The sequence below is a fragment of the Streptomyces sp. NPDC002868 genome, assembly GCF_055563295.1.
Window position 1 is genome coordinate 228,861 of the sequence record NZ_JBVHDR010000012.1, and the last position, 56,596, is coordinate 285,456.

A 56,596-nucleotide genomic window follows, 5' to 3' on the forward strand; every position below is an offset into this window, starting at 1 on the left:
CTTCTTCGCGACTGCGATGGCCTCGGCGTCGACCTTGGTGGCGCTGCGGACAAGGATCGCGTCGACGTCGGCGATGGCCGGGAGCAGCTCCGCGCGATCGGCGCCGTTGCAGTGCCGGATCTCGAAGTCCGAGCCAAGCGCGTCGACGGTGGCGGGCGACAGCTCTTCAGCGATGAGTACGACAGGTTTCGAGCTCACGTGAGTCCTCACAAGTCCAGTGCGGACGGCCGTCCCGACGGCCGCAGGCGGTGGAGGGGGCTAGCCGCGTGGAAGACGCACGACACTGTGGGCCTGACGCGTATGTCTGTTGAGCAGTGTAGTGGTGCAAGCCGGTGCGTCTTAACGCCTCCAAGGCAGGATCACCCGTCCGTGGCTGGACAGAGTGGAGAAGCGCTGGAGCGCGGCGGCATGACGACGGGGGCAGGGACCGGCTCGTCCCGGCCCCCCGTCCGCGGGCTTACGCCTCGTCGTTGTCGACCCAGCTCATGAGCTTGCGCAGCTCCTTGCCGGTGGTCTCCAGCAGGTGGTTCTCGTCCTGCTTCTTGTACTCGTTGTACTTCTTCAGACCGCCGTGGTACTCGTCCATCCAGTTCTTGGCGAAGGTGCCGTCCTGGATCTCGGCGAGGACCTTCTTCATCTCGGCCTTGGTCTGGTCCGTGATGATGCGGGGGCCGGTGACGTAGTCGCCCCACTCGGCGGTCTCGGAGACCGACCAGCGCATCTTCTCCAGGCCGCCCTCGTACATCAGGTCCACGATCAGCTTCAGCTCGTGGAGGCACTCGAAGTACGCGATCTCAGGCTGGTAGCCGGCCTCGGTCAGGGTCTCGAAGCCCGCCTTGACCAGCGCGGAGGCGCCACCGCAGAGGACGGCCTGCTCACCGAACAGGTCGGTCTCGGTCTCCTCGGTGAAGGTCGTCTTGATGACGCCGGCGCGGGTGCCGCCGATGGCCTTGGCGTACGAGAGCGCCAGCGCGAAGGCACTGCCGGTCGCGTCCTGCTCGACGGCGGCGATCGCCGGGACGCCGCGGCCCTCCTCGTACTGGCGACGGACCAGGTGGCCGGGGCCCTTCGGGGCGACCAGGGCCACGTCGACACCGGCCGGCGCCTTGATGAAGCCGAAGCGGACGTTGAAGCCATGGGCGAAGAACAGCGCGTCGCCGTCCTTCAGGTTGCCCTTGATGGACTCCTCGTAGACCTGGGCCTGGATCGGGTCAGGGATGAGGATCATGATGACGTCGGCCTCGGCGGCGGCCTCGGCGGGGGTCACCACGCGCAGGCCCTGCTCCTCGGCCTTTGCCTTGGACTTGGAGCCCTCGTGCAGACCGACGCGGACGTCGACACCCGAGTCACGGAGCGACAGCGCGTGGGCGTGGCCCTGGCTGCCGTAGCCGATGACCGCGACCTTGCGGTTCTGGATGATGGACAGGTCGGCGTCGTCGTCGTAGAACAGCTCGGCCACTGGGATATCTCCTTGGTGTGCACGTCTTTGGAATGACGCTGTTTGCGTCCCACCGTACGGCGGGAGGGGGTGATGAAGGCGGGGGGTCTCGCTAGGCGGAACGGTCGAGGGCACGCAGGGACCGGTCCGTGATGGACCGGGCGCCGCGCCCTATGGCGATCGTGCCCGACTGGACAAGCTCCTTGATGCCGAACTGCTCCAGCATCTTCAGCATCGCTTCGAGCTTGTCACTCGAACCGGTGGCCTCGATGGTGACCGCCTCGGGCGAGACGTCCACGGTCTTGGCGCGGAAGAGCTGGACGATCTCGACGATCTGGGAGCGGGTCTCGTTGTCCGCGCGGACCTTCACCAGCACGAGCTCGCGCTGGATCGCGCCGCCGGGCTCGAGTTCGACGATCTTCAGAACGTTGACCAGCTTGTTGAGCTGCTTGGTCACCTGCTCCAGCGGCAGGTCCTCGACATTGACCACGATGGTGATGCGGGAGATGTCGGGGTGCTCGGTGACACCGACGGCGAGCGAGTCGATGTTGAAGCCGCGGCGGGAGAACAGGGCGGCGATCCGGGCGAGGATGCCGGGCGTGTTCTCCACCAGGACGGAGAGCGTGTGCTTGGACATGTGCGTCGTTCCTCTTCCTACGGCTCTCAGTCGTCTTCGTTGTCGCCGAAGTCGGGGCGGACGCCGCGCGCTGCCATGACCTCGTCGTTGGAGGTGCCTGCGGCGACCATCGGCCACACCTGGGCGTCCTCATGGACGATGAAGTCGATGACGACGGGGCGGTCGTTGATCGCGTTGGCCTCGGCGATGACCTTGTCCAGGTCGTCCGGGGACTCACAGCGCAGCGCGTAGCAGCCCATGGCCTCCGACAGCTTGACGAAGTCGGGGACGCGGGTGCCCTGGCGCGCCGTGGTGCTCGCGCCGACCTGGGAGCCGGCCACGTGGTGCCCCGTGTCGTCGGCGTGCAGGACGGTGCTGGAGTAGCGCTGGTTGTAGAAGAGGGTCTGCCACTGGCGGACCATCCCGAGCGCGCCGTTGTTGATGATCGCGACCTTGATCGGGATGTTGTTCAGCGCGCAGGTGGTGAGCTCCTGGTTGGTCATCTGGAAGCAGCCGTCGCCGTCGATGGCCCAGACCGTGCGGTCCGGCATGCCGGCCTTGGCGCCCATCGCGGCCGGGACCGCGTAGCCCATCGTTCCGGCGCCGCCGGAGTTCAGCCAGGTGGCGGGCTTCTCGTAGTCGATGAAGTGGGCGGCCCACATCTGGTGCTGGCCGACGCCCGCGGCGTAGATGGTGTTCTCGGGGGCGAGCTGGCCGATGCGCTGGATGACCTGCTGCGGCGAGAGGCTGCCGTCGTCCGGCTGGTCGTAGCCGAGCGGGTAGGTCTCGCGCCAGCGGCTGAGGTCCTTCCACCAGGCGCTGTAGTCGCCGGTGTGGCCTTCGCTGTGCTCCGCCTGGACGGCTTGGACCAGGTCGGCGATGACCTCACGGGCGTCACCGACGATCGGCACGTCCGCGGTGCGGTTCTTGCCGATCTCGGCCGGGTCGATGTCGGCGTGGACGATCTTGGCGTACGGGGCGAAGCTGTCCAGCTTGCCCGTGACGCGGTCGTCGAACCGGGCTCCGAGGGCGACGATCAGGTCGGCCTTCTGCAGCGCGGTGACGGCGGTGACCGCACCGTGCATGCCCGGCATTCCCACGTGCAGCGGGTGGCTGTCGGGGAACGAGCCCAGCGCCATCAGGGTGGTGGTGACGGGGGCGCCGGTGAGCTCGGCGAGGACCTTCAGCTCGGCGGTGGCGCCGGCCTTGATCACGCCGCCGCCGACGTACAGGACGGGCCGCCGGGCCTGGACGATCAGCTTGGCGGCCTCGCGGATCTGCTTGGCGTGCGGCTTGGTCACCGGGCGGTAGCCGGGCAGGTCCTGCTGCGGCGGCCAGCTGAAGGTGGTCTGCGCCTGGAGGGCGTCCTTGGCGATGTCGACGAGGACCGGGCCCGGGCGTCCCGTGGAGGCGATGTGGAAGGCCTCGGCGATGGTGCGCGGGATGTCGTCGGCCTTGGTGACCAGGAAGTTGTGCTTGGTGATCGGCATCGTGATGCCGACGATGTCCGCCTCCTGGAAGGCGTCCGTGCCGATCGCCTTGGAGGAGACCTGGCCGGTGATCGCGACCAGCGGCACGGAGTCCATGTGCGCGTCGGCGATGGGGGTGACCAGGTTGGTGGCGCCGGGGCCCGAGGTCGCCATGCAGACGCCGACCTTGCCGGTGGCCTGGGCGTAGCCGGTCGCCGCGTGGCCGGCGCCCTGCTCGTGACGGACCAGGACGTGGCGGACCTTGGTGGAGTCCATCATCGGGTCGTACGCGGGGAGGATGGCGCCGCCGGGGATGCCGAACACCGTGTCGGCCCCCACTTCCTCGAGAGAACGGATGAGGGACTGCGCGCCCGTGACGTGCTCAACTGCAGCGGTGTGTCCGCCGGTACGGGCCCGCGGCTGCGGATGGTGGGCCCCGGTGGCCTGCTCGGTCATCGGCATTCTCTTCTCGAAGCTGAGGGTTTTTGCGAGGGTTTGGGGTGTGCCGGTGCAACAAAAAACCCCTCGTGCCGTGAGGCAGGCGAGGGGAGCGCGTCGGGAGGGGTCTGCAGGGCTTTCGCGGCCCTGCTCAGCCGACGCGCTTTCCAAGTACGAGAATTCGGGTGCGCATGGCATTGACCCTCCCCCCGGCGCGCCATGACTGTCAAGTGGGTGGGACGCGCGTCTCATTATTTGAGCCATTACGAGCAGGGTAGACGCCGCCTGTCAGGACGGGCAGGGCGATTCCGCCGGGCACCGGGAACTCGTCGCGGACCAGGGCGCGGCGCAGCCGGTACTCGTCGAGCGGTCCCGAGAAGGCCATGCCCTGGCCGTGCGTGCATCCCATGGCGCGCAGTGCGAGCACCTGCTCGGGCATGTCCACACCGTCCGCCACAGACTGCATGCCGAGGTCGCAGGCGATCCTCAGCAGCCCCGCGGTGATCTTGTGCAGCCGGGCGGACTCGACGACGCCCTCGACCAGACCCCTGTCCAGTTTCAGTACGTCCACGGGGAGCCTGCGCAGTGCGTTGATCGCGGCGTATCCGCTGCCGAAGCCGTCCAGGGCGATCCGTACGCCGAGTCTGCGCAGCGCGACCAGACGCTGCTCCAGATCGTCGAAGGAGATCCGCGGATCGCTGTCGGCGAGCTCGATGACCAGCGCGCCCGAGGGCAGCCCGTGCCGGGTGAGGAGGGCTTCGATGGAACCGAGCGGCAGGGACTTGTCCAGCAGCCGGCCGGCCGAGAGCCGGACCGAGACGGGCACCCGGTGGCCCACCCTGCTGCGCTCGGCGGCCTGCTCCACGGCCTCTTCGAGCAGCCAGCGGCCGAGCTCGGCGGTGCGGGCGCCCTCTGGAGTGTCGGCACTGTCGGCGACCCGCAGGAATTCGGCCGGGGTGAACAGGATGCCCTGGGCGGACCGCCAGCGGGCCTGGGCGGCGACGGCGGCGATACGGCCCGTGGCAAGGCTCACCACGGGCTGGTGGAGCAGCGCGAACTCGCCCTCGTGCAGGGCACTGCGGAGCCGGGCGGCCAGCTCGGTGCGGCGTACCACATCGGCCTGCATCTGCGGGGCGTACAGCTCGACGCGGTCCTTGCCCGCGGCCTTGGCGCGGTACATGGCGAGGTCGGCGTTGCGCATCAGGTCGGTGGGGGTGATGGATGGCTCGGCAAAGGCCACCCCGATGGAGGCGGCCACCCGCACTTCGCGGCCGTCCACGCGGTACGGCTGGGAGAGGGTCAGGCGCAGCCGGTCGGCGATCTCCTGCACCTGGTACTCACGGGCGGACTGGTTGCGGGAGCCGTCGCCGACGACGAGGGCCGCGAACTCGTCACCGCCGAGGCGGGCTGCGGTGTCCCCGGAACGTACCGAATCCTGCAGGCGGCGGGCCGCCTGGATCAGCAGCTCGTCGCCGGCCAGGTGGCCGAGACGGTCGTTGACCCCCTTGAAGCCGTCGAGGTCGATGAAGAGCACTGCGGTGCCGGAGTCGCCCGCGCGGCGGCCGGTGAGGGCCTGGCGGACGCGTTCGGTGAACAGGGCGCGGTTGGGCAGGTCGGTGAGCGGATCGTGCTCGGCGTTGTGCTGCAACTGCGCCTGCAGCCGGACCCGTTCGGTGATGTCGCGACTGTTGAAGAGCAGGCCACCCTGGTGTCGGTTGACCGTGGACTCCACATTGAGCCAGTCGCCACTGCCCGATCTGAAGCGGCAATCGATCCGCATGGTCGGCTCATCGGCCGGCGGGGCGGCCAGAAACCGGCGCACTTCACGGACCACCCGGTCGAGGTCCTCGGGGTGGATCAGACAGGCCAGCTCGGAGCCGATGAGCTCCTCGGCCTCTCGGCCGTATACACCGGCGGCCGCGGGACTGACATAGCGCAGTATCCCGCTGGGGGCGGCGATCATGATGACGTCGCTCGACCCCTGCACCAGCGAGCGGAAGTGGTTCTCCTTCTGCGCCAGCTCATGGGTGAGGGCGATGTTGTCGAGGAGCATGATGCCCTGCCGGACGACCAGGGCGAGGACCACGGTGCAGCCGGTGAGGACGACGACCCGGTCCACTCGGCGGCCCTCAATGACGTTGTGGAGGATGCCGAGGGTGCAGACGGCAGCAGCGAGATACGGGGTGAGGGCGGCCAGCGAGCCGGCGACGGGGCGGCTGGGGTGGCGGGTGCCGCGCGGGGGTCTGGCCGTCTCGACCGTACGGCGTGCACCCCAGGGGGCGTACGCGAGCAGCAGCGAACCGGCGAACCAGCCCGCGTCGAGGAGCTGGCCCGAGCGGTAGCTCTCGCGCAGCAGTGGCGAGGTGAACAGGGCGTCGCACAGGACGGTCAGGGCGAGGGCGGCGATGGCGGTGTTGATGGCGGAGCGGTTGGTGGCCGAGCGCCGGAAGTGCAGCGCGAGCACCAGGCTCACCAGCACGATGTCCAGCAGCGGATACGCGAGGGCCAGGGCGGCGGGAGCCACGCTCTCGCCCTGGACGCGCGCGGTGTGGGCGAGCGCGATGCTCCAGGAGAGGGTGAGGAGCGAGCCGCCGATCAGCCAGGCGTCCAGCGCGAGGCAGACCCAGCCCGCCCTGGTGACCGGGCGCTTGGCGAGGACGAGGAGGCCGACGATGGCGGGCGGCGCGAAGCAGAGGAAGAACAGGTCGGCGATCGAGGGGCTCGGTACCTCGCGGTCCAGCACAACCTCGTACCACCCCCAGACGGCGTTGCCGCACGACGCCATCGCGGAGGAGACCGCGAACAGCATCCAGGCGGGCCGAAAACGGCTGTGCCTGGAGCGGGCGTAGACGAAGCAGGAGACCGCGGCGACCAGGGCGGCGGCGCTCAGCCCGAAGTCGCCCATGACCAGAGCGACTTCGCGCGAACCCCAGCCGACGGCGGCGCCCACGCCGTAACCGGAGCAGATGGCGGCTAGGAGGATCTGGGAACGCAGCCCCGTGGCGCCGCCGGAGAACGCCTGCCGGGCCAGGAGTACCCCGGGGGCGCTCACGGGGCTGCCCCGGGGAGCGCCGCCGTCGGCGTGACAGCCGTCGGAGCGGGTCTTTGCTTCGCAGCGTGCGAGGGTCGTCGTCGGCGGCCTCGCCGCGTCGGATCGTTCGTGCAATGGCTGTGCATCGCCCGTCGCCCCCCTCGAAGTCTGATCGGCAGTCAGGTCGCGCTACTGCACCGCCCCTTGCCTGGTGCAGCCCCCAGGTCGGGACGATACACCAGTCTCGTCACTCAGGGACATAGTTCCTCTACTCTCCGTGACTACCAGCGGCGTTGTCGGCACGTGGCGCAACCAAACGACTTCATAGAGTGCACGAAGCGCGGGCGCTTAGGGTTCACTTCCCAGTCGTGAGCACCACGTTGCGCAACGGCTCGCCCGCGGCGAAACGGGTGAGTTGTCCGGCCAGCAGCCGCTTGGCGCGTGGCATGAAAGCCGAGGTGGAGCCGCCCACATGGGGGCTGATGAGGACACCGGGGGCGTGCCAGAGAGGGTGGCCCGGGGGCAGCGGCTCCGGGTCTGTGACATCGAGGGCAGCGGTGATCCGTCCGCTCTCCACCTCTGCGAGCAGGGCCTTGGTGTCGACGACCGGGCCGCGAGCGACGTTCACCAGCAGCGCTCCGTTCTTCATCCGGGCCAGGAAACCGGCGTTGACCAGGCCTTTCGTCTGCTCGGTGAGCGGGATGGACAAGATCACGACGTCCGCGTCCGGGAGCAGCGTGGGCAGGTCGGTGAGTGCGCGCACTTCGCCGCGCTCCGCAGCGCGGGCGGAGCGCGCGACGCGCGCCACCCGCGCGCATTCAAACGGCGCGAGCCGGTCCTCGATCGCGGCGCCGATCGATCCGTATCCCACGATGAGCACCGACTTGTCGGCGAGCGCCGGATAGAAGCCGGACCGCCATTCCTCCTTGTCCTGGCCACGCACGAAGCCGGGGACACCGCGCAGGGAGGCGAGGATCAGGGCCAGAGTGAGCTCGGCGGTGGAGGCTTCGTGGACTCCTCTGGCATTGCACAGGCGCACGCCAGCGGGCAGCGAGCCGAGTCCCGGTTCCACATGGTCGATCCCCGCGGAGAGGGTCTGGACGACACGTACGGACCTCATCGCGGCCAGCGGGCGGACCGCGACCTCCATGCCCTTCATGTACGGGACGGCGTAGAAGGCACAGTCGGCGGGGTCGGCGGGAAAGTCGGGACCGCCGTCCCAGAAGAGGTAGTTGAGGCCCGAGTCCGAGGGGTCGGGAAGCCCTTCGATCTCGTCGGCCGGAATCGGGAGCCACACGTCTGAAGTCATGGTCAGGAGGCTATGCGAAGGGCCTCGGTCCGCATTGGTTAGTTTGGTCAGCGGCCAAAGGAGGGGTACGGGCAGTTGGAGCGCAGGACAATCGGTGCGGCGGCCCTCGAAGTGGGCGCGATCGGGCTCGGCTGTATGCCGATGAGCTGGGCGTACAGCAGCTCCCAGCAGCGCGGGGAGCGATCGCTGCGTACGGTGCACGCCGCGCTGGACGCCGGCTGCAGCCTGCTGGACACGGCCGATATGTACGGGCCCTTCACCAATGAGCTGCTGATCGGGCGGGTGCTCAAGGAGCGGCGCGGGGACGCGTTCGTATCGACGAAGGTCGGACTGCTCGTCGGCGATCAGCATGTGGTCGCCAATGGGCGGCCCGGGTATGTGAAGCGGGCCTGTGACGCCTCGCTGCGGCGGCTGCAGACCGATGTGATCGATCTCTATCAGCTGCACCGGGCGGATCCGGAGATTCCGGTCGAGGAGACCTGGGGCGCGATGGCGGAGCTGGTGAGCGCGGGGAAGGTGCGGGCGCTGGGCATGTGCGCGGTGGGGGCGCGCGCGTCCAGGCGCTCCGGGGCGCATCTGCACGAGGGAACGATCCGGCAGCTGGAGCGGGTGCAGCAGGTGTTCCCGGTGAGCGCGGTTCAGGCGGAGCTGTCGGTGTGGTCGCCGGAGGCGCTGGAGCGGCTGCTGCCGTGGTGCGAGGCGCGGGGGGTGGGGTTCCTGGCGGCAATGCCGCTGGGGAACGGATTTCTGACGGGGACGCTCACGCCGGGGCAGGGCTTCGAGCCTGACGACGTGCGGGCGCGGCATCCGCGGTTCACGGCCGAGATGATGGCGGCGAACCAGCCGGTGGTGGCGGGGCTGCGGCGGATCGCCCAGCGGCATGGCGCGTCTCCTGCCCAGGTCGCGTTGGCGTGGGTGCTGGCGCGGGGGCGGAATGTCGTGGCGGTGCCGGGGACGAAGCACGACGAGTGGGCGGTGCAGAACGCGGGGGCGGCGGATCTTGAGCTGACGGGGCGGGATCTGGTGGAAGTGGCGGGACTGCCGTCGGCGCGGGGATCCTGGGACTGAGTGAGCTGTCGCTCGTTCTTCTGACTCTTGGCGGAAGATCGGGAACCTGCGGGGCGGCTGCGGTGTAAGAACAGTAGTCAGGCAGCTCAAGCAGCCGTCGAAGGGATCAGAACTGTGCAACGTCCTGCAGTGACAGCCGTGTTGGCCGCTGCCGTGCTTCTGCTCGTGGCCGGGTGCTCGTCCGGTGACGACAAGGCGCCGACCGGCCGGCAGGGGCCGACGTCGACCACCCTGGGCCCCTCCGCATCCGCCTCGGGAGGGTCGCCGAGTCCGACGGGCCCGCCCGCGAAGGGCTCGGTGAAGGTGGTGTCCACACTGACGCAGGACCTGAAGTCGCCGTGGGGCGTCGCCGCGCTGCCCGACGGCGATCTGCTGATCGCCTCGCGCGACGAGGGGACGATCAGCCGGGTCGATGCGGAGAGCGGCAAGCAGACCGTGATCGGCTCGGTGCCGGGGGTCTCCCCGGGTGGCGAGGGCGGGCTGCTGGGCCTGGCGGTCTCCCCCTCGTTCGCCTCGGACCATCAGGTGTACGCGTACTTCACCACCGAGTCGGACAACCGCATCGCCCGCCTGCTGTACGACGAGCAGAAGCCGGCCGACCAGCAACTGGGCGCGCCGGACACGGTGTTGAGGGGCATCCCCAAGGGCATCGTGCACAACGGCGGGCGGATCGCGTTCGGCCCGGACAAGATGCTCTACGCAGGCACGGGCGAGACGGGTGACACGGGGCTCGCGCAGGACAGGAAGTCGCTGGGCGGGAAGATCCTGCGGATGACCCCTGACGGGCAGCCGGTGCACGGCAATCCGGACGCCGGCTCCGTCGTCTACTCATGGGGCCACCGCAATGTGCAGGGGCTCGCCTGGGACTCCGACAAGCGCCTGTGGGCGGCCGAGTTCGGCCAGACCACCTGGGACGAGCTCAATCTGATCCAGCCGGGGAAGAACTACGGCTGGCCGGAGGTGGAGGGCAAGGGCGGCGGGTCCGGCTTCGTCGACCCGGTGGCCCAGTGGAGGACGTCGGAGGCTTCGCCGAGTGGCATCGCGTACGCATCGGGCTCGATCTGGATGGCGGCGCTGAAGGGCGAGCGGCTCTGGCGAATCCCTCTGGCGGGCGCGGAACCCTCGGCGGAGCCCCAGTCGTTCCTGGTGGGGAAGCACGGCCGCCTTCGCACGGTCCTGTCGGTGGGCGGCGCCAAGGTCTGGCTCGTCACGAGCGAGACGGACCGCCGGGGATCACCCGAGCCGGGGGACGACAAGATCCTCCAGCTGGAGGTGAAGTAGGAGCTGAAGCAGGGGCTGAAGTAGGGGGTGGACGGCTTGTGTTCAACGTCTTTCGAGGAGTTCTTCGCACCGGGCCGCAAGCACACCGACGAGGAACGCAACCGCCTGGCCCTGACGAGGGCCGACGTGGGCGACAACGACCCGGGCCACGGCCCGATAGACCTTGCGTCGGGCAAGGTGACGATCCGCGCACGTGAGAAGCCGCCGCGGGAGTGAGGCGGGTGCGGGGTGCCCGCCGTGCCCGATCGCGGCGGCGGCGCGGGCAGGCGCGGTGCGCGGGCACCGGCCGCCTGGCGCCGGCCGCCCGGGGCGGGCTCGGGGTGCAGCTGCTGCCGCTCTCGGGAACCAGCCGCCGGGTGCGGTGCGCGGCCGGGCGGCTCCTCAAACGCCGGAGGGGCTGGACTTTCCGGCCCGTCCGTCGATTGAGGACATGCCCGGGGGCACCGGCCGCGGGCCCCCGTCGCTGGGAGCGGCCTCGGGGCGTGGATCGTGGCCGCCGCCAGGGCGCGGCACCAGCCGCCCGGGACGGGGCGCTGCTGCCGTCAGGGCGCGGCCTCCGGGCGTGGATCGTGGCCGACACCAGCCACGCGGCCCCGCCACCAGGCGCCAGGCGTCGCGCCCCTCTGGCTGCTCAGGCCGATGCCGCCGGCTGCTCCTCGCCCGTGGGCCGGAACAGGCGCAGGCGGTGGGCCATGGCCGCTGCCTCTCCGCGGCCCGAGACGCCCAGTTTGGCCAGGATGTTGGAGACGTGGACGCTCGCCGTCTTCGGGGAGATGAACAGCTCCTCGGCGATCTGACGGTTGCTGCGGCCCACCGCGACCAGGCGGAGGACATCCTCCTCGCGGCGGGTCAGGCCGAGAGCCGGACCCCGCCGCGGAGTGGTGGCCGTCGCAGGAGCAGGGTCGTCGGTCAGGGAGATGCGGGCGCGCTGGGCGAGCAGCGCGATGTCCTCGGACAGAGGGCGCGCGCACAGCTGCTGGGCCGTCACCGCCGCCTGGCGCAGCAACTCCGTCGCCTGCGCGCGGTCCGACTGGAGCACCGCCTCCGCCCAGCGGTGGCGGACCCTCGCCAGGTCGTACGGGCGCTCCAGCGCCTCGAAGGCCTTGCCGGCCTCGGCCCAGTCGACGGCCGCGTCCTCGCCGCCGGCGCGCAGCAGTTCCGCGCGGACCCAGCGCTCGTGAGCCATCCATACCGGGACCGCGGTGACGAGCGTTCTGGCCGCCTTGCGGATCCGTTCCAGCGCCTCGGCGCGGCCGGGTTCCACGGCGGGCAGGCCGCGCGTATCGGCCTCGAGCGTGGCCGCGGCGCGCAGCAGCGGCCAGGCGTATCGCTGGGTGCCGGGCGGGAAGCCCGCCGTCGCCGCCCGTTCGAACTCGGTCCGGGCGTCCAGCACGCGCCCCTGCGCCGCCGCGATGCTCAGCGCCACGGTGTGCAGCGGGATGGTGCTCTGGGGCATCGGGTCATTGGCTCCGAAGTGCCCGCGCGCCGCCTCCAGATGCTCGGCCGCCTTCGCCGCGTCGCCCCGGTCGAGGGCCAGGTATGCGCACCGGGTCGCTGCGAACCCCCGGGGCTTCGGGCTCAGAGCGATCCGCAACGCCCGCTCCGCTGCCTCGGTCGTCTCGCCCCAGCGCCCGAGCGAGCTGTACGACTCGGCGAGGTTGACCAGGACCCAGGCCTGGGTGTCCAACAGGCCGTATTTCCGGGAGAGTTCGACGCCCTCGGCGAGAATGTCGACCGCTTCCCGTGAGCGGCCCACGCCCTCCAGCACGGACGGCAGATTCACATGCGTACGCCCCACGTGGCCGGGCAGGTCGAGGGCGACGGCCCGCTCCTTCACCGCGTACATCTCCGCGAGCCCCTCGTCGACGTTGCCCGCGTCGACCATGAGGCTGCCGAGGGTGAGGCGGGCCCGTAGCTCGTTGTCCTCCTCGCCGACCATACGCGCGTACTCCACGGCGAGCTCGGCGGTCGCGAGGCTGCCCGGCCCCGGGTCGTGCACCATGCCCCAGTTCGCCGCCTCCGCGAGCACCTCCGCGTGGACGGCGGACGGCGGCAGTCCGCGCACCAGCTCCTGCGCAGCAGCCAGCTCCGCCCACCCGTCGCCGCGGCCCAGCGACGAGACGAGCCGGGAGCGCTGGACGGAGAACCAGGCGCCGCGCAGCGCGTCGCCCTCCGCCTCCGCCAGCCGCTGCCCGCGCTTGGTGATCTTCAGCGCGCGTTCCTTCTCGCCACTGAGCCGGCCCGCGACGGATGCCTCGGCCATCAGGTCAAGGAAGCGCAGCGGCGTGGTGGCCGGATCGCAGCCGCACGGAGGGTACGCCTCCGCGTAGTCGACTGGCCGCAGGGCAGCCCGCACCTCGTCCGGCGCGCTGTCCCAGAGCTCCATCGCCCGCCCCAGCAGCCGCAGTTGCTCGGCGTACGCATGCCGTCGCCGCGCCTCGACCGAGGCGCTCAGCACAGCGGGGAGGGCCTTCGCGGCGTCGTGCGCGTGGTACCAGTAGCTGGCGAGCCGCATGGCCCGCTCCTCGCACCGTACGAGCGACGGGTCGGCCTCCAGCGCCTCCGCGTACCGCCGGCTGAGCCGGGAGCGCTCCCCGGGCAGCAGATCGTCGCCCACGGCCTCGCGCGCGAGGGAGTGCCGGAAGCGGTAGCCGTCGCCGTCCGGCGTAGCCAGCAGGATGTTGGCGCCCACCGCGGCCCGCAGCGCCTCGATGAGGTCGTCCTCGCACAGCCGGGCGACAGCGCGCAGCAGCCCGTACTCCACGGTCGAGCCGCCCTCAGCGACGATCCGCGCCACCCGCTGGGCATCTTCGGGCAGCGCCTCGACGCGTACGAGAAGGATGTCGCGCAGGGAGTCGGTCAGCCCCGTGCGGCAGCCGTTGGCCATGCTGCAGGCGAGCTCTTCGACGAAGAACGCATTGCCGTCCGAGCGCTCGAAGACCCGGTCCACCACGGCCGGTTCGGGCTCGGCGGCGAGGATCCCGGCCATCTGGCGGTGGACCTCGCCGCGGTTGAAGCGGGTCAGCTCGATGCGCTGGACCGTGCGCATCCGGTCGAGCTCGGCGAGGAAGGGCCGCAGCGGATGGCGCCGGTGGACGTCGTCGGAGCGGTACGTCGCGATCACGACGAGCCGGCCGCGGCGCAGTGTGCGGAAGAGGTAGGCGAGCAGGTGGCGGGTGGAGGCGTCGGCCCAGTGCAGGTCCTCGAGCACCAGGACGATCGTGCGGTCCGCGGCGATCCGCTCAAGCAGTCGCGCGGTGAGCTCGAAGAGGCGGGCCATGCCTTCCTCGTCGTGTCTGCCCTGCTGTCCGCGAGGCGCCTCCCCCAGCTCGGGCAGCAGCCGCGCCAGCTCGTCCTCCTGGCCCGCGGCGGCCGCGGCCAGTTCCTTGGGCAGCCGGCGGTGGAGCGTGCGCAGCGCGGTCGAGAAAGGCGCGAACGGCAGCCCGTCCGCGCCGATCTCGACACATCCGCCGACCGCGACGACGGCCTCGCGGCGGCACGCCTCGGTGAACAACTCCTCGACGAGCCGGGTCTTGCCGACCCCTGCCTCACCGCCGACGAGCAACGCCTGCGGCTCTCCCGCGGCGGCGCGGGTGAGCGCGTTGGTGAGCGCGGTCAGTTCGCCGGCGCGGCCGACGAACACCGGGCTGACGGACCTGGTCTCCACGTCGCCGAGCATCGCACAGCCCTCTGACAACGCGGCACCCTTGATCGGGATGACAGTCATCACGCGAGGTCACGCCGTCTTACGCGGCGCGGGTGAAGCGATCGTGGTCCGGACTCACCCGGCCCTCCGCGTCCTTGGCGCCCCGCCTGGCGGCACGGCGGGCCTTACGCACCTGCCGGACCAGCCGCTCGGTGTCGGCCTCGCGGATCAGCTCGGCCCGGCGGAGCTGCTGGATCTCGTACTCGAACATCTCGTACTCCCTGGTTGTGAGTTCTCTCGGCGTCTTGCGATGCCTCGACTCTCGTCCCCCAGGGGGGTCCGCCACATCGGGAGGGTGCCGCATCTTCGCGCGGCGGGGGTCCTTAGACGCGGCGGGGACGCGTACGTCTACTGCCTAAGGCCCCTGCTCGCCCGGCCTTAGGGGCGCTGCTCGTAGACGTACGGAGTGGTGGTGCTCAGCGGGGTGAAGCCGAGCCGTTGCAGGATCGGACGGCTCTGGCTGGAGGCATCGACCTGCAGGAAGCGGTAGCCGCTCGCGGCGGCGATACGGGCCCGGTGGGCGATCAGCGCCCGGTAGATGCCACGGCCGCGCCAGGCGGGCAGGGTGCCGCCGCCCCAGAGGCTCGCGAAGTCGGTGCCCGGGTGGAGCTCCATCCGCGCCCCGCAGACCGGCTGTTCGCCGGCCAGCGCGACGGTCATGCCGATGGTGTCCGGCGTCTGGGCCAGCTGGGTGAGGAGCTGTTCGCGCAGCCGGGCCCCGCTGGTGCCGAAGGCCTGCTCGTGCACGTCGGCCAGGAGATCCACGCCCGCCGCGTCGGTGACCGGTTCCAGCCTGATGCCGTCGGGGAGTTCGACGTCGGTGGGCAGGTCGCGGATCTCGGCGACCATCAGGGTTTCTTCGGGCTCAGGTGTGAAGCCGGCCGCCCGCAGCCGTGCGCCGAGGTCGTCTGGCCGGTCGTAGGAGTACAGCTTCCACTCGAAGTCCCGCCCCAGGGCGCTGAAGTACCGCACCTGCTCGGCGATCGCGGCGTCGGCCGTTGCGGAGTCCAGGCCGGACCAGACGATGCCGTTCCAGTCGCCGTCGGCACCGACCTGCCGCACCATGTCACCGGCCCGCTCGGCTCCTTCACCACCCTGCCGAATCTGGTGGTCGAACAGGCTGAGCACCTCGTCGTGATCCATCCGCGCATTGCAGCACCGGACGGACACACGCACCAACGGGTTTCGAGGCGGGGCTTCGAGCCGGGTCTACGAGCCTGTGCTGGGCAGCGACAGGAAGAGGTCGAAGTACATGCCGCCGGAGACGATCAGCCCCAGGACGCCCAGTGCGACTCCGGCCACGGCGAAGGCCCGTACCCAGCCGGCCTTCTGCGGCAGGGCGAACACAGCCAGGCCGACGATCAGCGCGAGCAGCGCGAAGATGCCGTTGAACATGGCGGTGGAGTGCCAGGCGTCGCCGTAGATCGCGGAAATCTGCTGGGCGGGGGTGCCACCCTGCGAGGTCTTGATCTGCCCGATCAGCGCCTGCCTCTCGGCGGAGATCTTGCCGACCCAGCTCCCGCTGAGCGCTACGACGCCGAGGCCGACGGAAACGACGCCAGCGGCGGCGGCTGCGAGGCCGGAGGAGGCGCGCGGCGCCTCGTCGGTGCCTTCGGCTTCGGTCTCGGCCTCCGCTTCGTGCTCAGCGGTCGCGGGCTCGGCGGGCTCGACCGGCTCGGTGGCAGCCGCGTCGGGCGCGTCCGTCACGTCGGTCACGTCGGTCGTGTGGGTGGTCTTTTTGGTCTCCGTGGGGTTCATGCGCCGCACGCTAGGGGCCGATTCTGAGAGTCCTCTTAACGAGCCGCCCCCTGACGACCGGCCCCCTGACGACCGCCCCTTAACGACCGGCCTCTCAGTGCCCGGGTCCTCAGTGCCCGGGTCCTCAGCGGCCGGGTCCTCAGCGGCCTTCCTGCTCCCGCAGCTCCCGCCACTCCGGCGCCAGCACCGACCAGGCCTCCATGTCGTGCCGTACGCCCCTGTAGGGGTAGCTCTCCCGCAGCACGCCCTCCCGCACCATCCCCAGCCGCTTGGCGACATTGATGCTCGCGGTGTTCCCCGAGGCCACCTGCCACTCGACACGGTGCATTCCACGCTCGTACACCGCCCAGTCGATGATCACGCGCGCGGCCCGTGTGACCAGCCCGCGCCCGGCGGCCGACGGCTCCAGCCAGCAGCCCGCCTCACACGCGCCGCTCGCGGTGTCCCAGATGCGGAACAGAACACCGCCGACGAGGGTCCCGTCCAGCCAGATCCCGTAGATGCGCCCGCCGTCCCGGGCCTGCTTGTCGGCGTACGACTGGAGGAAGGCCCGCGCCGAGTCGACATCGGTCGCGGCGGTGGCCAGTGCGACGTACTGGCCGATGAACTCCCGGCCCCGGTCCATGTGGGCGAGGTACTCCTCGGCCCGCCAGGGCTCCAGCGGCCGCAGTTCCGCCCCGTCGTCACCCAGCGATATCGCGAACATCGTCTTCCCCCTGCCCGGTTACCGCACGAGCTGTCCGTCCTCGCTCGCGCGCTGCCCAGGGATCTTCGCATGCACACGGCACTCGGGCGGCTCGATGCTGATACGCGGCAGTCGGCGGTCCAGCCAGCGCGGCAGCCACCAGTTCGCTCCGCCCAGCATGTGCATGAGCGCGGGCACCAGCAGCGTACGCAGCACAAACGCGTCCACCGCGACCGCCGCAGCCAGCGCGATACCGAACATCGCGATGACCCGGTCGCCGCTGAGGACGAAGGCGAGAAACACCGAAATCATGATCACGGCCGCGGAGTTGATCACGCGGCTGGTCTCGGCGAGGCCGACCCGTACCGCCCGCCGGTTGTCACCGGTCTCCAGCCACTCCTCGTACATCCGGCTGACCAGGAACACCTGGTAGTCCATGGAGAGCCCGAAGAGCACCGAGACCATGATGACCGGCAGGAACGGCTCGATCGGGCCCGCTCTGCCGAGCCCGAGGAGCTCGCTGCCCCACCCCCACTGGAAGATCGTGACGACGATCCCGAAGGAGGAGGCGACGGCGGCCACGTTCATCGCGGCGGCCTTAAGGGGGATGCCGATCGAGCGGAAGGCAAGCAGCAGGAGCAGACAGCCGAGTGTGATCACGACGCCGACGAAGAGCGGCAGTTTGCCGACGATGATCTCGGCGAAGTCGTCGTAGCTCGCCGTGACTCCGCCGACGTGCACCTCCAGGGAGGTGCCGTCCGACGCGGTGGGCAGGACGTCCTGGCGCAGACGGTCGACGAGTTCACTGGTCGACTTCGACTGGGGGGACGAGTCCGGTACGACGGTGAGGACCGCCGTGTCTCCACTGCCGCTGTACGTGACCGGGCCGACGGATTTGATGCCGTCGGCGCCGCGCAGGGCGTCGGGCAGCTCGTCCATGGCGAGGCGGTCGTCCGCTCCGTCGAGACGGGCGACGAGGGTGAGCGGGCCATTGACGCCGGGCCCGAAACCTTCCGCGAGCAGGTCGTACGCCTGGCGGGTGGTGGAGGTGGAGGGGCCGTTGCCCTGGTCGGACGTGCCGAGGTGCAGCGAGAACGTCGGCAGGGCGAGCAGCAGCATGACCACCGCTGCGACCGCTCCGAGCAGCTTCGGATGGCGCTCGACGAAGGCGGACCAGCGGGCGGCGAAGCCGGTCGACAGCTCGGGCTGCGGGCCGCGCTCGAAGAGCCGTCGTCGCTCGCGTCGGCTGAGCGCCCGCATGCCTATGAAGGACAGCAGGGCCGGCAGCAGGGTCACCGACGCCGCCACGGTGAGTACGACGGTCAGGGAGGCGGCGATCGCGACGCCGCCCAGGAAGCTGAGTCTCAGAATGAGCATGCCGAGCAGGGCGATGCAGACGGTGGCGCCCGCGAAGACGACGGCCCGGCCGGTGGTGGCGACGGCGTTCTGGGCCGCTTCGGCCACCGGCAGTCCGCGCCGCAGGCCCTTGCGGTGTCTGGTGACGATGAACAGCGCGTAGTCGATGCCGACGCCGAGCCCGATCAGTACGCCGAGCATCGGCGCGAAGTCGGCGACGGTCATCACATGCCCGAGGAGCACGATGCCCGCGTACGCCGTGCCGACCGAGACCAGCGCGGTGGCGATGGGCAGCACGCTGGCGGCGAGCGAGCCGAAAGCGAGGAAGAGGACGACGGCGGCGACGGCCACGCCGACGATCTCGGCCACATGGGAGGTGGGCGCTTCGGTGAGTGCGACGGCGCTGCCGCCGAGCTCGACCTGGACTGCGTCGGTCTGGGCTGCCTTCGCCGTGGCGACGACCGCTTCGATCCGCGACTTGGGGATGGAGTCGGCCGGCTCGTCGAAGGTAACGGTGGCATACGCGGTGTGCCCGTCGGGGCTGGTCCGGTCGGCACCGTCGTTGCCGTACGGGCTGTTGACGGAGGCGACCCCGTCGAGTTTCGCGACCTCGTCGAGCATCTCGGACATGGGCTGCCGGACGCCGACGGCGCGCACGCTGCCGCTGTCCGTGTGCCACACGATGGTGTCGCTGTCGCCGCCCTGGCCGTGGAAGCCCCCTTGGAGGAGGGCGGTTGCCCGGCCGGACTCGGTGCCCGGGACGTCGTAGTCGTTGGAGTACGCGGTTCCCGTTGCGCCCGCGGCGGCTGCGACGCCGCCGAAAGCGAGGAGCCAGAGCACGACGGCTACGAGTCGGTGCTTGATGCACCAACGGGCTGCTGCTGCCAACGGACTTGCTCCCTGGGTGGTTCGTGGATCTTTGATCGGGAACCGCCCGCAAAGAACTCTTGACTTCAAAGGGACATTCTGGCAGCCAATAGTGATCCTTTGCCCGTTTCGTGGGCTTACTCACAGGGGCGTGCGGGAGCCAGGGAAAAGGGTCCCGGACCCCCGCGCGCCTCTCAGCTCTCAGCTCTCAACTCTCAACCGGAGACGCTCGCCCGCCCGTTCTCGATGTGGCCCATCAGGCGGCGGCGGAAGCCGGTGTCCCGGTCGGCGGTCACCTCGATGTCGTACCAGCCGTGCGCGTCGGCCGCCGAGTGCACGACGGTGCGGCTGCGGCCCGCCTTGACCGTGACGGTGCGGGTCCAGTCGTCGAGGTCGGCCTCGTCGACGTAGGCCAGCGGACGGATGGTGAAGGTGACCGGCTTGCTGCCGCCGTTGCGCAGGGTGAGGTGCAGGTCGCGGTCGTGGTGGTCAATGGACGAAGAGACCTGCGCGGTGCCCTCGACGCCGCCCGCGAACTCGCGCCGGAAGCCGTTCGGCCCGGTGATCGTGAAGCGGTAGGCGTCGCCGGTAAGGGGTACCGCCCATTGCGCCTTGCCCCTTACGTCCTTGTGCTGTGGGACAGGGAACTCACCGGCGTACGGATAGAGCGCGAAGTGGGCGCTCGCGCACCCGCTGTTGCTGAGCGCCACGGTGAAGGCGTCGCCCGTGACCTTGCCGTACGCGTCGGGCTGGTACGGCAGCGGCCGCGCGGGCCGGGTCCCCTCCTCCTGCACGGGCATGTGCTGCTGCAGTGGCGGCACGGGCCGCCAGCGTCCCGTGAACGGCGGGATCGCGCCGGGCTGCTCCACATCGGGCTGCGGCCTGCCGCGCCGGAAGTCGAAGGCGGAGGTCAGATCGCCGGTGACAGCGCGCCGCCAGCTGGTGATGTTGGGCTCCTCGATGCCTGTCCACTTCTCCAGCAGCCGGACCACCGAGGTGTGGTCGAACACCTCGGAGCAGACGTAGCCGCCGACCGACCAGGGTGAGACGACGAGCAGCGGGACGCGGATGCCGAGGCCGGTGGGCTTGCCCTGCCAGCGCTCCTCGGTGTTGTCGGCGGGCGGGACCGGCGGCGGTACGTGGTCGAAGAAGCCGTCGTTCTCGTCGTAGTTGATCAGGACGACGGTGTGCCGCCAGACGTCGGGGTGGGAGCCGAGGGCGTCCAGCACCTTGTAGACGAGGGTGGCCGACGCGATCGGCGAGGAGGACCCGGGGTGTTCGGAGTCGATCGCGGAGGGCACCAGGTACGACACCTCGGGGAGCGTGCCGGCCGCCACGTCCGCGCGGAACTGGTCCGCGAGGGAGCCGGTCTCGCCGCGCCGGAGCCCGCGCTCGAAGAGCGACCGCTCGCTCGTGGTCAGCGTCGCCACGCCCTCCTCGAGCGCCGCGAGCAGCCGTGCGCGCTCGGCGGTGTCCTGGGTGTCGCGCACCTTCGCGTAGAAGGCCTCCATGAAGGTGAAGTCGCCGGCCTCGGCCAGCGCCTTGCGCGCGATCTTCTTGAAGCTGGTGAAGAACTCGATGTTGTTGTCGGTGAAGTTCTCCCACTCCTGGTACGTCTTCCAGCTGCGGCCGGCCTTCTCGAGCCGCTCGGCGTACGTGGGCCAGGAGTAGCCGGGGTGGGTGCCCTCGGCGTACGCGGCGTTGGTGACAGCGCGGCTGCCGTCGGCCTCGAAGCCGGTCCAGCCGCTCCACAGATGGTTGCGGTTGGGGCTCGTCGACGTATGGATCGAGGAGTGGTACGCGTCGCAGATGGTGAAGGTGTCCGCAAGTTCGTAGTGCAGGGGTATGTCGCGGCGGTCGTAGTACGCCATGGTCGCTGCGGTCTTCGCGGAGATCCAGCCGTCCATCCAGCCGTCACGCCAGGCCTTGGCGCCGCCGCCCCAGGAGTGGTCGAGGTCGCCGATGTACTGGAGGTCCTTCTTCTGCGTCTCGGCGGCGTCGCGCACAGGGAAGGGCAGCACGGTGCGCAGCGGGCCGGGCTGCTCGAAGACGGGCTTCCCGGAGGGGAGTTCGACGGCGTTGCGGTCGCCGAAGCCGCGAACGCCGCGCAGGGTGCCGAAGTAGTGGTCGAAGGACCGGTTCTCCTGCATGAGGATCACCACGTGCTTGACCGCCCGCAGCCCGCCCGACGGCGGCTCGGCGGCCAGCGCCGCCTGAAGGGAGGGCGGGAGCAGCGACCCGGCCGCCGCCGCGCCGATGGCGCCTCCGCCGAGTGCGAACAGACGCCGCCGTGACATGTCCGTGGTCAAGTGATCCTCCCGATTCCGGTGCTACCGCCCGGAACGTAATGAGGCCGGATGACTTGGGGAAGTCCCATGGACGGCGCGGCGGTGAACGTCCAAGTGCCCGTGAGAAGAGTCCAAGCGGCTTGGGAGGGGACCGGGCTGCGCGGGCGGGTTTACGGGCCGGGTTACGCGGGCGGACGGCTCAGCCGTCCCACCGCCACCACGACGGCATGCCGCCGCGCTGCGATCGCGGCGCGTCCTGAAGGCCACCGGCAGGCTCGGGGCCGCCCTCGAGGATGTCGCGCCGGTGCCAGGCCTGTGAACACAGGCGATTTCGGCGGAATCTGAGCGGTGAATCCCCAAACGTGCGGCGGGTGTTGTCGTTGGCGGCTGGCACGATGGGTTACATGGAATACACGGGGACCAACCTGCCGATCCTGACACCCGGCGATGCCGCGGAGTTCGCCCTGACGCTCCATGACGCGCCCGGCGGGTTCCTCGACCGGGACCCGGTCCAGGTGCTGGCGTACAACCCGGGCGCCTCGCTCCGGGACCGGCGGGAGGCCTTCCGCGTGGTGTACGACGCGATAGTGGCCAGGATCGGCGAGCCGACGCTCTACGGCGGCTCGGCGGAAGGCCCCAACGTCCGCTGGCGGGACGGCGGAAGGCTGGTGCTGCTCGCCGGCAACCGCAGTCGGGCGCAGCTGTCGGTCCACGACACGGACACCCTTGAGCAGGAGGAACGGCGCACCTTCGAGTGGGGCGGCGCCTGGTCGGCGGACGAGCCCCACGACTTCGACTTCCTGCCGTACACGTGGCAGTTGGACCGCAGCGGCCCCGGCGAGCGCCCGACCGAGCGGCCCGGCGGCCGGCAGGCCTCCTGCCTCGAACACTTCGAGAGCGCGCTCGAGTTGCTGCTCACGGCGTGGGTGGAGCAGCTTCCGGTGCAGGTCGGCGACGACTGGGCGAGCTTCAGCGTGACCAGCGGCGCGGACCGCGGACGGCAGCTGCTCATCTCGTACGGGCTGGAGGACGGGCTGCATGTCTCGGTCGACGACCGCGACGGCGAGGACAGCCCCGAGCGGGCGCGGTTGATGCACTCGCGCGGCTGGAAGTCCCGGGACCGGGGCTGGTGGCAGACGGACTTCCCGGACCCGGAGCGCGGGGAGGTGGCGGCGGTGGCCCGCCTGGCCGTCACGGAACTGCGGGCACGTGGCACGAAGGAGCCGGAGGAACTGCGAGCGAGGGACGCCAGCTGCAAGGACCGCGGCGAACTGTGGCTGCCGGGTTTGGGCATACGCCACTGACGCACGCCCTGGTTGCGCCGCACGGAGGCCAGGGCAACGCGCGGCGCCCGGGTCGACCCGCGGCCTACTGCGGCCGCGGCCCTGCCGCGCCCCGCGGCCGGGCCTCGGCCTGCCGCGTGACCCGGACCCCGCAGCCGCCGCGCGCCGAGCACGCAGCCGCCCGCCGAGCACGAAGTGGCGGCCCGCACCAGTCGGTGCGGGCCGCCACTCCCTCTGCCGATGCTCGTCGTCAGGCCTCGACGCCGAGCTTCTCCAGGATCAGTTCCTTCACGCGTGCCGCGTCCGCCTGGCCGCGGGTGGTCTTCATGACCGCGCCCACCAGCGCGCCGACCGCCGCGACCTTGCCGCCGCGGATCTTGTCGGCGATCGCCGCGTTGCCCGCGATCGCCTCGTCGACGGCCGCGCCGAGCGCGCCCTCGTCCGAGACGACCTTCAGGCCGCGCTTCTCGACGACGGTGTCCGGGTCGCCCTCGCCCGCGAGCACGCCCTCGATGACCTGGCGGGCCAGCTTGTCGTTGAGGTCGCCGGCAGCGACCAGCTCGGCCACCCGGGCCACCTGGGCCGGCGTGATCGGGAGCGAGGCGAGCTCGACGCCGTCCTCGTTGGAGCGGCGGGCCAGCTCACCCATCCACCACTTGCGCGCGGAAGCCGCATCCGCGCCCGCCTCGATCGTGGCGGCGATCAGGTCGACCGCCCCCGCGTTGAGGATCGACTGCATGTCGTGCTCGGAGACGCCCCACTCCTCGCGCAGCCGGTTGCGGCGGACCCTCGGCAGCTCGGGCAGGGTCGCCCGAAGCTCCTCGACCCACTCGCGCGGCGGCGCGATCGGCACCAGGTCGGGCTCCGGGAAGTACCGGTAGTCCTCGGCCTCTTCCTTCACCCGGCCGGACGTCGTGGAGCCGTCCTCCTCGTGGAAGTGACGGGTCTCCTGGATGATCGTGCCGCCGGACGAGAGCACCGCGGCGTGCCGCTGGATCTCGAACCGGGCCGCACGCTCGACGCTGCGCAGCGAGTTGACGTTCTTCGTCTCGGAGCGCGTGCCGAACTTCTCGACGCCGTGCGGGCGCAGCGACAGGTTCACGTCGCACCGCATCTGGCCCTGCTCCATGCGCGCCTCGGAGACGCCGAGCGCCTTGATGAGCTCGCGCAGCTCCGCGACGTACGCCTTGGCGACCTCCGGCGCACGCTCGCCCGCGCCCTCGATCGGCTTGGTGACGATCTCGATCAGCGGGATGCCGGCGCGGTTGTAGTCCAGCAGCGAGTGGGACGCGCCATGGATACGGCCGGTGGCGCCGCCGACGTGCGTCGACTTGCCGGTGTCCTCCTCCATATGGGCGCGCTCGATCTCCACGCGGAAGACCTCGCCGTCCTCCAGCTGGACGTCCAGATAGCCGTTGAAGGCGATCGGCTCGTCGTACTGCGAGGTCTGGAAGTTCTTCGGCATGTCCGGATAGAAGTAGTTCTTCCGGGCGAAGCGGCACCACTCGGCGATCTCGCAGTTGAGCGCGAGGCCGATCTTGACGGCCGACTCGACGCCGATCATGTTGACGACGGGGAGCGAGCCGGGCATGCCGAGACAGGTGGGGCAGGTCTGCGAGTTGGGCACGGCGCCCAGCTCGGTCGAACAGCCGCAGAACATCTTGGTCTTGGTGCCGAGTTCGACATGGACCTCGAGGCCCATGACGGGGTCGTACGCCGCGAGAGCGTCCTCGTACGACACCAGTTCAGTGACGGTCACGGTGAAACTTTCCCTCTCAGCCCAGCAGGACGTCGTCGTCGCCCAGGCGCTTCAGCTCGCGGTAGAGCAGGGCCAGGCCGGTGACGATGGCGGCAGCGGATACGGCGGCATCGATCAGCCGGAGCGTGTCGTTCTCAGCGCGGGCCTTCTTGGCCTGCTTGATCACGCTCAGCGCGCCGAACGCGGTGGTGCCGATGGACAGGTACGTACCGGTCTTGGACTTCTTGAAGCCCTTGGCCTTGGCAAGTGTGCTCACAGCGACGGTGCCTCCTCGAGCAGCGGGTGGCCCCACTTTTCCACGAAGGCGGCCTCGACGGCGGCGCCGACCTTGTACAGCCGGTCGTCCTTCATGGCGGGGGCGATGATCTGCAGACCGACCGGCAGTCCGTCCTCCGGCGCGAGGCCGCAGGGCAGCGACATCGCGGCGTTGCCGGCCAGGTTGGTCGGGATGGTGCACAGGTCCGCGAGGTACATCGCCATCGGGTCGTCGACGCGCTCGCCGATCGGGAAGGCGGTGGTCGGCGTGGTCGGCGAGACGATCACGTCGACCTGCTCGAAGGCCTTCTCGAAGTCCCGGGTGATGAGCGTACGGACCTTCTGCGCGGAGCCGTAGTACGCGTCGTAGTAGCCGGAGCTGAGCGCGTACGTGCCGAGCATGATGCGGCGCTTGACCTCGTCGCCGAAGCCGGCCTCGCGGGTCAGCGCGGTGACTTCCTCGGCGGACCTCGTGCCGTCGTCGCCGACCCGCAGGCCGTAGCGCATGGCGTCGAAGCGGGCCAGGTTGGACGAGCACTCGGACGGCGCGATCAGGTAGTACGCGGAGAGCGCGAGGTCGAAGGACGGGCAGTCCAGCTCGACGATCGTCGCGCCGAGCGACCGCAGCAGCTCCACCGACTCGTTGAAGCGCTGGACGACACCGGCCTGGTAGCCCTCGCCCGAGAACTGCTTGACGACACCGACGCGCATTCCGGCGACCGAGCCGCTGCGCGCGGCCTCGACGACCGGCGGGACCGGGGCGTCGATGGACGTCGAGTCGAGCGGGTCGTGGCCGGCGATGACCTCGTGCAGCAGCGCCGCGTCCAGGACTGTGCGGGCGCAGGGACCGCCCTGGTCGAGGGAGGACGAGAACGCCACCATGCCGAAGCGGGAGACGCCGCCGTAGGTGGGCTTCACGCCGACCGTGCCGGTGACGGCGGCGGGCTGACGGATGGAGCCGCCGGTGTCCGTGCCGATGGCGAGCGGGGCTTCGTACGAGGCGAGGGCGGCGGAGGAGCCGCCGCCGGAGCCGCCGGGGATACGGGTCAGGTCCCACGGGTTGCCCGTCGGGCCGTACGCGCTGTTCTCGGTCGAGGACCCCATGGCGAACTCGTCCATGTTGGTCTTGCCGAGGATGACGACGTCGGCGGCCTTGAGTTTCTTGGTCACCGTCGCGTCGTACGGCGGGATCCAGCCCTCGAGGATCTTCGAGCCGACCGTGGTCGGGATGCCCTCGGTGGTGAAGATGTCCTTCAGCGCGAGCGGAACGCCGGCCAGCGGACCGAGCTTCTCGCCCGCCTCGCGCTTTGCGTCCACCGCGCGGGCCTGCGCCAGTGCGCCCTCACGGTCGATGTGCAGGAAGGCGTGCACCTTCTCGTCGACGGCGTCGATCCGGGCCAGGTGAGCCTCGGTGACCTCGACGGCCGTGAGCTCGCCGGCGGCGATCTTCGCGGCGATCTCGGCCGCGGTGAGCTTGATGATGTCCGTCACGGTGATTAGTCCTCCCCCAGGATCTGCGGCACCTTGAAACGCTGCTGCTCCTGGGCCGGGGCGCCGGAGAGCGCCTGCTCGGGGGTGAGCGACGGACGGACCTCGTCCGGGCGCATGACATTGGTCAGCGGCAGCGGGTGGGAGGTCGGGGGTACGTCTTGGTCGGCGACCTCGGAGACGCGGGCGACCGCGCCGATGATGTCGTCGAGCTGTCCGGCGAAGTGCACGAGCTCTTCGTCCTTCAGCTCCAGACGCGCCAGCCGGGCGAGGTGGGCGACCTCCTCGCGCGTAATGCCAGGCATGCAGCGATCCTCAGGGGTGAGTGTGTGTGGTTTGGCCCAATCCTATGGGGCGCGGGCCACAACCCACGAAACGGTTATCCGGACCGGGTCCCGCACGGCCGGTCGCGGGCCGCGCGAACAAGCCGGTACGTCAGGGGACGACCTGGCCCGACGGCTCGTCCGCGTCCGTCGGGGTGGCCGCGGGCAGCTCGGCCGGGCGGTGCCAGCCGCGCTCGCCCCTGGCCCGCAGCCATGCGGTGGTCTCCTGCGGCGGCATCGCGGCCGCGACCAGCCAGCCCTGTACGGCGTCGCAGCCCAGGTCGCGCAGCCGCTCCCAGGTCTCGTCGTCCTCGACGCCCTCGGCGACCACCAGCAGGCCCAGCGAGTGAGCCAGGTCCACGGTGCAGCGGACGATCTCCGCGTCCTCGTTGTCGACGGCGAGCCGGGCGACGAACGAGCGGTCGATCTTGAGCTCGCTGACGGGGAGGCGTCGCAGATGTACGAGGGAGGAGTAGCCGGTGCCGAAGTCGTCCAGGGACATCTTGACGCCGTGTTCGGTCAGCCCGGCGAGGGTGTCGGCGGCGCGCTGCGGGTCCTCGAGGAGGACGTGTTCCGTGATCTCCAGCTGGAGGGCGCCCGGCGGGACGCCGTGCCGGGCGAGGCGCGCGGCGACGGATCCGGCGAAGCCGGGGGTGTGCACATCGCGCGGCGAGACATTGACGGCGACCGGCACGTTCAGCCCCTGCGCGCGCCACTTCGCGACCTGGGCGAGGGCCGTATCGAGCACGTACTCCGTCAGATACGGCATCAGGCCCGAGGACTCGGCGATGGCGATGAACTCGTCCGGGGAGACCCTGCCACGCTCCGGGTGGACCCAGCGGACCAGGGCTTCCAGGCCCGCGACATGGCCGTCGAAGCGGACCTTGGGCTGGTAGTGGAGCTCCACGTCGCCGGCGTCCAGGGCCCGGCGCAGATCGCCCAGCAGGCCGAGCCGGTCGGGGGTGTTGCTGTCCCGCTTGGACTCGTACACCTCCACGCCCGTGCGGTCCCGCTTCGCCTGGTACATGGCCACGTCCGCGCGCCGCAGCAGGCCCTCCGCGTCGTGCGCGTGCTCGGGGAAGACGGCGACGCCGGCGCTCGCCTCCAGGACGAGGGTCAGGCCGTCCAGGTCGAGGGGCGACGACAGCTCGGCCACCAGATTGCGGGCGACGCGCTGGGCGCTGGTGGTGGAGTCGGCGGTGGGGAGCAGTACGGCGAATTCGTCGCCGCCGAGCCTGGCCGCCTCGGCGCCGCGCGGCAGGGCGAGCCGCAGCCGGTCGGCTATCTGCAGGAGCAGCCGGTCGCCCGCGAGATGGCCGAGCGTGTCATTGACGGAACGGAACCGGTCGAGATCGATCAGTACGAGAGCCGAACGGGCACCGTTGCCCTCGGCGTCCTCCAGGGCGGCCCAGGTCCGCTCCAGCAGCCACTGCCGGTTGGGCAGCCCGGTCAGCGGATCGCGAAGCTGCTCCTCGGCCCTGGCCCGGGCGATCCAGAGCGTGGAGTCCAGAGCGATCAGCGGTACGGCGAACAGCGGCAGCAGCAGTGGCAGCGCGACCGCGACGACACAGATCAGCGGGGCGATGCCGAGCAGGGCGACCGCGACAAGACCCTGCCTCAGCAGGGCCGTACGGGCCACGGTGGGCAGGCCGCCGCCCTGCGGGGCCAGCACATACCACAGCAGCAGCCGGGTGACCGCTAGATAGGCCGTGGCCGCGAGCATCACTTCGGGGGCGGCCGCGATACCCCAGTCGAGTGGCGACCAGGGCTGCTCGACGCTCGGCTGCACCCCGAACACAGCGAGGACGAGCGCCGCCGCGGCGATGCCGAGGATGTCCACGGAGCCGTGCAGCAGGCCCTGGCGCCAGCGGTGCCTGCGGGCCGCGCCGACCAGGGCGACCACGGCGAGGCTGACAAGTCCGGCCGGCACCCAGCCGAAGAGCAGCAGGGCGGCGAGCGTGAGGGCGGCGCCCGATCCGGTGCCGCCCCACCAGCGGTCGCGGCCGAGCGCGACCAGATGGCCCACGATGATCCCGGTGAGGACGGCAAGCGACCAGCCCACCGTGGAGTTGGGGAAGAGTGCGTTGCCGTCCTGCACCGCCCTGACGATGCCGGTGGTGAGCAGGGCCGCGGCGCAAACGACGACGGCGACGGGCAGCCCCGGCGTCGTGCCCGCAAGGGCCGCGATTCCACCCGGCCGTGAGACCGGGGCGGCGCTCTCGGTCGGTTTCATTCCCGTCCCTCTCACAGCCGGCGGTGCCGATGCCTCGCGATGGCTCCCGTTGTCATGCCACCACGACTGAAATCCACCACGCAGCCGTGCACGACAGGCGCACATCTCAACAGTAGGCCGCAGGAGGCTCGGAGGGGCAGCGCTCTACAGCTCTTGCCCGAATGCGACCTGGCCACCCTTATCCGTCTGGTATGCGCTGAACGGGTGACCTGTACCGGTCGTTCGGACCCGGATTCCGGCGTCTGATTCCCGCCCCGTGCGCCCCCTCCGGGCTCCCGTACGAGCCCCCTCCAAGCCCCGCGCACGCCCCCTCCGTTACACCTCTGCAGGCACAGCGGCCTCACGGGCCGCGTCAGGGCCCTGTTCGAGCAGTACGGCGAAGCCCTCCTCGTCCAAGACCGGCACCTTCAGCTGCATCGCCTTGTCGTACTTGGAACCGGGGTTGTCGCCGACCACCACGAAGGCCGTTTTCTTCGAAACAGAACCGGCCACTTTCGCGCCGAGGCTCTGGAGGGCTTCTTTTGCGCCATCCCTGGTGTAGTTCTGCAGGGTGCCGGTGACGACGACGGTGAGTCCTTCCAGCGGACGCGGCCCCTCGTCCTCTCCCCCGCCCTCTTCCTCCATGCGGACGCCCGCCGCCCGCCACTTGCGCAGGATCTCGCGGTGCCAGTCCTCCTCGAACCACTGCTTGAGCGAGGCGGCGATGGTCGGCCCGACGCCCTCGACGGCCGCCAGCTCCTCCTCGGTGGCCTGCTCGATCCGCTCGATCGACCGGAACTCCCGGGCCAGCGCCTCGGCCGCCACCGGGCCGACATGACGGATGGACAGACCCGTGATGATCCGGGCCAGCGGGCGCTCCTTGGCCGCCGCGATGTTCTCCAGCATCGCCAGGGCGTTCTTCTTCGGCTCGCCGAGCTGGTTGGCGAAGACCGTGACGACCTTCTCCTCGCCCGTCTTCGGGTCGCGCTTGGGCAGTCCGCTGTCCTGGTCCAGGACGTACGCCTTGATCGGCAGCAGCTGCTCGATGGTGAGGCTGAAGAGGTCGCCCTCGTCGGTCAGCGGCGGTGTGGGCGGCTCCAGCGGCTTGGTGAGCGCGGCCGCGGCCACATAGCCGAAGTTCTCGATGTCCAGCGACTTGCGTCCGGCGAGATAGAAGAGACGTTCACGCAACTGGGCGGGGCAGGAGCGGGCGTTGGGGCAGCGCAGGTCGACGTCGCCCTCCTTCATGGGACGCAGCGCCGTGCCGCACTCGGGGCACTCGGCCGGCATCACGAACTCCCGCTCGCTGCCGTCCCGCAGATCCGCGACCGGACCGAGGATCTCCGGAATGACGTCGCCCGCCTTGCGCAGCACCACCGTGTCGCCGATGAGCACGCCCTTGGCCTTGACCACGTCCTGGTTGTGGAGCGTGGCGAACTCGACCTCGGAGCCCGCGACCGTGACCGGCTCGACCTGGGCGTACGGCGTGACGCGGCCGGTGCGGCCGACGCCCACCCTGATGTTGACCAGCTTGGTGTTGACCTCCTCCGGCGCGTACTTCCAGGCGATCGCCCAGCGCGGCGCCCGCGAGGTGGAGCCGAGCCGCCCCTGGAGCGGGATCTCGTCGAGCTTGACGACCACGCCGTCGATCTCGTGCTCCACGGAGTGCCGGTGCTCGCCGAAGTACGCGATGAACTCCCGTACGCCTTCGAGGGAGTCGACCACCTTGTTGTGCTGCGCCGTGGGCAGGCCCCATTCGCGCAGCAGGCCGTACGCCTGCGACAGGCGGTCGATGTCGAAGCCCTGGCGGGCGCCGATGCCGTGCACCACCATGCGCAGCGGACGGGTCGCCGTGACCTTCGGGTCCTTCTGGCGCAGCGAACCCGCCGCCGCGTTGCGCGGGTTGGCGAAGGGCTTGTCACCCGCCTGAACCAAGCGGGCGTTGAGCTCCTCGAACTTCTCCATCGGGAAGTAGACCTCGCCGCGGATCTCGACGAGATCCGGGATGCGGTCACCCTGGAGCCTGTCCGGGATGTCCGCGATAGTCCGGACATTGGGGGTGATGTCCTCGCCGACGCGGCCGTCGCCGCGGGTCGCCGCCCGCGTCAGCCGGCCCTTCTCGTATGTGAGGTTGACCGCGAGGCCGTCGACCTTCAGCTCGCACAGGAGGTGGTAATCGGAGGTGTTGACCTCGCGCGCGACACGCTCCGCCCAGGCGGCCAGCTCCTCGTCGTCGAAGGCGTTGTCGAGGGAGAGCATCCGCTCGCGGTGCTCGACCGCGGTGAACTCCGTCTCGTACTGACCGGCGACCTTCTGGGTCGGCGAGTCGGGCGTACGCAGCTCGGGATACTCCTCCTCCAGCGCCTCCAGCGAGCGCAAGAGCTTGTCGAAATCGCCGTCGCTGATGACCGGCTGGTCCTTCACGTAGTACCGGAAGCGGTGCTCCTCGACCTGCTCGGCCAGCCGGGCGTGCTTCTCCCGTGCCTCGGCGGGCACCTGCCCTTGCTGTTCGACAGCCACCGTCTCGTCCTCCCGTTTACTTCAGCCTGTTACTTCAGCCCGTTACTCAGGGTTGTCCGCGAGCGATCTCGCGGCCCGGACGCAGTGGGCGAGCGCCGCGCGTGCATACGCGGGTGACGCACCCGCGAGCCCGCACGACGGGGTGATCACCACGGACTCGGTGAGAGTCCCCGGATTCAGCCCCAGCCTGCGCCACAGCGTCCTGACACCCATGACGCTACCGGCAGGGTCTGACAATGGAGCGTCCGTGGACGGCACGACGCCCGCGAACAGCTGCGTACCGCCCTCGACCGCCTCGCCGATCTGTTCCTCATCACGCTCGGTGAGCAGACCGAAATCGAACGAGACGCCCGCGACCCCGGCCCGGCGCAGCAGCGCGAACGGCACGTCCGGCGCGCAGGAGTGGACGGTGACGGGCTCCTCGCTCACCCCGATCACATCCCGCAGCGTGCTCTCGACGACCTGGCGGTCCACCGCCCTGTGGGTGCGATACCCGCTGGCGGTCCTGATCTGTCCACGCAGTACGGCGGTGAGCGACGGCTCGTCGAGCTGCAGCACCAGGCGGGCGCCGGGCACCCGGCGGCGTACCTGCGCCAGATGCGCCCGCAGTCCTTCCGCGAGCGAGCCCGCGAGGTCCCGGACGGCGCCGGGATCGCCCAGCGCGGCCTCGCCGCCCCGCAGTTCCAGCGCGGCGGCGAGCGTCCACGGCCCCACGGCCTGCACCTTCAGTGGGCCCTCGTAACCCTGGGTGAACTCCTCCAGCGCGTCGAGGTCCTCGCCGAGCCAGGAGCGGGCGCGGCGGGTTTCGCGCCCCGGCCGATCGCTGATCCGCCAGCCGCTGGGCTCGACATGCGCGTACATCTCGACGAGCAGCCCGATGGTCCGGCCGATCATGTCGGCGCCCGGCCCGCGGGCGGGCAGCTCGGACAGATACGGGAAGTCCTCGAAGGACCCGGCGACGGTCTTCGCGGCCTCGTGCGCGTCACCGCCGGGCATGGACCCGACGCCGGTGGCGGGACCCCATGGGAATGCGTTCATCGTCCCGGCCGCACCGTCAGGTCGTTGATCTCCGCGTCCCGTGGCAGATCCAGCGCAGTCAGGATCGTCGTCGCGACCGACTCCGGGGCGATCCAGCGGGACGCGTCGTACTCCTTGCCCTCCTGGGAGTGCACCTTGACCTGCATGGGGCTGGCGGTGCGGCCCGGGTAGACCGATGTCACGCGTACGCCGTTGCCGTGCTCCTCCTCGCGCAGCGAGTCGGCGAGCGCCTTCAGCCCGTGCTTGGAGGCGGCGTAAGCACCCCACTGAGCATGGGCGTGGAGGCCCGCGCCCGAGTTGACGAACAGCACATGCCCCTGAGCGGCCCGGAGTTGGGGCAGGAACAGCCGGGTCAGCTCGGCGGGCGAGACCAGGTTGGCGTTGAGCTGCTGGTGCCAGGTCTTGGGCCTGAGCTCGACGATCGGGCCGAGGTCGACGACGCCCGCGATGTGCAGCAGGGAGTCCAGTCGGTCCGGCATCGGCTGCATGCCGAGCGACCTGGAGATGCGGTCCGGATCGGCCAGGTCGGCGACGAGCGTGCGGGCGCCCTCGTACTCGGCGGCGAGCTCCTTGGCACGGCCGGCGTCGCGGGCCAGCAGGATGAGCTCGTCGCCGCGCTCGTACAGCCGGCGCGCGACGGCCGTGCCGATGCCGGAGCCTGCTCCGGTGATCAGATGTGTAGCCATACGGGACATGCTCGCACTACCGCACGCCGCCGCCCGCGGCGGAGCGGCTGATATCCAGGAGGTCGCGGTACGTGGGAAGAAGTACGGCCCGGACGGTGCTGTCACGGGTATGGCCAAAGGACACACGATCACCATCGAGCAGGGCACGGACCATGTACGGGTAGTGCGCGACGGGCAGCTCCTCGCCGAGAGCCGGCGGCCCTTGCTGCTGCACGAGACGGGCCTGCCGGTCCGCTACTACCTCCCCCCGGAGGACGTACGCACCGAACTGCTCACCCGCTCGGACACCCACACCCACTGCCCGTTCAAGGGTGACGCCGACTACTGGTCGCTGCCGGGCGCACCCGATCTGGTGTGGGCGTACCCGGAACCCAAGGACGAGGTGGCCCGGATCAAGGGGTATCTGTGCTTCTACGACACCGAGGTCGTCCAGGACTGACCAGCGGATCCAGAGAAATCTGCGGCCGGGCGATGAGTTCTGCGCCGTACGCCGGTCAGTGCTCATATGGACAACATGAGCAGGACGCTGAGCAAGACGGAGTCGGCTGACGGCACGCTCATCGCGTACGAACAGCGGGGCGAGGGCCCGCCGGTCGTTCTGGTCGGCGGGGCCCTGTGCACGGCGGCGACCGACGCGCCGCTGGCCGCAGTACTCGCTCCGCACTTCAGCGTGTTCACCTACGACCGGCGCGGCCGGGGTGCGAGCGGTGACACCGCGCCGTGGACCGAGAGATCGAGGATCTCGCTGCCGTCATCGCCCAGGCGGGCGGCAGCGCCTCTGTGCACGGTATGTCCTCGGGCGCCGAGCTGGTGCTGAGGGCGGCGGCCGCCGGGCTGCCGATCACCCAACTCTCGGTCTACGAGCCGCCGTTCGAGACGAACCCGACGGCCAGACAGGAGCCTGCCGCGCACGTCGGCCGGCTGCGCGACCTGGTGGCGCAGGGGCGGCGCGGCGATGCCCTCGCGCTCTTCCTGACCGAGATCGGGGCGCCGCCCGAGGCCATCGAGGGAATGCGGCAGACCCCGATGTGGGCCGAGCTGGAGGCGGTGGCACACACCCTCGCCTACGACCACGAGATCATGGGCACCGGCCTGGTACCCGTCGACCGGCTGCGCGCGCTCCACACCCGCGTGATGGTCGTCGACGGCGGCGCGAGCCCGGCCTGGCTGCGAGAGGCGGCGCGCGCGGTGGCCCACGCCCTGCCGCGCGGCCGGCACCGCACGCTGACCGGCCAGACGCACGAGGTGGCGCCGCAGGTGCTGGCCCCGGTGCTCACGGAGTTCTTCGCCGGCTAACCCTCCGCGATCTTCGTCGGCTAGCCCTCCGCGCTCAGGTTCAGGCGACGGACGCTGCCGCCCGCTCGGTCGTCGCAATCGTCGCCGAGCCGACCACACGCGTACCGTCGTACAGCACGATCGCCTGGCCGGGTGCCACTCCCCGCACCGGCTCGGCGAAGGAGACCTGGAGCTCGTCGCCGACCAGCCCGGCGGTCACCGGCGTCTCGCCGCCATGGGCGCGCAGCTGCGCGGTGTACGTCCCCGGGCCCGCCGGAGCCGTCCCGCACCAGCGGGGCTTGATCGCGGTCAGGGCCGTGACGTCCAGTGCCTCGACCGGGCCGACCGTCACCGTGTTGTTCACCGGCGAGATGTCCAGGACATAGCGCGGCTTGCCGTCGGCGGCGGGGTGGCCGATGCGCAGGCCCTTGCGCTGGCCGATGGTGAAGCCGAAGGCTCCGTCGTGCGTGCCCAGCTTCGACCCCGACTCGTCGACGATGTCGCCCTCCGCCGCGCCCAGGCGCGAGGCAAGGAAGCCCTGGGTGTCGCCGTCGGCGATGAAGCAGATGTCGTGGCTGTCGGGCTTCTTGGCGACCGCGAGTCCCCTGCGCTCGGCCTCCGCCCGGATCTCCCCCTTGGTGGTGAGGGTGTCGCCGAGCGGGAACATCGCGTGCGCGAGCTGGCGCTCGTCGAGCACTCCGAGGACGTACGACTGGTCCTTTGCCATGTCGCTGGCGCGGTGCAGCTCGCGGCTGCCGTCCTCACCCATCACGACCGTGGCGTAGTGGCCGGTGCACACGGCGTCGAAGCCGAGGGCCAGCGCCTTGTCCAGCAGCGCCGCGAACTTGATCTTCTCGTTGCAGCGCAGGCAGGGGTTGGGGGTGCGGCCGGCCTCGTACTCCGCGATGAAGTCCTCGACCACGTCCTCGCGGAAACGCTCGGCGAGATCCCAGACGTAGAAGGGGATGCCGATGACGTCCGCGGCGCGGCGGGCGTCGCGCGAGTCCTCGATGGTGCAACAGCCGCGCGCGCCCGTACGGAACGACTGCGGGTTCGCGGACAGGGCCAGGTGCACACCGGTGACGTCGTGCCCGGCCTCGGCGGCGCGTGCGGCGGCGACGGCGGAGTCCACTCCGCCGGACATCGCGGCGAGTACTCGAAGGGGGCGCTGGGGAGTCTGAGGAGTCATAGCTCTACCAGGGTAAGGGGCTCCGGGAACCGAAAGCTCGCGAGTATGCGTTGGGCATCGCATGGGGAGCGAATCGAAGCGCGGCGGCAAGCGCGGCAAGGGGCGGGGCGTCAGTCGGCGGGCCGTGCTGATCGGCGGAGGGGCCGCGGTGCTCGGCGTCGGCGCGCTGGCGCAGGACGAGCTGCGGCGTGCCTGGTGGAAGCTGCCGGGGATGGCGAAGCCGCGTAAGGAGGGTGAGCTCGACCATCTGGGCGCGGAGTGGACAGCGGCGTCGCGGGCGAACTGGCGGCTGGCGGACCGGCCCGACGACTACCGCATCGACCGCGTGATCATCCATGTCGTCCAGGGCAGCTATCCGACGGCCCTGAGGGTCTTCAAGGATCCGGGGCACGGCGCGGCGACGCACTATGTCGTGCGCAAGGACGGGCATGTGGCGCAGATGATCCGCGAGCTGGACGTGGCGTTCCACGCGGGGAACCGCTCGTACAACGAACGCAGCATCGGCATAGAGCACGAGGGTTTCGTGGACCGGCCGGCCGGTTTCACGGACGCGATGTACCGGGCTTCGGCGCAGCTGACGGCGGGGATATGTGTGCGGTACGACATACCTGCCGACCGTGAGCACATCATCGGGCATGTGGAGGTGCCGGGGACGGACCACACCGATCCCGGGCCGCACTGGGACTGGAACCGCTACCTCGGGCTCGTACGCAAGGCGCTGCCGACGGCGCGCGAGGCGGCGGGGTCCAAGGCGGCGGGGCGGGCTAGCTGAGCCCTGCCGTACGGGCCCGTTCCACCGCGGGGCCGATGGCCTCGGCGACCGCCTCGACATCCGCCTTGGTGGAGGTGTGGCCGAGGCTGAAGCGCAGAGTGCCGCGGGCCAGGTCCGGGTCGGTGCCGGTGGCGAGCAGGACATGGCTGGGCTGGGCGACGCCGGCCGTGCAGGCGGAGCCCGTGGAGCACTCGATGCCCTGGGCGTCGAGGAGGAGAAGCAGGGAGTCGCCTTCGCAGCCGGGGAAGGTGAAGTGCGCGTTGGCGGGGAGGCGGTCCTGCGGGTCGCCGCCGAGGATCGCGTCCGGGACTGCCCTGAGCACGGCCTGGACGAGTTCGTCGCGCAGTGCGCCGATGTCGCGGGCGAAGTCCTCGCGGCGCTCGGCGGCGATGCGGCCGGCCACGGCGAAGGCGGCGATCGCGGGGGCGTCGAGGGTGCCGGAGCGGACATGGCGCTCCTGACCGCCGCCGTGCAGGACGGGGACGGGGGTGTACTCCCTGCCGAGCAGCAGCGCGCCGATGCCGTACGGTCCGCCGATCTTGTGTCCGGAGACGGTCATGGCGGCCAGCCCCGACGCGGCGAAGTCGACGTCGAGCTGTCCGAAGGCCTGGACCGCGTCGGCGTGCAGCGGGACACCGAACTCCCCTGCCACGGCAGACAGTTCCTTGACCGGCATGACGGTGCCGATCTCGTTGTTGGCCCACATCACGGTGGCGAGCGCGACATCGTCGGGGTTGCGCTCGATGGCTTCGCGCAGGGCCTCGGGGTGCACCCGTCCGTACGCGTCCACCGGCAGATACTCGACGTTCGCGCCCTCGTGCTCGCCGAGCCAGTCGACGGCGTCCAGGACGGCGTGGTGCTCGACCGGGCTGGCCAGCACCCGGGTCCTGGCCGGGTCGGCGTCGCGCCGCTGCCAGTACAAACCCTTCACCGCGAGGTTGTCGGCCTCGGTGCCGCCGGAGGTGAAGACCACCTCGCTGGGCCGCGCGCCGAGCGCCTCGGCGAGGGTCTCGCGGGCCTCCTCGACGGCGCGGCGGGCCCGTCGCCCGGCGGCGTGCAGCGCGGAGGCGTTGCCGGTGACGGTGAGCTGCGCGCTCATCGCCTCGACGGCCTCCGGCAGCATGGGAGTGGTCGCAGCGTGGTCGAGGTAAGCCATGGTGGCCACGATTCTACGAGGCGTGGCGGGGGCGCGGACGCGGCGCAGGGGTGTACGGCCGTGCGGGGGCCGCTCCCCTTGCCCCGGGCGTCAGCTCCCGAAGCCCCAGACGACGGTTCCGTTCGCGGTGACGGGCACGGCGAGGACGGCCAGGTCGGCGATGCCGAGGGCGAGTCCGAGGAGGGCGCGGCCGCGGCGCGCGGTGCCGCGCCAGAGGGAGATGCCGGCGAGGACGACGGCGATCGGGCCGAGCACGATGTTCATCACGAGCAGGCCGACGAGACCGAGTACGAAGGCGGCGACGGCCATGCCGTCGGCGTCTCGCCGGACATCGGGCCGCGCCTCGGGCCGGGCGTCGGGGTCACCGGTGCCGCTCTTGGTGCGAGCGTTTCGTGCGATGGCAGTGAGTTGCATGGCGATTCTCCGGGTCAGTGTCGGCTGGCGCGGCGCTCGCGCACGGCGAAGACGAGCAGCCACAGGCCGATGACGGTGCAGGCCACGAGGGATACGGAGAAGGGGAGTTGGACCACGGCGCCCAGCATGATCCCCAGCAGAAGGAGCGCTGCGACGAGGCCGATCATCGTCTTCCTCTCAGACTTCGGAATTTTGGGTGAACACTTGTCAGTACGACTGTTCACTGACTGATGAGTCTACTCTTCCCTTCTTGGGAGAACGGTTGTTTACTGAATGGCATGAGTCACAGTCACACCGTGGGGATCCGTCAGGCCCAGAAGCAGAAGACCCGTCAGGCCCTCCTGGACGCCGCGCTGCAACTCCTCGAGGAGCAGAGTCTGAGCAGCCTCGGCCTGCGCGAGGTGACCCGGGCGGTGGGTGTGGCTCCGACCGCGTTCTACCGGCATTTCCGGGACACGGCGGATCTCGGCGTAGCGCTGGTCGAGGAGACGCTCGGCAGCCTGCACGCCACGATCGGCGAGGCGCTCGCCGAGAGCGGTGACGACGTACGCATCGACCGGACGGTCGCGCTGATCGCGGAACTGGTCCGTACGTCCCCCGCGCATGTCCGCTTCATCGCCCGCGAGCGGCACGGCGGTGTACAGCCCGTGCGGGAGGCCATAGGCGCACAACTGCGGCGGTTCGCCGACGAGGTGGCGGCGGCGTTCGGCCGGGAGCCGGAGGCGGCGGGGTGGAGCGAGGCGGATCTGAAGATGCTCGCGGGTGTGTATGTGGACCACATGGTCATGACGGCCTCTACGTTCCTGGAGGCCGGTCCGCAGGGCGAGGAGCAGGTCAGTTCGGTGGCGCGCCGTCAGTTGCGGCTGATCAGCCTCGGCCGCCGGCACTGGCTGGACTGACGGCGCGTCCCCTTCAGGGCGTGGCGGGGGCCGGTGCCGAGAGATAGGGGAATGCCCGCGCGCCGCGCGGCGGAATGGCGAAGGTCGCGCGGCTGCGGACCTCGATGAAGCCGTTGATGCCGTTGCGGCGCCGGACTCCGACCGCGGGGTGGTGGGACGGTGCGTCGGCCGCGTTCATCACCGCGCGGGTCGCGTGGAAGTCCTCCATCGTGCGCTGCAGGGACACGAAGTGTGTGCCGGGTGCGCCGTGGTCGAGGGTGGCGAAGTCCCTGCGGTTGATGCGGGGGCGGCCGTTCAGGCGGGCCCGTCCGGTGGCCTGGGCGTGGCCGACGAGCCCGTGGGACGCGGCCGTGGCGGGCAGGTCGTCCGCGTCACTCCGTGCGTCGTCCACCAGTTTCTCGGCGGCTTCGGCGCTGATGCCGGGGGAGAACATATGGGCGCTGCGGGTGTCCGCGTCCTGCTCGTACCAGCTGTCGATGTCGAGCGTCAGACAGCTCACGTGCATCGTCGTCCCACCGGCGAGCGGCCCTTCGGTGATGGTGATGCTGTCCTCGTCGGCCTGGTTGCCGCGCAGGCCCGAGTGGAAGCCGAGCATCAGCGGCGCGCCCTGAGGCAGGCCCGCGGCGGGCAGCCGCCGGGCCGGCAGGCCCCGGCCCACGAATCCGGTCCGTACCTCGCGCAGCCGCAACCGGGTGCGCTGGTCGAGAGGACCCGCTCCGAAGAGCCGGCCGCTGACGCCGTCCAGCAACTCCTCGTCGTCGCTTGCGAGATGAAGACAGGCATCGATCTCTTCGAGGACGGGATTCTCCCAACGGGCCATGGGCAGCGGCCGCCCGACCGGGGAGCGGCGCAGCGAAGTGTGCCGCTCGAACCAGCCGGGCCCCCAGGCCAGAGCGGTGAGCAGCCCCTCCGGGCCGTACGGGAACTCCTCCTCGAGAGTCCGCAGGGCACCCTCCAGCCGGGCGGCGTCGTCCGGCGTCGGCGTACCCACGACGTCGAGCATCAGCAGCCGGTGGAACAGTGGTGCCAGGGGCCGGCCCTCGGGATCCGTACGGAACGTGGACTCCCAGGCGTGCTGGGCTTCGGGGAGCGATGTCATGAGAGGTCCTCGGGGTCGGGGCCCGGCTGGTCGTCCATGTCCGGACGGAGGCGGGCGAAAGCAGCGGCCCAGTCGGCGGTGGGCTCCCCCGGCTCGTTGTAGAGGGCGAAGGTGGTGGAGCGGGCCGCGGGGATCTCTACCGCGGCCACCAGCGTGGCGGCGATGTCGGCGCGGGCCACCATGCCGTCCGGCCTGGGGTGCTGGGTGAAGGTCAGCGCGTGTGAACCGGGGGGATCGTCGGTGAACCAGGTGGGCCGCACGATCGTGTAGGGCAGGCCACCGGCGCGCAGCTCCTCCTCCGCGGCGACCCGGCCCGGCAGCAGCGCGTCGTCGATCCGGTTGAGGGGGTGGGCCGGCCCGTGGCCGACGGCGAAGGAGCTGAGGAGCACCAGATGCGGCGGTACGCCGGCGGGCGCGGCCGCGGCGATCAGGCTGCGTACGGCCTGGTGCGTATGGCGCCAGGCGTTGCCGCGCCGGGGAATGAGGACGATCGCGTCCGCGCCGGCGAGTGCCCGGCCGACGGCGGAATCGTCCCCGAGATCGGTGAGTTCGACGACGTCATGGCCCCGCTCCCGGGCCGCGCCGGCGACCAGCAGCCCGGTGGACCCGCGATAGCCCGATGCCGCGACCACGATCCGGGCCACGGTCACGCACCTTCGTCGACGGTGAGCGCGGCCTTGCCGGCCACGCGGCGCTCACGGAGGGCCTCCATCGCTTCCGGGAGGCGCTCCCATGAGCCCGTCCAGCCCACGACCGGATCCATCTGCCCGGCGGCCATCAGCCGCAGCAGTACGGACAGATCCTCGCCGACCGGCTCTCCGGAGCCGAACACCCAGAACGGGTGGAGCGTCTGACGGACATGCGGGACGAAGGAGGAGATCGTCAGAGCGGCCGGCAGCCGCGACGACGTGCCCAGCAGCACGATGTGCCCCAGCGGGGCGAGCAGTTTGAGCGCGGTCGTCAGCACCTCGCCGCCGACGGACTCGAAGATGAAGTCGAACTCCCCTTCCAGATTGCCGAGTTCATCGATGACCGTCCGGGCCCCGAGCGCCGCCACGTCCAGCGACCTGTGACTGCCGGTCAGTGCCGTCACCTCGGCACCCGCGGCCGCCGCGAGCTGGACCGCGAACGATCCCACGCCGCCGCTCGCCCCGGTGATCAGCACCCGCTGCCCCAGCAGCGCCCCGCCGCGGCGCAGCGCGCGCAGAGCCGTCAGCCCGGCCACGCCCAGGGTCGCCGCCTGCGGCACCTTCACCGTGTCCGGCAGGGGCGCGATCCGGTCGGTGGGGACCGCCACGTACTCGGCCCAGCCGCCGAAGTCGACCATCGCCGCCACGCGGGTCCCGGCCGCCGGACCACTGCCGTCGGCCGCGGCGCGGACCACGGTTCCCGCGAGGTCCTGGCCTGGGCGCCACCCCTCCTCACGCCGGGCGAACAGGCCCAGCTCCCCGCGGTTGACGGAGAAGGCCCCGACCCGCACCAGCGCCTCTCCGGGCTCGGGGCTGGGCGCCGGTACGTGTCGGAGGTCCGGGCCTTCGGGCGTGCCGACGTAAGCGCGCATGGTCACGGGGTCAGCGGGGCCAAGGGTGGGATTCATGACGTTCACGCTAGGAGCGCGGGAGTGCCGGAGGGAAAGACCGGTGTGCTCTCGACTCATAGGCGACGCTTCTGAATCCGATGCCGATGCCGATGCGGATCCCAATTCCGATGCGGATCCCGATTCCGGCGTTTTCCGCATGCCTATGCTGGTGGCGATGACACCTGAAGCGAGATTGCTCCGCTACTTCCTGGCCGTCGCCGAGGAATCCAACTTCACGCGGGCGGCCGAGCGGCTGCACATCGCGCAGCCCGCTCTGAGCGCTCAGATCCGTCAGCTGGAGGCCCAGCTCGGCGTGCGGCTGCTGGAGCGCACGACGCGCAGGGTGCGGCTGACCGACGCCGGACGGGCGGTCCAGGAGCGCGGAGCCGCCGCCCTCGCCGCGCTCGACGAGGTCTGGGACGCCGCGCGGCGAGCGGGCCGCGGTGAGCTGGGCCGGCTGCGGCTCGCCTACAGCACAAGCACTGGCTACGGCACGGTCCCGCAGCTCGTCGAGGCCATGCGCGCCCGCCACCCCGACGTACACGTGAGCGCCGAGCCGGTGCGTACGCCCGACATCGCGCGCGCGGTGCTCGACGGGCAGGTGGACGCGGGCGTCGCGCGTACGCCCGAGCCGGTCGAGGGGGTGCGGCTGCGCCCGGTGCGCCGGGAGCGGCAAGGCGTCCTCGTCGCGGCCGGGCATCCGCTGACGGCCGACGCGCCCGAGACTGTGGAGCTCGCGGCCGTCGCGGAGTTCCCGGTGGTGGTGCATGCGCGGGACGCGAATCCCGCGCACTACGACCAGGTGGTCGAGATGTTCCGCCGCGCCGGTGCGACGCCCCGGCTGATCGAGCGGTCGGTCGCGTTCGACCCCACGCAGCGGGTGCTGCGCGACGGGCAGATGGTGGGTCTGGTGGGGGAGGGAATGGCGGACGGCTTGGCCGACTGGCTGTGCTGGGCGCCGGTGGCCGGCCCTGTGGACGATCTGGTGACTCAAATCGTCTTTCCGGAGGGCGAGTTGCCTCCCGTGACCGCACGCTTCGAGGAAGTGGCGGCCGCTGTCGCCGAATCGGCGGGCTGGCTCACCTCGGCGGACCGGGCGGCCTGAACCGGATCCGCGGCGGCCTGAACCGGATCCGCGGCGTCCTGAACCGGATCCGCGGCGGCCATCCAGTGCCGCGTCGCTCCCAGGAGTGCGGCGATGACAGCCGCCCTCTCCTCCTCGTCCGGCACGCGGGGTGCTCTCTCGTACACAGTGGCTTCTCCCTTCTGAGTGGGGCCACCCGGTCCCGCGCCAGGGGGCGTTGGACCGGGCGGCCCCTCAAACAGAGCTCCTGGGGGCCGGGACGAGGCCGACCAGGGACTGCGCTGTCCCGTGCCGTGCGTGCCGGGTGGGGGCCCAGTCGATCAGGGACGCCCCCACGGACATACCACCACCGAAGGCGGCCAGCAGGACGCGGTCGCCGACGGCCAGCCGGCCCTGCCGGTGCGCCTCGTCGAGGGTGACGGGGACAGAGGCGGCGCCGGTGTTGCCGTACCGCTCCAGCGTCAGATGCAGCGCGGCTGATCCGAGCCCCAGGTCGGGCCAGACCTCCGCGAGCATCACCCCGTTGGCCTGATGCGGGACGAAGTGGTCGACGGCGTCGCCGGTGACCCCTTCGGTGGCGAGCAGATCCCGTACGGCCGTCGGCAATTGCTCCTGCACAAAGCCACGCACCTCGCGCCCTTCCATCCGGAAGTAGTGGTCGCCCTCGGCGAGAGTCGCCGGGGAGGCGGGGAGGCGGCTGCCGCCCGCCGTCACGCCGATGAGGTGGTGCTGGTCACCCCGGGTGAGCAGGCTGGTCCTGATGACTCCCTGCCCCTGGCCGACCGGCCCGATGACCGCGGCGCCTGCGCCGTCGCCGAAGAGGGCGGCGGTTTTGCGGTCGGAGTAGTCGAGGATGCGGGAGTAGATGTCGGCCCCCACGACCAGGCCGTATGACCCCCGGTTGTCCCCCTGGAGCAGCCGTTCGGTGACGGTGAGTGCGTAAATGAAGCCGCTGCACACCGAGTTGATGTCGAAGCCCGCCGCGTTCCGCGCGCCGAGCAGGTTCTGGACGATCCCGGCCGTCGCGGGCTGCGGCTGGTCCGGGGTCGAGGTGGCGACCACGATGTACGACAGGTCCGCCGGCCGCAGCCCGGCCTGCTCCAGCGCCCGCCGGGCCGCCTCGGCCGCCAGGTCCGAGGTGGCTTCCCCCGGGGCTGCCCGTCGGCGCTGACGGATTCCGGTCTTGCGGACGATCCATTCGTCCGTCACCCCGGCGCCCCGGGCGATCTCCTCATTCCCCACGACTGTGGCGGGGAGGTAGGACCCTGTGCTTACGATCCCGATCGGGCCGTACATATCGCCTCCTGGTGTCGGGGTCATCGGACCGCGGTGACTTCTGGCGGGACCATGGCCGGGGCGCGGGTGTGGCCGGGGAGGATCCGCTGCCAGCCCGCACGGGCCGCGTGGTCCGCGAGGACGGGGTCGTCCCCCACGACGACCGGCAGGCCCACCGAGGCGAGGAGGTCGAGATCGCTCGAGTGGTCCCCGTAGGCGCTGCACTGGGCGAGGTCGAACCCCCGGACCGCCGCGGTGGCCCGCGCGGCGCGCCCCTTGGCCGATCCGATCATGGGGGTCAGCACCTCGCCGGTGAGCCTGCCCCGGCGGATCACCGGCCGGGTGCCGATGGCCCAGTGGGCACCAAGATGTTCGGTGACCGGCTCCAGGCAGGCGAAGAAGGAACCGGACAGCAGGACCACGAACTCGCCCTGCTGCAGGTGGCGGTGGAGCCGGGTCCGCGTTTCGGGGATGAACAGACTCCCCTTCTCCTGCTCGGCGGTGAACCACTCGCGGCCGGCCCGGGCCAGCTGCTGTGCGCTGTGACCCGCGTAGAAACGGTAATAGTGGCGGTTGATGTCCTTGCGGGGCACCCCCAGCCCGGCCGAGTGGCGCAGTTCGGCCGACAGACGCCCGTACGTGGCCTCGGGCTCGCCCCGCTTGCGCAGGTAGAACTCCAGGAAGCTGAACATGCTCTTGACGTTGATCAGCGTCTCGTCCACGTCGAAGAACGCGGCCGAGGTCTCCCGTACAGGCGGATTCAGGTACCTCATGACCGGAACCCGACGCGGCTGAGGGTGAGGGAGAAGACGCAGAGCGTCTCGCCGTCCTGGTCGGCCACCACCCGCACCGGCAGCCGGCCGACGGACGCGGACGCGGCGGAGTCCAGCTCCAACGTGCCGCCCTGCGTGTAGTACTCGTGCTCGTCGGTGGCCGGGGCCTGCCGCTCCTCGCCCACTTGGGAGGTGATCACGGTCGTCTTCTCCAGCTCACCGAACTGACTGAAGACCACGGACAGGGCGGTGGGGAGGGTCTTGGAGGGGGACATGCCGCGGGCCTCCAGCGCGGTCAGCAGCGCGATCTGCCGGGCGGCCTCCGCGATCACCATGCCGGGGAGGTGGTCCTGCGGGTGGTCGAACATGCTCGGGTGGTCACCCGGTATCCGCAGCACCGCCCGCGCGGTGTCGTCCTTGGCCGCGGCGTCGGCGAGCACCACGTTACGAGGGTTGGTCCGGCCGACGAGGTATGGGTCCACGGCCCTGGCCGGGGTGGTGTCCTCGTGCGTGCCCGACGACGGCAGCGGCAGTCCGCCGCGGCCCTTCAGCCGCAACTCCATGTAGTCCGCAGGTGACTTGAACCGCAGGCCGACGGCGGCGGTGCCGATCTCGGTTCGCCCGACGAACAGGCCGATCTCGTAGTCCAGTCCGGTGGTACGGCCCTCTCGCCGGCGGTGGGCGACGACCGTCACCCGCATCGACAGCGCGCAGGGGGCAGTGCCCACGGCTATGCGTTCCAGGCGCGTCAGCTGGATGCGCAGATGGGTGAGGATGAACTTGTGGTCGGCCGGGACCTCGTAGAACTCATGGGCGCCGGCCAGGCAGGACTGCCTGCAGGCCTCCAGGAGCAGCACCGGGTCGTAGGCACTGGGGCGCAGCAGGTGGTCACCGTAATAGGCGTGGGAGCGCGGGAGTTGAGCGGCCGCCGCGTAGCACGTGTCGCTGAGCGGCCTCAGGTCGGTGAGGAACACCTCGCCCAGCGAGTCCCGATGCACCAGTGCGCGGTCGACAGTCCGGGTGAAGGTCAGCTCGGCGTCCTCTGGGGTGAGGTCGTCCAGCGAGAGAGTCGTGGTCGTCATGGTCAGAGCCTGCCTTTGTGAGATGGGTCGGCCCTGTGCGGTGGACCGCCTGCGGTGAATTGAGAATTCGGTCATGTTCGATCGGCCGGGTCCGGATGTTCAGTCGTGTTCAAGGAGCATTCCTGTCCAGGTGAATCCGGCGCCGGCGCCGAGCAGCAGGACCCGGTCGCCGGCGGCGAACTCCTCGTCGGCGAGGTGGTCGAGACCGGCGATCTGGTCGCCGCTGCCCAGGTGTCCGACAGTCCGCCCGAAGTCCCACAGCGACTTCGCCTCGCCGCCCGGGAACTCGGGAAAGTAGTTCTCCTCGAGAAGGCGCAGCCCCAGGTTGGGGTAGACGACCCGGCGCAGCCGGGGGTCGTCGCCGTCCGGCAGAAGGGCGCGGCCGATCTCGTTGACGGCCGCCCGGGTGGCGCGCTGCAGCCGGTCCGCGCCGTTCTCGCTCAGGAACCGCCGCTTGGCGCTGCGCACGTCGTGCTCCGCGTCGAGGAGTTCGGGGTGTTCGGGGGCCGGCGCGTCGGCGCGGTGGAGTCCTTCGAGGCCCGGATCGGAGACCGTACGAGTGCTCAGGACCCGCCATCCCGTTCCGGACGGCCCGGACGGCCCGGACGGCCCGGACGTCAGGACCGCTGCCGCGGCCGCATCGCCGTAGACGATGCCGTAGTCGGCGGTGAACCGGTCGAAGCCCGAGGAGGCGAACTGGTCGGCCGCGACGACGAGCGCGCTCCCGCCGCTGCTTCCCGCCAGAAACCGGCTCGCCACGTCCAGTGCCAGCATCTGGGCGTTGCACCCCTGGTTGACGGTGAGGGGCAGCGCCTGGGGACAGCCGAGTTGGGACTGCAGCCAGGAGGCAGGTGACCAGAGCCGCTTGTGGCCGTGCCGGTGGATGGCGGTCACGAGCAGCAGCTGGAGGTCCTCGGGTTTGGTACCCGCAGCGGACAGTGCGCGCTGGGCCGCGATGAGCGCCATGTCCGCCGGGTAGAGGGTGTCCTCGGCGCAGACGGTCCGGTACCCGGTGGAGAGGATACGGTCGGCCTCCCCCGGGTACCGCTCGGCGGCGTCGGCGACATCCAGCCGGGTCTCGGGGAGGTAGCTGCCGGTGCCGGTGATCGTGAGAACGGGCGTGGTCATGCGGCGACTCCCTTGGTGGCCTCGTGGTGGTGCGCCTGCTCCGCGTGTTCGCCGGCTGGCGGACGGCCGCCGGGCGGCTGGGTGATCACGGCCGCGACATGACCGTCGGGCCGTACGAGTACGGCGGCGGGGACCGGCAACAGCGCGGACTGGCGGGGCGTCTGTCCGGCGCTGAGCGTGCCCGCCGGGATGCCGGTTACCCAGGCGGCGGCCGAGGGTTCGCCGCCGGGCGGCAGGAGCAGGGTGAAGCGGTGGGGATCCGGGGTGTGGCCGGGGACCCGGGCGCCCGGCCGCAGCCGGTAGGTGTCGCGGTGCGGCCGTTCCCGGGGACCGACGCCATCGGAGTCGGCGGCCGGGTAGGTGACGTACAACTGGCTCCAGGCCTCGGCGAGTCCCGAGAGCCCGTCCTCCACGGCCTGGTGCGCGGCCGGGGTCACCGCGTCACGCATGGCGTCGAGGAGCCCGAGCACTCCGGTGGTGCGGGCGACATCCGCGGCGACGGCCCGCCGCTCGCGTGCGTAGTCGTCGAGCGGACCGGGGGCGGCCCGACCGGGGTCCGCGCCGTCGAGGAGGTGGCCGAGCCGCCAGGCCAGCGCGGCTGCGTCGGCGAAGCCGGTGTTCATGGCCTGGCCGCCGGCGGGAGAGTTGAGATGGGCGGCGTCCCCGGCGAGTGCTGCCCGGCCCGTACGGAAGCGGTCGGCGAGCCGCTCGTGGACCTGGTAGTGGGCGACGCGGCGCGCCTCTGCCAGCCGTAGCGTGCTGCCGAATCCGAGGCGGTCCACCGTCGACTGGAACTCGGCCACTGTGACGGTCGTATCGCGGTCGAGCTGTGCGGCGGAGACGGGGCCCGCTATGCGGACCAGGCCGTCGGGGAGCGGGAGGAGGGAGACCGCCCCCGCCGGGCCGATGTACATGGCGGACTCGTCGCGGTCGACCGGGACGGCGGGCGTGCCCTCGGCAAGGAGGTAGCTCATGGGGTAGGTGACGCCGGGGAATTCGACGCCGAGCCGCTCGCGCACGGTGGATCCGGCGCCGTCGGCGCCCACCAGATAGCGCGCGGTGACGAGGTGGGGGCCCGCCTCACCGGTCAGCTCGGCCCGGACTTCGCCGGCGTCCTCCGTGTGCCGCTCGTAGCGCAGACCGCGGATCAGCAGGCCGCCCATGTCCCGGTACGCGGCGGCCAGTACCGCCTCGGCCTCGGGCTGGGGCACATTGAGGTAGTACGGGTAGGCGGTGTCCAGTCCGGCGAAGCCGATGGTGTGTGTGGCGCCGCGGTACGTATGGAAGGAGATCCGCTGCTGGGGGACGCCCCGCGCCTCCAACTCCGTGCGCAGGCCCAGTGCTTCGAATTGTTCGAGGGCCGCCGCGTGCACCATCACCGCGCGGGTGCGCCGGTCGATCCGGCTCTCCCGGTCGACGACGACGCAGTCGACGCCCCGGCGCCGCAGTTCGCAGCCGAGCATGAGGCCGGTCGGCCCGGCGCCGATGATCAGGACGTCGGTCCCGGTGTGCGTGACCGACCCGTGGTTCGTCTCTCGATGCATCATTCCCCCTGCGTGACAGCGGTGTTCCTGGCGGGGCTGGTGTTCGTGGCGGGGCTGGAGTCCATGGCCCGGGGGGCCGTGGGTGGGCCTTCGATGGCCGGACCTCGGCGGCTGAAGGGCCGGGGAGGGCCGGCCCTTCAGCTCGTGGCCGGTCAGCTCAGGGCTGCCCTGCGCTTCTTGAGGAAGAAGCCGACGAGGAGAGCGACGGCGATGATCAGCAGACCGTTGGCAAGGATCGCCACATTGATCCCGCTGAGCGTCGCGTCCCTGATCGGTGCGCCCGCCTGCGAGCGGATCCGGGCCGTGGCGATGGCGCTCATGATCGGAATTCCGATGGTGATGCTGACCTGCTGGGTGAGTGTGGTGATACCGGTGGCCAGGCCCTGCTGCTCGTTCGGCAGCCCGGACGTCGCCGTGACCATGAAGCCCACGATGGCGGCCACATGGCCATAACTGCTGAGGAAGGCGAGGACCAGCACCGGGACCAGCCAGCCGCGCTCGGCGCCGGCGAAGAACAGCACACCGACGGTGACACCCTGGACGATCAGGCCGGCCACCAAAAGCGCCTGGCTGCTGCCGAGAACGCCGATCCAGCGGGGCGCGGTGACGCCACCGAGGAAGGCGCCGACACCCAGCACACCGAAGGTGAGACCGGTCGTCATCGCCGAGTAGCCCAGCACTTCCTGGAGGTAGAGCGTGAGCAGGAAGATCATGGCGGTGAAGCCGATGAACGTCACAAAGCCGCCGATGTTCCCCCACGTCACGCTGCGCAGTTTCAACACGCGTAGCGGCGCGAGCGGTTCGGCGGCGCGCAGTTCGATGAACCCGAAGGCCGCGAGCAGCACCACACCGATCCCGAAGGCGAGCAGTGTGGTGGAGTCCGCCCAGCCGTACTGGCCGGCCGCGGAGATGCCGTAGACGAGGGCGACCAGACCCGCGCTCACGGTGATCGCGCCGGGTATGTCCAGCTTGCTGCCGCGCCGGCCGCTGCTGCCCTGGAGGAGCATCGGGGTGACGACGATCAGCAGCAGGCCGATCGGCACATTGATGAAGAAGCCCCAGCGCCAGCTCAGCGTGTCGGTGAGCAGACCGCCGACGATCGCGCCACAGGTGAAGCCCGCGGAGAGCATGGCTCCGTTGAGTCCCAACGCACGCTCCCGCAGTGGCCCTTCGGGGAACGAGGTGGTGAGCAGAGCCAGGCCCGCGGGGGTCACCATCGCTGTGGCCAGACCCTGGGCGACGCGGGCGGCCAGCAGCGGCCCCGAGGAGTCGACGAGACCACCGAGCAGTGAGGCGACCGTGAGCAGCGCCAGGCCCGCCAGGAACACCCGGCGTGCCCCGATCATGTCCGCGATGCGGCCGAAGAGGAGGCTGAAACCGGCCGCGCCGAGGGCGAAGGACGTGGCGATCCACTGCAGGTTTTCCTGGGCGACGTCGAGTTCCCGGCCGATGACCGGAACCGCGACATTCATGATCGAGAAGTCCACCGCAAGCGTGAACTGGGCGCCGAGCAGTAGCACAAGGGTCAGCGTCTGACGCCGCGTCATGCGGTTCGGCGGCGCGGCCGGCTCGGCGGCCGGAGCTGACCTTGTCCCGTCCGCACTATTGACAGTTGACATGGGAGGCCTTTCGATTCCTGTCGGCTGATTCGGCAACGAGCATCCGAGTCGCGACGGAGGCCTAGCCAGTACCCGCGTCCTCATATGGCCCAGGTTCCTACCACTGGCAGGGTCTGTCTCATCCGGCCGGAACGTGAATACCTTCGGCGCATGCCAAACTCCACACGAAGCGTCGTCGAGGAATACTTCCGGCTGCTTGGCAGCGGTGATCTCGAACGTGCGACAGAACTGCTTTCAGAGCCGATCGACTGGTTCACTCCCGGCGACACCGACCTCATTCCCTGGATGGGCAGCCGGTCGAGCCATGACGAGGTACGTGAATTCTTCCGGCAGGCCGGCGAGAACATGGAGCCGGAGAAATTCCAGGTGCACCGGATCGTGGTGGAAGGCGAGCTCGCCATCGTGCTCGGCCACTTCCAGTACAAGGTGAATGCGACCGGAAAGAGTTTCGCGTCGGACTTCGCCCTCGAACTCCGCGTGACCGACGGGCTGATCGACCGCTACCGCATGCACGAGGACAGCTACGCCATTTCGCTGGCCTTCCTCACCTGAAGCCGTCCTACCCCCGCCCCAGTAGCCGACCGCGTAGGAGGCTCTCCATGAACACCGAGAATGACTGCGATGTGCTCATCGTCGGAGCCGGACCGACCGGTCTGACCGCGGCGTGCGAACTCCTGCGGCGCGGCATCAGGGTGCGTCTTGTCGACGCCGCTGCGCAGGCGAGTGTGCATTCCAAGGCGATGCTCGTATGGCCGCGCACCCTGGATGTCCTGCAGGACCTGGGTCTTGGAGGATCGGTGGGCGAAGTCGCCGTGAAACTACGGCAGATGACGTACTACTCGGAGCGGCGCCCGGTCACCCGGATGCGGATGCCCGACGACATGGCCCCGTACTGCCTTCCGCAGCGGCACACCGAGGAGATCCTCATCTCCGGCCTCAAGGGCCTGGGTGGCGCGATCGAGCGCGAGGTGCGACTGCTCGGGCTCCAGGGCCTCGACTTCAGCGGCCGGATCACACCCGGCCACCGGGTGACCGCCACACTGGAACGTTCCGACGGCTCCGTCGAACGCTTCACCGTGCCCTGGGTGATCGGCGCGGACGGGGCGACGAGCGTCGTACGCAACCAGCTCGGCATCCCGTACGAGGGCGCGACGTACGAGAACCGCTTCCTCATCACCGACGCCCGGATCGCGAACAATCCGCTGGACCCCGACGAGATCCACTACTACCAGTCGCGGATCGGCGTACTGGCGATCGTCCCCCAGCCCTACGGCCTGTACCGCTTCTTCACCAATGCCCCCGCGGACCTGGAGAACGGCACGCTAGCGGACATGCAGAGCCTGGTGGACGTGCGCGGCCCCGGCGGCCTGCGGCTCATCGAGCCGGACTGGGTCACCACCTTCCGGGTGCACCGGCGCCGCGCCGCCTCCTTCCAGATGGGCCGGGTGTTCATCGCGGGAGACGCGGCGCACGCACACAGCCCGATGGGCGGCCAGGGCCTCAACACCGGTATCCAGGACGCCCAGAACCTGGCCTGGAAACTGGCCTCCGTCATCCGTGGTGACGCGCGGACCGGCCTGCTGGAGAGCTACACCCCCGAGCGGGCCGCCGTGGCCGACGCCGTCGTCCGGGACACCGATCTGCAGACCCGCGCGGCGATGTGGAACAAGAGCACGCAGGTGGCGCTGCGCGACACCGCCATGCGCGCACTGGACCGCACCCGGACCCTCGAGCGGTTCTACGTCCCCATCGCGGCCGGCCGCCGCTGGGTCTACCCCACCGCCCCGGCCACCGCGGAGAGCCCCCGACGGCCCGTCCCCGCGGACTGGTGCGACATGAGGTCCTCACTGCGCCGGCACGCCAAGCAGGGCGCCGCGCTCCCGAGAGACCTGGCCCTCGGCCTGGGCGCCGCGGGACCCGAAGCCGACCCCACGCGGTTCGCCGTCGTGGTCGTCCCGGCCGCCAAGGGCGGTGACGGCCGGCTCGCCGAGGCGGTACGCCACCTCGCCCGGCCGTGGCAACGCCAGGTCCGGGTGATCGACGCCGGGGGCGGCCGACCGGGCAGCGGGCGGCGCGGCACCGAACTGCTGCGCCGCGCGCACCGGGAACTGCACTGCCGGCGTGCGGGATTCCACCTGGTGCGCCCCGACGGGCACATCGTCATGCACGGCCATCACGACGAACTCGACGCTCTGTACGGCGAGTTGAACCGGATCTTCACGGATCCCGATCCATCCCCCGACTTGGCTCCCGACATTCAGGAAGCCACCGCCCGTCCGACCGACTCCACGGAGGAAACCATGTCCGGCAACGGCCGCTACGTCCCCAACAGCCATGTCGTCGGCAATGGCCCGCACCGGGTCATCGTGCTGCACTCGATCTTCGGCGGACTCGAATCGTTCCGCGCCTGGTGGCCCTATCTGGACGGGACCCGGTTCACGTACGCGTTCATGGACGCCCGGGGCTTCGGCAAGGCCCTCGATGTGACGGGCACGTACAGCACGGACGAGATCGCGTCGGACACGCTCGCGCTGGCGGACAGCCTCGGCTGGCAGGAGTTCTCGCTCATCGGCCACTCGCTGGGCGGCATGCCGATCCAGCAGGTGCTCCTCAAGGCTCCCCAGCGGGTGCGCAAGCTGATCGGCCTGAGCCCGGTGCCGGCCACCGGTATGCCCATACCCGACTCGGACTTCCCGCTCTTCGCCGACGCCGCCCACCAGGTGGAGAACCGGCGGATCATCATCGATATGACCACTGGAAACCGGCTCTCCGCAACCTGGGTGGACGCGTGGGCACAGCAGTCGATGAAGGAGGTCGGCCCGGTGGCCTTCCGCGGTTACCTCGACTCGTTCCGCTCCACGGACTTCTCGGCCCGCATCGCCGGGGCCGAGGTGCCCGCGCTGGCGGTCGTCGGCGAGAACGATCCGGCGGTCAACGCCGACGCCATGAACGAGACCTGGATGAAGCACTACCCGAACGCCGAGCTGCTGGTCATGGGCAACTCGGGCCATTACCCGATGGTGGAGACCCCCATCGCGCTGGCCACTGCGCTGGAGAAGTTCCTCGCCGCGTAGTGCCGAGAACTCACGGCGGATACCTGATGGCCCTCCTGTCGGTGGCCGGGTATCCGCCGTGTCGGCGTTTGAAGAAGGACAGCGAATTAAGGACGGCGAATATCCGGCGTCCGGGGGAGACCCGGCGCGCTCAGGCCTCCCGCTTCTCCAGAAGCCTGCGAAGTGTGGCTTCGGAAGGCGATCCGGGCTCGGCCTGGTACAGCACGATGGCCTGATCAGGAGCCTCGGGAAGCCTGAACGTCTCATAAATGAGCGTAAGCGCACCGACGTCGGGGTGGTTGAGCCGGCGGGTGCCGTGGGACTTGTCCCAGACCCGGTGCTCCGACCACATCGCGGCGAACTCCCGGCTTTTCGACGAGAGTTCGGCGATGAGATCGGTCAGTTCGGGATCGCCGGCGTAGCGGCCGTGCATCAGTCGCAGATAGCCGACCAGGTCCTGGGCCTCGTACTCCCAGTCGGTGTAGAGCTGCCGCGCGCCGGGGGCGCAGAAGAGTAACCGGGCCAGGTTGGGCGGCTCGAAGTCGCCGTCCTGGCCGGTGAGATCGATGTATCCGGTGAAGAGGATGCGGGCCAGGTGATTCCAGGCGAGCACCTTGGTCTGTCTCCCGAGGAGCACGGCGGGCCCGCTCTCGAAGGAGCCGATCATCCGCTCCAGGCCCGGGCGCACCTGCTCGGTCGTCCGCGGTGCCTTGCTGGCGTGGGTCGGCCGGACGAGGTCGTGCAGGTGGGCTCGTTCGTCCGGCCTCAGTCTCAGTGCGGTGGCGAGTGCGTCCAGCACCTCTGGTGAAGCATTCCGGTTCTGTCCCTGCTCCAGCCGTGTGTAGTAGTTGACGCTCACTCCGGCAAGAAGGGCGACTTCCTCACGCCTCAGTCCGGCCACCCGGCGGCGCTTACCGTCACCGGTGAGGCCGAGGTCTTCCGGGCGCAGCCGACTGCGCACTGACTGGAGGAATCTCCCCAACTCGGTTCTTCGATCCCCCGTGGACCTCTGCAAGGTTGATCTCCTTCCGCATGGTGATACAGGGGCGACTTATGTCATGCCCCGTGGGCGGGCAGACATCGGAAAGAAGCCAGAGTGACGTAGGTCACTCCTGCATGTGATGCATGCGCTTTCCCGTCTGTCGCGGAGTTAAATCTGTGTGTCGCGAATGGTGATTCCGCTTGATGTCGATGAAAATCCCCTGCTCACGGGTCACCGGATCAGCTACGCACAGTCAGATGACAATCGGTCAGTCGATGCTCAAAGTCTCGCACTGTTCGGTTTATTGAGAGAGTGAAATAGGCCAAGATCCCGGAAGTTTCTGGATATTGTTGAACCATCAGTCAAATTCGGTGATAGTGCGGGGTGGGTGCCCATTCGCGGGGTGGGGCTGACAGGGGCAGGCTGGGCCCCTCCCCCAACCCCCCCGGCTGTTGGAGACTTGTTCACATGGACAGACCTGCCGACCTGGGGGAGTTTCTGCGCACGCGGCGTGCCCGCATGCCCCCGGAAGAGACCATTCCCGCCGGTGGTTCGAGCCTGCGCAGTCCGGGCCTGCGGCGCGAAGAGGTGGCGAGACGCGCCGGGCTGGGCCTGACCCACTACATCTGCCTCGAAGAGGGCCGGCACCGTGATGCCACGCCCGCCGTACTCGAAGCTATCGCCCGGGTGTTACGGCTCGACGACGGCGAGCGGGCCCACCTGTACCGGCTCGCGCAGCCTGACGAACCGGTACCCGACGAATGCACCGGGCAAGGCGTACGGCACCTGATGGGGGGTCTGAAGGGCATGCCCGCCGTCGCCCTGAACCACCGCCACGACGTCCTCTACTGGAATCCGCTGGGGCATGCGCTGCTCGCCTGCCACCTCGACAGGGACAGCCCTCTCAGCGCACGCCACCGCCCGAACCTGTCGAGGATGCTGTTCCTCGATCGGCGCACCCGCGAGCTGTATCCGCAGTGGGCGGAGGAGGCCCGCCGGATGGCCTCCTGCCTCCGTCTCGCCTCGGACGACCATCCCCGGGACGGCAGACTGGCCGCGCTGATCGGTGAACTCGCCGAATCCGACACCGGGTTCGCCGCGCTGTGGTCCCAGCCGCCCGTGCGTGCCAGGGCCTTCGGCACCCGGCTCTTCCGGCACCCCCTGGTGGGGTGCATGGAGCTGGCCTTCGAGAACGTGGAGCCCCCGGACGATCCCGGGCAGCAGGTGCTTGTCTTCAGCGCGGAACCGGACACCGCGTCGGAGAAGGCCCTCAGCCGCCTCGCCGCCCGGTCGGCATGGCCGCAGGAGCCCCTGTCGTAGCCGCCCGGCCGATGAGAGGGTTACGAGTCAGCCGCGAGGCGCCTTCGCCAGCTGGCGCGACTGGGCCACCAGCCGGTCCGCGCTGTCCCAGACCTCCGCGTCCTCCTCCAGGAAGCCGCCGGCCAGGTTGCGGGTCGTGATCGAGACCCGCAACGGGCCCGGCGCCGGGCGGCACCGGATGTGCGTGGTGAGTTCGACCGTGGGGGTCCAGCCCTTCAGGCCCAGCTCGAACGACGTCGGCGGCAGCGCGTCGACCGTGAGCAGCAGCGAGAAGGGGTCCGCGTCCCGGCCGTCCGCGAGGGAGAACCAGCCGCGCATCTCGCCCTTGCCCGACGGCGCACCAACGGCCCAGCCGACGGTCGCCGGGTCCAGCTTGATGTTCAGACGGTCCGTGATCGCCGAACTGCCGGGGATCTTCGGCGCGGGGCCGTCGGACGGACCGAGGCAGTCCTGAAGCGGCGGCATGGCGGGCGGCTTCGCCGACGTCCGTACGTCGTCGGGCAGCGCGTCCAGGTCTCCGTACGTCGCGAGGACACGGATCCGCTCGATCTCGGCGCCGTCCTCCCCGTACTGGAACAGCGACGCCTGGCCGGTGGAGAGCGTGCGCCCGGTGCGTACGACGTCGGTGCGGATCACCGCGGGGCCCGGCTGGGACGCGCTCAGATAGTGCGCCGAGACCGTGAAGGGGTCGCGGTGCGGCAGCGCCTCGCCCAGCGCGCGGCCGAGCAGGGCCAGCAGATAGCCGCCGTTGACGGCGCTGATGATCGTCCAGCCCGCCGAGAGCTCCGCGTCGTAGATGCCGGGTGCGCGCAGGGTGACAGCGGTGTCGCGGTCGAACTCGCTGTCCCCGATGGATGCCTGTACAGCCTGTGCCATGGCAGCACCGTACAACAGACAATTACTGAGCGGTAGCTTTTTCCGATTGCCCGGTGGCGGCAGCCGGAGCGCGGTGCCCCGGAGGCGGTCTAGGTCTCTTCGGCGGCCGCCGAGCGCCGGTTCCAGGCGCGTGGTGCCCGCCAGTGGAAACGCATTGCGAGCAGGCGCAGGACGAACGCGGTCACCACGGCGAGTCCGCTGGTGGCCGCGTTCAGCACGTCGAAGCGGATACAGAGCACGATCATGGTCGCGCCGACGATGGCGGGGACGGCGTAGAGATCGCGGTCCCAGCGCAGCAGCGAGGGCACCTCGTTGGCCAGTACGTCGCGCAGCACACCGCCGCCGACGGCGGTGGCGAGGCCGAGCGCGGCGGAGGCGGTCAGGCCGAGCCCGTACTCGTACGCCTTGGTGGTGCCGGTGACGCAGAACAGCCCGAGGCCGGCGGCGTCGAAGACATTGACGCCGACCTGGATGCGCTCGACCTGCGGGTGCAGGAAGAACACGAGGCCGGTCGCCACGAGTGGCGTGAGGAAGTACCCGAGATCGGTGAAGGCGGCCGGTGGGACGGCGCCAATGATCAGGTCACGGAGAAGCCCTCCGCCC

The 56,596-nt window shown here is 70.6% G+C and carries 48 protein-coding genes and 1 pseudogene (2 of these 49 only partly in view); 12 read left to right on the plus strand and 37 right to left on the minus strand.

The window, feature by feature from the left end:
- From serA to ACZ3H8_RS31190, 6 genes are all read right to left on the minus strand, one after another.
- Positions 1–198, minus strand: partial view of a phosphoglycerate dehydrogenase gene (serA, locus tag ACZ3H8_RS31165; protein WP_467407533.1) — the 5' end (the start) only. Its footprint begins 1,395 nt before the window's first position; the window shows 198 of its 1,593 coding nt (coding positions 1–198); the start codon lies at positions 196–198; its stop codon lies off the left edge, out of view.
- Between the two features lie 259 nt (positions 199–457).
- Complete coding sequence (gene ilvC / locus ACZ3H8_RS31170) at positions 458–1,573, minus strand: ketol-acid reductoisomerase (protein WP_467407534.1); 1,116 nt, start codon at positions 1,571–1,573, stop codon at positions 458–460.
- The gene (ilvN, locus tag ACZ3H8_RS31175; protein WP_005311534.1) at positions 1,551–2,075 is read right to left on the minus strand and encodes an acetolactate synthase small subunit; all 525 of its coding nucleotides are present in this window, start codon (positions 2,073–2,075) and stop codon (positions 1,551–1,553) included. The genes ilvC and ilvN overlap by 23 nt, the downstream gene beginning before the upstream one ends.
- Before the next feature lie 26 nt (positions 2,076–2,101).
- A complete protein-coding gene (locus ACZ3H8_RS31180) occupies positions 2,102–3,985 on the minus strand; it encodes an acetolactate synthase large subunit (protein WP_307660929.1) in 1,884 nt (627 codons plus the stop codon).
- Between the two features lie 202 nt (positions 3,986–4,187).
- The gene (locus ACZ3H8_RS31185; RefSeq protein WP_467407536.1) at positions 4,188–7,013 is read right to left on the minus strand and encodes a putative bifunctional diguanylate cyclase/phosphodiesterase; all 2,826 of its coding nucleotides are present in this window, start codon (positions 7,011–7,013) and stop codon (positions 4,188–4,190) included.
- 334 nt (positions 7,014–7,347) lie between these two features.
- Positions 7,348–8,301, minus strand: coding sequence for a 2-hydroxyacid dehydrogenase (locus tag ACZ3H8_RS31190; protein WP_467407537.1), 954 nt, complete (start codon positions 8,299–8,301; stop codon positions 7,348–7,350).
- A 75-nt stretch (positions 8,302–8,376) separates the two neighbouring features.
- On the opposite strand from ACZ3H8_RS31190, the gene ACZ3H8_RS31195 reads away from it, so the two are divergent.
- From ACZ3H8_RS31195 to ACZ3H8_RS31205, 3 genes are all read left to right on the plus strand, one after another.
- Complete coding sequence (locus tag ACZ3H8_RS31195; protein ID WP_467407538.1) at positions 8,377–9,369, plus strand: aldo/keto reductase; 993 nt, start codon at positions 8,377–8,379, stop codon at positions 9,367–9,369.
- Positions 9,370–9,498: 129 nt separating this feature from the next.
- Positions 9,499–10,650 (plus strand): PQQ-dependent sugar dehydrogenase, encoded by a 1,152-nt coding sequence (locus tag ACZ3H8_RS31200; protein WP_467407540.1) that lies wholly within the window; start codon positions 9,499–9,501, stop codon positions 10,648–10,650.
- A 36-nt stretch (positions 10,651–10,686) separates the two neighbouring features.
- Positions 10,687–10,866, plus strand: a complete 180-nt coding sequence (locus ACZ3H8_RS31205) for a DUF6191 domain-containing protein (RefSeq protein ID WP_467407541.1) — start codon at positions 10,687–10,689, stop codon at positions 10,864–10,866.
- 415 nt (positions 10,867–11,281) lie between these two features.
- Here ACZ3H8_RS31205 and ACZ3H8_RS31210 read toward each other — a convergent pair whose 3' ends face one another.
- From ACZ3H8_RS31210 to ACZ3H8_RS31240, 7 genes are all read right to left on the minus strand, one after another.
- Entirely contained in the window at positions 11,282–14,329 is a 3,048-nt protein-coding gene (locus ACZ3H8_RS31210; RefSeq protein WP_467407651.1) for a helix-turn-helix transcriptional regulator, read from the minus strand.
- 67 nt (positions 14,330–14,396) lie between these two features.
- Entirely contained in the window at positions 14,397–14,567 is a 171-nt protein-coding gene (locus ACZ3H8_RS31215) for a hypothetical protein (protein WP_467407542.1), read from the minus strand.
- A gap of 167 nt (positions 14,568–14,734) precedes the next feature.
- Positions 14,735–15,499, minus strand: coding sequence for a GNAT family N-acetyltransferase (locus tag ACZ3H8_RS31220; RefSeq protein ID WP_467407544.1), 765 nt, complete (start codon positions 15,497–15,499; stop codon positions 14,735–14,737).
- 66 nt (positions 15,500–15,565) lie between these two features.
- Positions 15,566–16,114 carry a hypothetical protein gene (locus ACZ3H8_RS31225; protein ID WP_467407545.1) on the minus strand — a complete coding sequence of 183 codons (549 nt, stop codon included), beginning with the start codon at positions 16,112–16,114 and terminating at the stop codon, positions 15,566–15,568.
- Between the two features lie 139 nt (positions 16,115–16,253).
- Positions 16,254–16,820 (minus strand): GNAT family N-acetyltransferase, encoded by a 567-nt coding sequence (locus ACZ3H8_RS31230; RefSeq protein ID WP_467407547.1) that lies wholly within the window; start codon positions 16,818–16,820, stop codon positions 16,254–16,256.
- Between the two features lie 18 nt (positions 16,821–16,838).
- Positions 16,839–19,043: an MMPL family transporter gene (locus ACZ3H8_RS31235; protein WP_467407548.1), complete on the minus strand. Its 2,205-nt coding sequence runs from the start codon at positions 19,041–19,043 to the stop codon at positions 16,839–16,841.
- Between the two features lie 194 nt (positions 19,044–19,237).
- Positions 19,238–21,331 (minus strand): phosphocholine-specific phospholipase C, encoded by a 2,094-nt coding sequence (locus tag ACZ3H8_RS31240; RefSeq protein ID WP_467407549.1) that lies wholly within the window; start codon positions 21,329–21,331, stop codon positions 19,238–19,240.
- A 374-nt stretch (positions 21,332–21,705) separates the two neighbouring features.
- On the opposite strand from ACZ3H8_RS31240, the gene ACZ3H8_RS31245 reads away from it, so the two are divergent.
- Positions 21,706–22,614 carry a hypothetical protein gene (locus tag ACZ3H8_RS31245; protein WP_467407551.1) on the plus strand — a complete coding sequence of 303 codons (909 nt, stop codon included), beginning with the start codon at positions 21,706–21,708 and terminating at the stop codon, positions 22,612–22,614.
- A gap of 229 nt (positions 22,615–22,843) precedes the next feature.
- On the opposite strand, the gene gatB is transcribed toward ACZ3H8_RS31245, so the two are convergent.
- The 8 genes from gatB to ACZ3H8_RS31285 all read right to left on the minus strand — a co-directional run bounded on the left by gatB (position 22,844) and on the right by ACZ3H8_RS31285 (position 32,874).
- A complete protein-coding gene (gatB, locus tag ACZ3H8_RS31250; protein WP_467407552.1) occupies positions 22,844–24,352 on the minus strand; it encodes an Asp-tRNA(Asn)/Glu-tRNA(Gln) amidotransferase subunit GatB in 1,509 nt (502 codons plus the stop codon).
- Positions 24,353–24,368: 16 nt separating this feature from the next.
- Positions 24,369–24,608: a hypothetical protein gene (locus ACZ3H8_RS31255; protein ID WP_467407554.1), complete on the minus strand. Its 240-nt coding sequence runs from the start codon at positions 24,606–24,608 to the stop codon at positions 24,369–24,371.
- Positions 24,605–26,098 carry an Asp-tRNA(Asn)/Glu-tRNA(Gln) amidotransferase subunit GatA gene (gene gatA, locus ACZ3H8_RS31260; RefSeq protein WP_467407555.1) on the minus strand — a complete coding sequence of 498 codons (1,494 nt, stop codon included), beginning with the start codon at positions 26,096–26,098 and terminating at the stop codon, positions 24,605–24,607. The genes ACZ3H8_RS31255 and gatA overlap by 4 nt, the downstream gene beginning before the upstream one ends.
- A 5-nt stretch (positions 26,099–26,103) precedes the next feature.
- Positions 26,104–26,400, minus strand: coding sequence for an Asp-tRNA(Asn)/Glu-tRNA(Gln) amidotransferase subunit GatC (gatC, locus tag ACZ3H8_RS31265; protein WP_356228241.1), 297 nt, complete (start codon positions 26,398–26,400; stop codon positions 26,104–26,106).
- Between the two features lie 130 nt (positions 26,401–26,530).
- The gene (locus ACZ3H8_RS31270) at positions 26,531–28,651 is read right to left on the minus strand and encodes a putative bifunctional diguanylate cyclase/phosphodiesterase (protein ID WP_467407557.1); all 2,121 of its coding nucleotides are present in this window, start codon (positions 28,649–28,651) and stop codon (positions 26,531–26,533) included.
- Positions 28,652–28,966: 315 nt separating this feature from the next.
- Positions 28,967–31,150 (minus strand): NAD-dependent DNA ligase LigA, encoded by a 2,184-nt coding sequence (ligA, locus tag ACZ3H8_RS31275; protein ID WP_467407558.1) that lies wholly within the window; start codon positions 31,148–31,150, stop codon positions 28,967–28,969.
- A gap of 42 nt (positions 31,151–31,192) precedes the next feature.
- On the minus strand, positions 31,193–32,188 hold the full coding sequence (locus tag ACZ3H8_RS31280; protein WP_467407559.1) for a methionine synthase: 996 nt from the start codon (positions 32,186–32,188) through the stop codon (positions 31,193–31,195).
- Positions 32,185–32,874, minus strand: coding sequence for an SDR family oxidoreductase (locus ACZ3H8_RS31285; protein ID WP_467407561.1), 690 nt, complete (start codon positions 32,872–32,874; stop codon positions 32,185–32,187). The genes ACZ3H8_RS31280 and ACZ3H8_RS31285 overlap by 4 nt, the downstream gene beginning before the upstream one ends.
- A gap of 109 nt (positions 32,875–32,983) precedes the next feature.
- On the opposite strand from ACZ3H8_RS31285, the gene ACZ3H8_RS31290 reads away from it, so the two are divergent.
- Together ACZ3H8_RS31290 and ACZ3H8_RS31295 are read left to right on the plus strand one after the other, a co-directional pair.
- The gene (locus ACZ3H8_RS31290) at positions 32,984–33,313 is read left to right on the plus strand and encodes a DUF427 domain-containing protein (protein ID WP_467407653.1); all 330 of its coding nucleotides are present in this window, start codon (positions 32,984–32,986) and stop codon (positions 33,311–33,313) included.
- 66 nt (positions 33,314–33,379) lie between these two features.
- Positions 33,380–34,170, plus strand: a pseudogene (locus ACZ3H8_RS31295) (alpha/beta fold hydrolase).
- Positions 34,171–34,210: 40 nt separating this feature from the next.
- Here the strand turns inward: ACZ3H8_RS31295 and mnmA are convergent.
- Positions 34,211–35,338 carry a tRNA 2-thiouridine(34) synthase MnmA gene (mnmA, locus tag ACZ3H8_RS31300; protein ID WP_467407562.1) on the minus strand — a complete coding sequence of 376 codons (1,128 nt, stop codon included), beginning with the start codon at positions 35,336–35,338 and terminating at the stop codon, positions 34,211–34,213.
- 61 nt (positions 35,339–35,399) lie between these two features.
- Between mnmA and ACZ3H8_RS31305 the strand changes: the two genes are divergently transcribed.
- The gene (locus ACZ3H8_RS31305) at positions 35,400–36,110 is read left to right on the plus strand and encodes an N-acetylmuramoyl-L-alanine amidase (RefSeq protein WP_467407564.1); all 711 of its coding nucleotides are present in this window, start codon (positions 35,400–35,402) and stop codon (positions 36,108–36,110) included.
- On the opposite strand, the gene ACZ3H8_RS31310 is transcribed toward ACZ3H8_RS31305, so the two are convergent.
- The 3 genes from ACZ3H8_RS31310 to ACZ3H8_RS31320 all read right to left on the minus strand — a co-directional run bounded on the left by ACZ3H8_RS31310 (position 36,103) and on the right by ACZ3H8_RS31320 (position 37,847).
- Positions 36,103–37,266: a cysteine desulfurase family protein gene (locus tag ACZ3H8_RS31310; RefSeq protein WP_467407566.1), complete on the minus strand. Its 1,164-nt coding sequence runs from the start codon at positions 37,264–37,266 to the stop codon at positions 36,103–36,105. The two genes, ACZ3H8_RS31305 and ACZ3H8_RS31310, sit on opposite strands and share 8 nt — an antisense overlap.
- Before the next feature lie 90 nt (positions 37,267–37,356).
- The gene (locus ACZ3H8_RS31315) at positions 37,357–37,680 is read right to left on the minus strand and encodes a DUF4190 domain-containing protein (RefSeq protein WP_467407567.1); all 324 of its coding nucleotides are present in this window, start codon (positions 37,678–37,680) and stop codon (positions 37,357–37,359) included.
- Between the two features lie 14 nt (positions 37,681–37,694).
- On the minus strand, positions 37,695–37,847 hold the full coding sequence (locus ACZ3H8_RS31320) for a hypothetical protein (protein ID WP_467407569.1): 153 nt from the start codon (positions 37,845–37,847) through the stop codon (positions 37,695–37,697).
- 111 nt (positions 37,848–37,958) lie between these two features.
- Between ACZ3H8_RS31320 and ACZ3H8_RS31325 the strand changes: the two genes are divergently transcribed.
- On the plus strand, positions 37,959–38,579 hold the full coding sequence (locus ACZ3H8_RS31325) for a TetR family transcriptional regulator (RefSeq protein ID WP_467407570.1): 621 nt from the start codon (positions 37,959–37,961) through the stop codon (positions 38,577–38,579).
- Between the two features lie 13 nt (positions 38,580–38,592).
- Here ACZ3H8_RS31325 and ACZ3H8_RS31330 read toward each other — a convergent pair whose 3' ends face one another.
- From ACZ3H8_RS31330 to ACZ3H8_RS31340, 3 genes are read right to left on the minus strand one after another with little or no spacing between them, the layout of a single operon-like run.
- Positions 38,593–39,678, minus strand: a complete 1,086-nt coding sequence (locus tag ACZ3H8_RS31330; RefSeq protein ID WP_467407571.1) for a DUF7405 family protein — start codon at positions 39,676–39,678, stop codon at positions 38,593–38,595.
- Positions 39,675–40,322: an NAD(P)H-binding protein gene (locus ACZ3H8_RS31335; RefSeq protein ID WP_467407573.1), complete on the minus strand. Its 648-nt coding sequence runs from the start codon at positions 40,320–40,322 to the stop codon at positions 39,675–39,677. The genes ACZ3H8_RS31330 and ACZ3H8_RS31335 overlap by 4 nt, the downstream gene beginning before the upstream one ends.
- A gap of 2 nt (positions 40,323–40,324) precedes the next feature.
- Entirely contained in the window at positions 40,325–41,275 is a 951-nt protein-coding gene (locus ACZ3H8_RS31340; protein WP_467407574.1) for a zinc-binding dehydrogenase, read from the minus strand.
- Between the two features lie 157 nt (positions 41,276–41,432).
- On the opposite strand from ACZ3H8_RS31340, the gene ACZ3H8_RS31345 reads away from it, so the two are divergent.
- Entirely contained in the window at positions 41,433–42,362 is a 930-nt protein-coding gene (locus tag ACZ3H8_RS31345) for a LysR family transcriptional regulator (protein WP_467407576.1), read from the plus strand.
- A 213-nt stretch (positions 42,363–42,575) separates the two neighbouring features.
- Here the strand turns inward: ACZ3H8_RS31345 and ACZ3H8_RS31350 are convergent, their stop codons facing one another.
- The 6 genes from ACZ3H8_RS31350 to ACZ3H8_RS31375 form a co-directional block, all read right to left on the minus strand.
- On the minus strand, positions 42,576–43,637 hold the full coding sequence (locus ACZ3H8_RS31350) for a 3-oxoacyl-ACP synthase III family protein (protein ID WP_467407577.1): 1,062 nt from the start codon (positions 43,635–43,637) through the stop codon (positions 42,576–42,578).
- Between the two features lie 20 nt (positions 43,638–43,657).
- Positions 43,658–44,389, minus strand: coding sequence for an HAD family hydrolase (locus ACZ3H8_RS31355; RefSeq protein ID WP_467407578.1), 732 nt, complete (start codon positions 44,387–44,389; stop codon positions 43,658–43,660).
- Positions 44,386–45,471, minus strand: a complete 1,086-nt coding sequence (locus tag ACZ3H8_RS31360; RefSeq protein WP_467407580.1) for a ScbA/BarX family gamma-butyrolactone biosynthesis protein — start codon at positions 45,469–45,471, stop codon at positions 44,386–44,388. The genes ACZ3H8_RS31355 and ACZ3H8_RS31360 overlap by 4 nt, the downstream gene beginning before the upstream one ends.
- A 99-nt stretch (positions 45,472–45,570) precedes the next feature.
- Positions 45,571–46,599: a ketoacyl-ACP synthase III family protein gene (locus ACZ3H8_RS31365; RefSeq protein WP_467407581.1), complete on the minus strand. Its 1,029-nt coding sequence runs from the start codon at positions 46,597–46,599 to the stop codon at positions 45,571–45,573.
- Positions 46,596–48,146 (minus strand): FAD-dependent monooxygenase, encoded by a 1,551-nt coding sequence (locus ACZ3H8_RS31370; protein WP_467407583.1) that lies wholly within the window; start codon positions 48,144–48,146, stop codon positions 46,596–46,598. Before ACZ3H8_RS31370 ends, ACZ3H8_RS31365 begins: the two co-directional genes overlap by 4 nt.
- 149 nt (positions 48,147–48,295) lie before the next feature.
- Positions 48,296–49,762 carry an MFS transporter gene (locus ACZ3H8_RS31375; protein ID WP_467407585.1) on the minus strand — a complete coding sequence of 489 codons (1,467 nt, stop codon included), beginning with the start codon at positions 49,760–49,762 and terminating at the stop codon, positions 48,296–48,298.
- Positions 49,763–49,846: 84 nt separating this feature from the next.
- Here ACZ3H8_RS31375 and ACZ3H8_RS31380 point away from each other — a divergent pair, with 84 nt between their 5' ends.
- Positions 49,847–50,314 carry a nuclear transport factor 2 family protein gene (locus ACZ3H8_RS31380; RefSeq protein WP_467407586.1) on the plus strand — a complete coding sequence of 156 codons (468 nt, stop codon included), beginning with the start codon at positions 49,847–49,849 and terminating at the stop codon, positions 50,312–50,314.
- 47 nt (positions 50,315–50,361) lie between these two features.
- Complete coding sequence (locus ACZ3H8_RS31385) at positions 50,362–52,836, plus strand: alpha/beta fold hydrolase (RefSeq protein ID WP_467407587.1); 2,475 nt, start codon at positions 50,362–50,364, stop codon at positions 52,834–52,836.
- Positions 52,837–52,966: 130 nt separating this feature from the next.
- On the opposite strand, the gene ACZ3H8_RS31390 is transcribed toward ACZ3H8_RS31385, so the two are convergent.
- A complete protein-coding gene (locus ACZ3H8_RS31390) occupies positions 52,967–53,830 on the minus strand; it encodes a helix-turn-helix domain-containing protein (RefSeq protein ID WP_467407589.1) in 864 nt (287 codons plus the stop codon).
- Positions 53,831–54,265: 435 nt separating this feature from the next.
- On the opposite strand from ACZ3H8_RS31390, the gene ACZ3H8_RS31395 reads away from it, so the two are divergent.
- On the plus strand, positions 54,266–55,117 hold the full coding sequence (locus ACZ3H8_RS31395) for a helix-turn-helix transcriptional regulator (RefSeq protein WP_467407590.1): 852 nt from the start codon (positions 54,266–54,268) through the stop codon (positions 55,115–55,117).
- Positions 55,118–55,144: 27 nt separating this feature from the next.
- On the opposite strand, the gene ACZ3H8_RS31400 is transcribed toward ACZ3H8_RS31395, so the two are convergent.
- Complete coding sequence (locus ACZ3H8_RS31400) at positions 55,145–55,993, minus strand: thioesterase family protein (RefSeq protein ID WP_398984522.1); 849 nt, start codon at positions 55,991–55,993, stop codon at positions 55,145–55,147.
- An 89-nt stretch (positions 55,994–56,082) separates the two neighbouring features.
- A protein-coding gene (locus ACZ3H8_RS31405) for a trimeric intracellular cation channel family protein (protein ID WP_356228201.1) crosses the window boundary here: on the minus strand, positions 56,083–56,596 show its 3' portion. Its footprint extends 146 nt past the window's final position; 514 of the gene's 660 nt are visible here — the last part of the coding sequence; its start codon lies beyond the right edge, outside the window; its stop codon occupies positions 56,083–56,085.

Bases quoted from the DNA above. Each gene is read 5' to 3' on its own strand.
- ilvN (WP_005311534.1), bottom strand. From the start codon at position 2,075: ATGTCCAAGCACACGCTCTCCGTCCTGGTGGAGAACACGCCCGGCATC.
- ACZ3H8_RS31180 (WP_307660929.1), bottom strand. From the start codon at position 3,985: ATGCCGATGACCGAGCAGGCCACCGGGGCCCACCATCCGCAGCCGCGG.
- ACZ3H8_RS31190 (WP_467407537.1), bottom strand. From the start codon at position 8,301: ATGACTTCAGACGTGTGGCTCCCGATTCCGGCCGACGAGATCGAAGGG.
- ACZ3H8_RS31210 (WP_467407651.1), bottom strand. From the start codon at position 14,329: ATGCTCGGCGACGTGGAGACCAGGTCCGTCAGCCCGGTGTTCGTCGGC.
- ACZ3H8_RS31215 (WP_467407542.1), bottom strand. From the start codon at position 14,567: ATGTTCGAGTACGAGATCCAGCAGCTCCGCCGGGCCGAGCTGATCCGC.
- ACZ3H8_RS31220 (WP_467407544.1), bottom strand. From the start codon at position 15,499: ATGGATCACGACGAGGTGCTCAGCCTGTTCGACCACCAGATTCGGCAG.
- ACZ3H8_RS31225 (WP_467407545.1), bottom strand. From the start codon at position 16,114: ATGAACCCCACGGAGACCAAAAAGACCACCCACACGACCGACGTGACC.
- ACZ3H8_RS31230 (WP_467407547.1), bottom strand. From the start codon at position 16,820: ATGTTCGCGATATCGCTGGGTGACGACGGGGCGGAACTGCGGCCGCTG.
- ACZ3H8_RS31245 (WP_467407551.1), top strand. From the start codon at position 21,706: ATGGGTTACATGGAATACACGGGGACCAACCTGCCGATCCTGACACCC.
- gatC (WP_356228241.1), bottom strand. From the start codon at position 26,400: ATGCCTGGCATTACGCGCGAGGAGGTCGCCCACCTCGCCCGGCTGGCG.
- ACZ3H8_RS31270 (WP_467407557.1), bottom strand. From the start codon at position 28,651: ATGAAACCGACCGAGAGCGCCGCCCCGGTCTCACGGCCGGGTGGAATC.
- ACZ3H8_RS31280 (WP_467407559.1), bottom strand. From the start codon at position 32,188: ATGAACGCATTCCCATGGGGTCCCGCCACCGGCGTCGGGTCCATGCCC.
- ACZ3H8_RS31285 (WP_467407561.1), bottom strand. From the start codon at position 32,874: ATGGCTACACATCTGATCACCGGAGCAGGCTCCGGCATCGGCACGGCC.
- ACZ3H8_RS31290 (WP_467407653.1), top strand. From the start codon at position 32,984: ATGGCCAAAGGACACACGATCACCATCGAGCAGGGCACGGACCATGTA.
- mnmA (WP_467407562.1), bottom strand. From the start codon at position 35,338: ATGACTCCTCAGACTCCCCAGCGCCCCCTTCGAGTACTCGCCGCGATG.
- ACZ3H8_RS31305 (WP_467407564.1), top strand. From the start codon at position 35,400: ATGGGGAGCGAATCGAAGCGCGGCGGCAAGCGCGGCAAGGGGCGGGGC.
- ACZ3H8_RS31310 (WP_467407566.1), bottom strand. From the start codon at position 37,266: ATGGCTTACCTCGACCACGCTGCGACCACTCCCATGCTGCCGGAGGCC.
- ACZ3H8_RS31315 (WP_467407567.1), bottom strand. From the start codon at position 37,680: ATGCAACTCACTGCCATCGCACGAAACGCTCGCACCAAGAGCGGCACC.
- ACZ3H8_RS31320 (WP_467407569.1), bottom strand. From the start codon at position 37,847: ATGATCGGCCTCGTCGCAGCGCTCCTTCTGCTGGGGATCATGCTGGGC.
- ACZ3H8_RS31325 (WP_467407570.1), top strand. From the start codon at position 37,959: ATGAGTCACAGTCACACCGTGGGGATCCGTCAGGCCCAGAAGCAGAAG.
- ACZ3H8_RS31330 (WP_467407571.1), bottom strand. From the start codon at position 39,678: ATGACATCGCTCCCCGAAGCCCAGCACGCCTGGGAGTCCACGTTCCGT.
- ACZ3H8_RS31340 (WP_467407574.1), bottom strand. From the start codon at position 41,275: ATGAATCCCACCCTTGGCCCCGCTGACCCCGTGACCATGCGCGCTTAC.
- ACZ3H8_RS31345 (WP_467407576.1), top strand. From the start codon at position 41,433: ATGACACCTGAAGCGAGATTGCTCCGCTACTTCCTGGCCGTCGCCGAG.
- ACZ3H8_RS31350 (WP_467407577.1), bottom strand. From the start codon at position 43,637: ATGTACGGCCCGATCGGGATCGTAAGCACAGGGTCCTACCTCCCCGCC.
- ACZ3H8_RS31355 (WP_467407578.1), bottom strand. From the start codon at position 44,389: ATGAGGTACCTGAATCCGCCTGTACGGGAGACCTCGGCCGCGTTCTTC.
- ACZ3H8_RS31360 (WP_467407580.1), bottom strand. From the start codon at position 45,471: ATGACGACCACGACTCTCTCGCTGGACGACCTCACCCCAGAGGACGCC.
- ACZ3H8_RS31365 (WP_467407581.1), bottom strand. From the start codon at position 46,599: ATGACCACGCCCGTTCTCACGATCACCGGCACCGGCAGCTACCTCCCC.
- ACZ3H8_RS31370 (WP_467407583.1), bottom strand. From the start codon at position 48,146: ATGATGCATCGAGAGACGAACCACGGGTCGGTCACGCACACCGGGACC.
- ACZ3H8_RS31375 (WP_467407585.1), bottom strand. From the start codon at position 49,762: ATGTCAACTGTCAATAGTGCGGACGGGACAAGGTCAGCTCCGGCCGCC.
- ACZ3H8_RS31380 (WP_467407586.1), top strand. From the start codon at position 49,847: ATGGCCCAGGTTCCTACCACTGGCAGGGTCTGTCTCATCCGGCCGGAA.
- ACZ3H8_RS31385 (WP_467407587.1), top strand. From the start codon at position 50,362: ATGAACACCGAGAATGACTGCGATGTGCTCATCGTCGGAGCCGGACCG.
- ACZ3H8_RS31395 (WP_467407590.1), top strand. From the start codon at position 54,266: ATGGACAGACCTGCCGACCTGGGGGAGTTTCTGCGCACGCGGCGTGCC.
- ACZ3H8_RS31400 (WP_398984522.1), bottom strand. From the start codon at position 55,993: ATGGCACAGGCTGTACAGGCATCCATCGGGGACAGCGAGTTCGACCGC.